The 57,671-nt window shown below is 71.3% G+C and carries 48 protein-coding genes and 1 pseudogene (2 of these 49 cut by a window edge); 19 read left to right on the forward strand and 30 right to left on the reverse strand.

Features of this window, described 5'->3' with window-relative positions:
* From SH922_RS31710 to galU, 7 genes are all read left to right on the forward strand, one after another.
* A protein-coding gene (locus SH922_RS31710; RefSeq protein WP_393061888.1) for a hypothetical protein crosses the window boundary here: on the forward strand, positions 1-164 show its 3' end. Its footprint begins 916 nt before the window's first position; only the last 164 of its 1,080 coding nucleotides appear in the window; its start codon lies beyond the left edge, outside the window; its stop codon occupies positions 162-164.
* 130 nt (positions 165-294) lie between these two features.
* Positions 295-1,404, forward strand: coding sequence for a hypothetical protein (locus SH922_RS31715; RefSeq protein ID WP_393061890.1), 1,110 nt, complete (start codon positions 295-297; stop codon positions 1,402-1,404).
* Positions 1,405-1,792: 388 nt separating this feature from the next.
* The gene (locus SH922_RS31720) at positions 1,793-3,544 is read left to right on the forward strand and encodes a stealth family protein (protein WP_393061891.1); all 1,752 of its coding nucleotides are present in this window, start codon (positions 1,793-1,795) and stop codon (positions 3,542-3,544) included.
* Between the two features lie 95 nt (positions 3,545-3,639).
* The gene (locus SH922_RS31725) at positions 3,640-5,268 is read left to right on the forward strand and encodes a stealth family protein (protein ID WP_393061893.1); all 1,629 of its coding nucleotides are present in this window, start codon (positions 3,640-3,642) and stop codon (positions 5,266-5,268) included.
* 3 nt (positions 5,269-5,271) lie between these two features.
* The gene (locus SH922_RS31730) at positions 5,272-7,278 is read left to right on the forward strand and encodes a glycosyltransferase (RefSeq protein WP_393061895.1); all 2,007 of its coding nucleotides are present in this window, start codon (positions 5,272-5,274) and stop codon (positions 7,276-7,278) included.
* Between the two features lie 40 nt (positions 7,279-7,318).
* Complete coding sequence (locus SH922_RS31735; RefSeq protein ID WP_393061897.1) at positions 7,319-9,316, forward strand: glycosyltransferase; 1,998 nt, start codon at positions 7,319-7,321, stop codon at positions 9,314-9,316.
* A gap of 101 nt (positions 9,317-9,417) precedes the next feature.
* Positions 9,418-10,332, forward strand: coding sequence for a UTP--glucose-1-phosphate uridylyltransferase GalU (galU, locus tag SH922_RS31740; protein ID WP_393061899.1), 915 nt, complete (start codon positions 9,418-9,420; stop codon positions 10,330-10,332).
* 90 nt (positions 10,333-10,422) lie between these two features.
* On the opposite strand, the gene SH922_RS31745 is transcribed toward galU, so the two are convergent.
* The 5 genes from SH922_RS31745 to SH922_RS31765 all read right to left on the reverse strand — a co-directional run bounded on the left by SH922_RS31745 (position 10,423) and on the right by SH922_RS31765 (position 16,976).
* Complete coding sequence (locus SH922_RS31745) at positions 10,423-12,552, reverse strand: 3-hydroxyacyl-CoA dehydrogenase NAD-binding domain-containing protein (RefSeq protein ID WP_393061901.1); 2,130 nt, start codon at positions 12,550-12,552, stop codon at positions 10,423-10,425.
* A complete protein-coding gene (locus SH922_RS31750; RefSeq protein WP_393061903.1) occupies positions 12,549-13,769 on the reverse strand; it encodes a thiolase family protein in 1,221 nt (406 codons plus the stop codon). Before SH922_RS31750 ends, SH922_RS31745 begins: the two co-directional genes overlap by 4 nt.
* Before the next feature lie 246 nt (positions 13,770-14,015).
* On the reverse strand, positions 14,016-15,290 hold the full coding sequence (locus SH922_RS31755) for an HRDC domain-containing protein (protein WP_393061905.1): 1,275 nt from the start codon (positions 15,288-15,290) through the stop codon (positions 14,016-14,018).
* Between the two features lie 115 nt (positions 15,291-15,405).
* On the reverse strand, positions 15,406-16,068 hold the full coding sequence (locus SH922_RS31760; RefSeq protein ID WP_330829187.1) for a response regulator transcription factor: 663 nt from the start codon (positions 16,066-16,068) through the stop codon (positions 15,406-15,408).
* A 248-nt stretch (positions 16,069-16,316) separates the two neighbouring features.
* A complete protein-coding gene (locus SH922_RS31765) occupies positions 16,317-16,976 on the reverse strand; it encodes a DUF3000 domain-containing protein (protein WP_393061908.1) in 660 nt (219 codons plus the stop codon).
* A gap of 92 nt (positions 16,977-17,068) precedes the next feature.
* Here SH922_RS31765 and hemE point away from each other — a divergent pair, with 92 nt between their 5' ends.
* Entirely contained in the window at positions 17,069-18,142 is a 1,074-nt protein-coding gene (hemE, locus tag SH922_RS31770) for a uroporphyrinogen decarboxylase (RefSeq protein ID WP_393061910.1), read from the forward strand.
* A 24-nt stretch (positions 18,143-18,166) separates the two neighbouring features.
* On the opposite strand, the gene SH922_RS31775 is transcribed toward hemE, so the two are convergent.
* Positions 18,167-19,549 (reverse strand): FAD-dependent oxidoreductase, encoded by a 1,383-nt coding sequence (locus SH922_RS31775; RefSeq protein WP_393063744.1) that lies wholly within the window; start codon positions 19,547-19,549, stop codon positions 18,167-18,169.
* 150 nt (positions 19,550-19,699) lie between these two features.
* Positions 19,700-20,596, reverse strand: a pseudogene (locus tag SH922_RS31780) (DUF4349 domain-containing protein); the annotation flags it as partial.
* A gap of 127 nt (positions 20,597-20,723) precedes the next feature.
* On the opposite strand from SH922_RS31780, the gene hemG reads away from it, so the two are divergent.
* Complete coding sequence (hemG, locus tag SH922_RS31785) at positions 20,724-22,223, forward strand: protoporphyrinogen oxidase (RefSeq protein WP_393061912.1); 1,500 nt, start codon at positions 20,724-20,726, stop codon at positions 22,221-22,223.
* 4 nt (positions 22,224-22,227) lie between these two features.
* Complete coding sequence (gene hemQ / locus SH922_RS31790) at positions 22,228-22,962, forward strand: hydrogen peroxide-dependent heme synthase (RefSeq protein WP_148021503.1); 735 nt, start codon at positions 22,228-22,230, stop codon at positions 22,960-22,962.
* A 134-nt stretch (positions 22,963-23,096) separates the two neighbouring features.
* Here the strand turns inward: hemQ and SH922_RS31795 are convergent, their stop codons facing one another.
* The 5 genes from SH922_RS31795 to SH922_RS31815 form a co-directional block, all read right to left on the reverse strand.
* Positions 23,097-23,903, reverse strand: a complete 807-nt coding sequence (locus SH922_RS31795; protein ID WP_393061914.1) for a TIGR04222 domain-containing membrane protein — start codon at positions 23,901-23,903, stop codon at positions 23,097-23,099.
* A 64-nt stretch (positions 23,904-23,967) separates the two neighbouring features.
* On the reverse strand, positions 23,968-24,984 hold the full coding sequence (locus tag SH922_RS31800) for a TIGR04222 domain-containing membrane protein (protein WP_393061916.1): 1,017 nt from the start codon (positions 24,982-24,984) through the stop codon (positions 23,968-23,970).
* A 5-nt stretch (positions 24,985-24,989) separates the two neighbouring features.
* Entirely contained in the window at positions 24,990-26,342 is a 1,353-nt protein-coding gene (locus SH922_RS31805; RefSeq protein WP_393061918.1) for a DUF692 domain-containing protein, read from the reverse strand.
* Positions 26,343-26,466: 124 nt separating this feature from the next.
* Entirely contained in the window at positions 26,467-27,204 is a 738-nt protein-coding gene (locus SH922_RS31810; protein WP_393061920.1) for a DUF4142 domain-containing protein, read from the reverse strand.
* A gap of 183 nt (positions 27,205-27,387) precedes the next feature.
* Entirely contained in the window at positions 27,388-28,134 is a 747-nt protein-coding gene (locus SH922_RS31815; protein WP_393061922.1) for a peptidyl-tRNA hydrolase, read from the reverse strand.
* A gap of 71 nt (positions 28,135-28,205) precedes the next feature.
* On the opposite strand from SH922_RS31815, the gene SH922_RS31820 reads away from it, so the two are divergent.
* The 4 genes from SH922_RS31820 to SH922_RS31835 are packed head-to-tail and all read left to right on the forward strand — an operon-like array spanning position 28,206 to position 30,635.
* Complete coding sequence (locus SH922_RS31820; protein ID WP_393061924.1) at positions 28,206-28,883, forward strand: AIM24 family protein; 678 nt, start codon at positions 28,206-28,208, stop codon at positions 28,881-28,883.
* Between the two features lie 59 nt (positions 28,884-28,942).
* Positions 28,943-29,752 carry an ATP-binding cassette domain-containing protein gene (locus tag SH922_RS31825; RefSeq protein ID WP_393063745.1) on the forward strand — a complete coding sequence of 270 codons (810 nt, stop codon included), beginning with the start codon at positions 28,943-28,945 and terminating at the stop codon, positions 29,750-29,752.
* Positions 29,749-30,420, forward strand: a complete 672-nt coding sequence (locus SH922_RS31830) for an ABC transporter (RefSeq protein ID WP_393061926.1) — start codon at positions 29,749-29,751, stop codon at positions 30,418-30,420. The genes SH922_RS31825 and SH922_RS31830 overlap by 4 nt, the downstream gene beginning before the upstream one ends.
* Before the next feature lie 14 nt (positions 30,421-30,434).
* Entirely contained in the window at positions 30,435-30,635 is a 201-nt protein-coding gene (locus tag SH922_RS31835) for a hypothetical protein (protein ID WP_393061928.1), read from the forward strand.
* A gap of 6 nt (positions 30,636-30,641) precedes the next feature.
* Here the strand turns inward: SH922_RS31835 and SH922_RS31840 are convergent, their stop codons facing one another.
* The 8 genes from SH922_RS31840 to SH922_RS31875 all read right to left on the reverse strand — a co-directional run bounded on the left by SH922_RS31840 (position 30,642) and on the right by SH922_RS31875 (position 41,474).
* The gene (locus tag SH922_RS31840; protein WP_393063746.1) at positions 30,642-31,502 is read right to left on the reverse strand and encodes a polysaccharide deacetylase family protein; all 861 of its coding nucleotides are present in this window, start codon (positions 31,500-31,502) and stop codon (positions 30,642-30,644) included.
* A gap of 98 nt (positions 31,503-31,600) precedes the next feature.
* Positions 31,601-32,449 carry an NAD-dependent epimerase/dehydratase family protein gene (locus SH922_RS31845; RefSeq protein WP_393061930.1) on the reverse strand — a complete coding sequence of 283 codons (849 nt, stop codon included), beginning with the start codon at positions 32,447-32,449 and terminating at the stop codon, positions 31,601-31,603.
* Between the two features lie 9 nt (positions 32,450-32,458).
* On the reverse strand, positions 32,459-34,681 hold the full coding sequence (locus SH922_RS31850) for an FAD-dependent oxidoreductase (RefSeq protein WP_393061932.1): 2,223 nt from the start codon (positions 34,679-34,681) through the stop codon (positions 32,459-32,461).
* 163 nt (positions 34,682-34,844) lie between these two features.
* A complete protein-coding gene (locus tag SH922_RS31855; protein WP_393061934.1) occupies positions 34,845-37,136 on the reverse strand; it encodes a hypothetical protein in 2,292 nt (763 codons plus the stop codon).
* A 51-nt stretch (positions 37,137-37,187) separates the two neighbouring features.
* Positions 37,188-38,066 (reverse strand): carbohydrate ABC transporter permease, encoded by an 879-nt coding sequence (locus tag SH922_RS31860; RefSeq protein WP_362548176.1) that lies wholly within the window; start codon positions 38,064-38,066, stop codon positions 37,188-37,190.
* Complete coding sequence (locus SH922_RS31865; RefSeq protein ID WP_393061936.1) at positions 38,063-39,016, reverse strand: carbohydrate ABC transporter permease; 954 nt, start codon at positions 39,014-39,016, stop codon at positions 38,063-38,065. Before SH922_RS31865 ends, SH922_RS31860 begins: the two co-directional genes overlap by 4 nt.
* A 6-nt stretch (positions 39,017-39,022) precedes the next feature.
* Positions 39,023-40,402, reverse strand: a complete 1,380-nt coding sequence (locus SH922_RS31870; RefSeq protein ID WP_393061938.1) for an ABC transporter substrate-binding protein — start codon at positions 40,400-40,402, stop codon at positions 39,023-39,025.
* An 88-nt stretch (positions 40,403-40,490) separates the two neighbouring features.
* A complete protein-coding gene (locus SH922_RS31875; protein WP_393061940.1) occupies positions 40,491-41,474 on the reverse strand; it encodes a LacI family DNA-binding transcriptional regulator in 984 nt (327 codons plus the stop codon).
* A gap of 188 nt (positions 41,475-41,662) precedes the next feature.
* Between SH922_RS31875 and SH922_RS31880 the strand changes: the two genes are divergently transcribed.
* Positions 41,663-42,805: a mandelate racemase/muconate lactonizing enzyme family protein gene (locus tag SH922_RS31880; protein WP_393061942.1), complete on the forward strand. Its 1,143-nt coding sequence runs from the start codon at positions 41,663-41,665 to the stop codon at positions 42,803-42,805.
* A gap of 67 nt (positions 42,806-42,872) precedes the next feature.
* On the opposite strand, the gene SH922_RS31885 is transcribed toward SH922_RS31880, so the two are convergent.
* From SH922_RS31885 to zapE, 8 genes are all read right to left on the reverse strand, one after another.
* The gene (locus SH922_RS31885) at positions 42,873-44,246 is read right to left on the reverse strand and encodes an alkaline phosphatase PhoX (RefSeq protein WP_393061944.1); all 1,374 of its coding nucleotides are present in this window, start codon (positions 44,244-44,246) and stop codon (positions 42,873-42,875) included.
* A gap of 81 nt (positions 44,247-44,327) precedes the next feature.
* Positions 44,328-45,875, reverse strand: coding sequence for a sensor histidine kinase (locus SH922_RS31890; protein ID WP_393061946.1), 1,548 nt, complete (start codon positions 45,873-45,875; stop codon positions 44,328-44,330).
* Positions 45,872-46,591, reverse strand: coding sequence for a response regulator transcription factor (locus SH922_RS31895; protein WP_393061948.1), 720 nt, complete (start codon positions 46,589-46,591; stop codon positions 45,872-45,874). The genes SH922_RS31890 and SH922_RS31895 overlap by 4 nt, the downstream gene beginning before the upstream one ends.
* Before the next feature lie 176 nt (positions 46,592-46,767).
* Positions 46,768-48,528 (reverse strand): CotH kinase family protein, encoded by a 1,761-nt coding sequence (locus SH922_RS31900; RefSeq protein WP_393061950.1) that lies wholly within the window; start codon positions 48,526-48,528, stop codon positions 46,768-46,770.
* A complete protein-coding gene (locus tag SH922_RS31905) occupies positions 48,525-49,202 on the reverse strand; it encodes a DUF4956 domain-containing protein (RefSeq protein ID WP_147969506.1) in 678 nt (225 codons plus the stop codon). Before SH922_RS31905 ends, SH922_RS31900 begins: the two co-directional genes overlap by 4 nt.
* On the reverse strand, positions 49,199-50,095 hold the full coding sequence (locus SH922_RS31910; protein ID WP_393063747.1) for a polyphosphate polymerase domain-containing protein: 897 nt from the start codon (positions 50,093-50,095) through the stop codon (positions 49,199-49,201). The genes SH922_RS31905 and SH922_RS31910 overlap by 4 nt, the downstream gene beginning before the upstream one ends.
* A gap of 218 nt (positions 50,096-50,313) precedes the next feature.
* Positions 50,314-50,739: an OsmC family protein gene (locus SH922_RS31915; RefSeq protein WP_073734893.1), complete on the reverse strand. Its 426-nt coding sequence runs from the start codon at positions 50,737-50,739 to the stop codon at positions 50,314-50,316.
* Positions 50,740-50,823: 84 nt separating this feature from the next.
* Entirely contained in the window at positions 50,824-51,915 is a 1,092-nt protein-coding gene (gene zapE / locus SH922_RS31920; protein WP_393061953.1) for a cell division protein ZapE, read from the reverse strand.
* Between the two features lie 35 nt (positions 51,916-51,950).
* Here zapE and SH922_RS31925 point away from each other — a divergent pair, with 35 nt between their 5' ends.
* The 4 genes from SH922_RS31925 (at position 51,951) to msrB (ending at position 55,166) form a co-directional block, all read left to right on the forward strand.
* Positions 51,951-52,715 (forward strand): pyrimidine reductase family protein, encoded by a 765-nt coding sequence (locus tag SH922_RS31925; protein WP_393061955.1) that lies wholly within the window; start codon positions 51,951-51,953, stop codon positions 52,713-52,715.
* Between the two features lie 148 nt (positions 52,716-52,863).
* The gene (locus SH922_RS31930; RefSeq protein WP_393061957.1) at positions 52,864-53,316 is read left to right on the forward strand and encodes an indole-3-glycerol phosphate synthase; all 453 of its coding nucleotides are present in this window, start codon (positions 52,864-52,866) and stop codon (positions 53,314-53,316) included.
* Between the two features lie 40 nt (positions 53,317-53,356).
* A complete protein-coding gene (gene murC / locus SH922_RS31935; protein ID WP_393061959.1) occupies positions 53,357-54,751 on the forward strand; it encodes a UDP-N-acetylmuramate--L-alanine ligase in 1,395 nt (464 codons plus the stop codon).
* A 10-nt stretch (positions 54,752-54,761) separates the two neighbouring features.
* A complete protein-coding gene (msrB, locus tag SH922_RS31940; RefSeq protein ID WP_393061961.1) occupies positions 54,762-55,166 on the forward strand; it encodes a peptide-methionine (R)-S-oxide reductase MsrB in 405 nt (134 codons plus the stop codon).
* A gap of 33 nt (positions 55,167-55,199) precedes the next feature.
* On the opposite strand, the gene SH922_RS31945 is transcribed toward msrB, so the two are convergent.
* Complete coding sequence (locus SH922_RS31945; protein ID WP_393061963.1) at positions 55,200-55,661, reverse strand: hypothetical protein; 462 nt, start codon at positions 55,659-55,661, stop codon at positions 55,200-55,202.
* A 130-nt stretch (positions 55,662-55,791) separates the two neighbouring features.
* Positions 55,792-57,671, reverse strand: partial view of a GTPase-associated protein 1-related protein gene (locus SH922_RS31950; RefSeq protein WP_393061965.1) — the 3' portion only. The gene runs 568 nt beyond the window's last position; 1,880 of the gene's 2,448 nt are visible here — the last part of the coding sequence; its start codon lies beyond the right edge, outside the window; it ends in the stop codon at positions 55,792-55,794.

Genomic DNA, 57,671 nt, shown 5'->3' on the forward strand with positions numbered 1-57,671 from the left:
TGTGGTGGTCCGACACCGGAGTGCCCTGCCTGACCACTCCGGTCCTGATCCACGATGCCCAGGGGCGCGTGGTGATGGCGGTGGTCGGTACGGACGGCGCCCCGCGCGTGGCGCGGCAGACGGACGGGCCGGGGCTGAGCTTCGAGCAGTGGCGCGAGCTCTGACCGGGCCGGTGAGCGACCGGGTGTGAGGCGTCGATGACCTGCCGGGGCGGCACGACGCTGAGCATATGATGTTGTCGGCCCTGTGTGGGCATGATGGAGAACCGGTGAAGCAGAGAGGGTGTCACGGGTCATGCGGAGAAGAGGATCGGACTCCGCGAGCAACTCCCGCCCTCTCGCCCCGTCGTCCGAGAACCACCAGGTCTGCGGTACGCCGCGTGGCCGCTGGATGCCGCTCGGCAAGGACGGCAGGCTCACGCTCTACGCCCGCACGGACAGCGGTCTGCTGCGCTGGACGCAGCGGAGCCCGGGCGGGGACCGGTGGGACGGCCCGGACTTCGTGTCGATCGCGGACCTGACGGACCTCACCGTCGTTCAGGGTGCCGACTCGTATGTGCACTTCCTCGGGCGGCGCGAGCGCGGTGGCTCCGACGGGCCCGGCGTGGACTTCGTGCACGCCGTGCAGTACCAGACCGGCCGTCCCGTCACCGCATGGCGTTCCCTCGGCAACTTCCACCGTGACCGGGAGGAGGGGCGGAAGGCCGGTGCACCGGCCGGGGCCGTCGACGCGCAGGGGACGCTCTTCGTCTTCGCGCGCAACGCGGGTCGGGGGCTGCAGGTGCGCCGCGAAGGGAAGGGCGGCAAGTGGGGAGCCTGGCAGGACCTCAAGGGCGCCGGGCTCGCCGCCGAGATCGTGCCGTCGGTGACCTCGGGCGGGCTCGTGGAGGTCTTCGCGCCCAGCGATCGCGGGGCGCAGCAGTGGCGTCAGGGTGAACCGGACGGCCCGCTGCTGATCGCTCCGCCCTTGCCGTTCCATGCGCTGGCGGGTTCCACGGCGGCGCTGGAGACGGCGCCCGGCCGGCTCACCTACTACTGGACCGATGCGAACAGGACGGGGGTCGTCTCCTACCGGGAGGGCACCTGGCCCGTGCCGGTCGGCGGACAGCCCGGGGACGGCGCCGTCGTGGCCTTGCGCACCACGCTCGACGGCCATGACTGCACGGTTCTCGCGCAACGCGGGGCGGGCGGCACGCTGTTGATCGGGCTCTGCGGTACCGAGGGGGAGCAGGGCGGCGTCTGGTGGTCCGACACCACCGAGGAGTGCGTCGGTGATCCCGCGCTCGCTGTCGACGGTCACGGTCGCGTCGTCGTGGCGGTTCGCGGGCGGGACGGAGCGGTGTCCGTCGTCCGCCAGGATGCGGGCGCGGGGCTCACGCTCTCGCCGCACTGGCACCGGCTGTGATCTGACGGCACGTTCTGGAGCGCTGGGCGACACCGGTGTGTCACCTCGATTCCATGTGGCGTTCTCGTGAAGTCGTAAAAGGTTGTACGAGCGCTCGGTGGGATTCATCACGAGCATTCGCCGTGTATGTCCGACTTTCTGGCTGGACGTTGATCGGCTCTTTATGTGAAGGTTCTGTGACTTGCCTACGGGTGAGCAGGTGTGACCGTTCAGTGGGGCGGTCTCCATGGGGATGACAGGTTTCGGTCTCATACCGTCCGTCGTCCGGGCACGAGGGGGTGCCTGGTGGCGGCAGGCGCTGGACCGCAGTGGCGTGGGTGGTGGATGCCTCGTGGTCGGTTCCGGTAATCCGGAGGCGGGATCGCTGGTTTCGGCGTACCGGTCCGTCATGCCGGTGGGCGCGCGAAGGGGCATCGTCCGCAAGGTGCCGGCCCCGCTGCGCTCCGCCGTGAAGTCCTCGTTCACCTCCGTCGACGCCGTCCGTTCGGCGACCGTCGTCTGGGCGATGGGCGGCCGCCGCAACGCGCCCCGGCACAGTGCGGCCTCCACGCGCCGGGTGGTGCGCGTCAAGGGCCGGCACATGCACGCCCTGCTCGTGGAGGGCGCCACGGCGTGGGCTGCCCGGGCCCGTAACCTGCACATCCTCATCGCCGCCCTGGAGGCCGGGGGCATCGAGTACTTCTGTGTCCGCGGTGCCACGCAGGACGTCCCGACGGTCGCGGTGCCCGCCGGGCTGCGCGAGTCGGCCCAGGAGATGCTCCAGATCGCCTTCGAACAGACTCCGGGCTACGTGGGCGCGGCCACCGCATCGGAGTCGGGCATGCGACCCGGCGACGACGGCAAGTCCTGGCGCCAACTGCGCAGGCACGACGCCCTCCGGGTCGCCTGGTACGTCACCGACCCCACACAGGAGCTCGTCTACGGCGCTGATCAAGGCTGTGACCTGGAGTTCTGGACGGAACGGGAGGGCAGGCTGGAGGCACCCCGTCCCAACCGGGTGGTTGAAGAGGTGCCGGTCGACGCACCACGCCACACCGTCCCGCAAGCCCTGTTCGCTCTGGTGCCCGGCGCCTACACCACGGGTAGCGCGCGTACCGTAGCCGAGTTCACCCAACCCCTGGCAGAGGACCACCTCTTCCCCATCGACGTCGTCTACACCTGGGTCGACGACTCCGACCCCAAGTGGAGCGCCGAACGCGACGCCGTCCGCTCGGGACGGATGGGCGGCACGCCTCAGGCCCTGCATGCCCAGGCAGCCAACGACGCGCGTTTCACCAGCCGCGACGAACTGCGCTACTCCCTGCGCTCCCTGCACCAGTACGCACCCTGGGTCCGCACCGTCTATCTGGTCACCGCCGGACAGATGCCCAGCTGGCTGGACACCGACGCCCCAGGCCTCCAGGTCGTCGACCACCGCGAGATCTTCTCGGACGCCGCTGCTCTGCCCACGTTCAACTCACACGCCATCGAAAGCCAGTTGCACCACATCGACGGCCTGTCGGAGCACTTCCTCTACCTCAACGACGATGTGTTCTTCGGCCGCCCGCTCGCCGCCGAACGCTTCTTCCACACCAATGGCCTGACCAAGTTCTTCCAGTCCAAGGCGCTCATACCGAGCGGCCCCGCGGACGCGGACGACCTGCCGGTGAACGCGGCGGGCAAGAACAGCCGGGCACTGATCGAGCGGTCCTTCGGCACCCGTATCGCGCAGAAGATGAAGCACACCCCGCATCCCTTGCGCCGCAGCATCCTCGCCGACATCGAGCTGGTCTACAGCGAGGAGCACCACCGCACCCAGCACTCCCGGTTCCGGTCCCCCGAGGACGTCCCGATCGCCTCGTCCCTGCACCACTACTACGGCTTCCACACCGGCCGTACAACCACCGGGAACCTGCGCTACCAGTACATCGACCTCGCCGCCGACCAGGCCCGGCGCCGTCTGGACAACCTTCTCGCTCACCGGAACTTCGACACGTTCTGCCTGAACGACACCGTCGAGCATCCCGACCCGGAGGCCCAGGAACACATGGTCAGAAGCTTTCTCGACGCGTACTTCCCCGTCCCCAGCCGCTTCGAGCGGGTGGATTCGGACGAGTACCGCAACGTGAGCCGGTCAGGGAAGGCCGAGATCAGACGGTGAGCGAACCGCTCCTCCTGCCGCAGCACCCATCCCCCGTAACGAAAGTGAACCGCGTGTTTGACACCTCCAGCCGACAAACGGCTGGCGAGACCTCCATGGGCACCGGCCCTCGCCCGGAGCCCACGCCGCCGCGACTGCGCGGGAGCCGTACGGAGCGGCAGGTCATCGTGGACATGCACAAGCGTGTCGCGCTGGTGCACGACCGTCTCACGCCGCTCGCCGCGCGTGAGCTGAACAACCTGGAAGTCCGTCGCGCCCTGGAAGCCGAGCGGATCGACTGGTTCGCGGTGCCGGGCCTCGACGACACCGCCTCCGCGGTCGGCGTCGACGCGCGTCGACGCCCCCAGGCCCTGGCGGCGCTACGCGCCCGCCTGTCCGGCAGCAAGGGCTACATCGCCCGCCCCAAGGCCGGGATGGCCCCCGGCGACGGCGCGTGGGAGGGCTCCTCGGACAAGACCTGGGAACGGGCGAAGGGCCTGTCCGTCGTGCGCGCCTTCTGGTTCCGCACCACGGAGGAAGGGCACCTGACACATGGTGCCGACACGGGCTGCGACATCGAGTTCTGGGAGCCCGGGGAGAGCGTGCCCGGCCAGGGAGCCGACCGCCTCGTCGCACCCCGCCGCAACCGCGCCAGCGAGCACGTCTCCCTCGACCGCCGGCAGGTTGTCGTCCCCGGGGAGCAGATGACCAGACTCGTGGGCCGGGCCCACGAGTCCGAGGTCCCGCCGCTGCGCCCGACCCAGACCCGCCCCGAACTGGACATCCTCTTCCCCGACGAGCACCCCTTCCCCATCGACGTCGTGTACACGTGGGTGGACGGCGACGACCCGGCCTGGCAACGGCGCCGCGCCGAGAGCCGCGGTGAGGTCTTCCACGCGGAGGCGGCCAGCCTGGCCCGTTACGTCTCCCGCGACGAGCTGAAGTACAGCCTTCGCTCGGTGCGCATGTTCATGCCGTGGGTGCGGAACATCTACATCGTCACCGACCAGCAGATTCCGCACTGGTGGGCCGCCGGCGACGGCAGGGCCCGGGTGGTGGACCACCGGGAGATCTTCGACGATCCCTCCCACCTGCCCACCTTCAACAGCCATGCGATCGAGTCCAGGCTGCACCACATCCCCGGACTGTCGCGCCACTTCGTCTACTTCAACGACGACATGTTCATCGGGCGGACCCTCACCCCCTCCGCGTTCTTCCACCCGAACGGCATCGCCAAGTTCTTCCCGTCCCCGGCACAGGTCCCCTACGGCCCCCCGGAGCCCGACGAGGTGCCCACCTCGGTCGCCGCGAAGAACAACCGCCGGCTCATCCAGGAGCGGTTCGGCCGCACGCTCGTACAGAAGATGAAGCACGTGCCGTACGCGCTCAACCGGGACATCCTCACCGCCATCGAACAGGACTTCCCCGAAGAGCACCGGCGCACCTCCGCCAGCGCCGTGCGGAGTATCTCCGACCTGTCCATAGCCTCCTCGCTGCACCACTACTACAGCTACTACTCCGGGCGCAGCCTGCCCGGCGACCTCCGGTACGGCTACTTCGCGCTGGACGACCCCGAGCTGGAGCACAAGCTGGAACTGCTGCTGCTGCGCCGGGACCGGGACACCTTCTGCCTCAACGACTCCGCGAGCGACCCCGCCGAGATCGAGCACCAGAGCGAGCTGCTCCACCGATTCCTCGAGGCGTTCTACCCGGTGCCGAGCCCGTACGAGAAGACGGCGGCCTGAGCCATGAACATCGAGATCCTGGTCCATACCCTGGCCACCGATTCCATCGGCGCGCGGGCGGCCGCCCGCCTCGCCCAGTCCCTCGTTGCCAGGCACCGGGTGACCGTCGTCACCGCGCGAGGCGCCGCCGCACCGCACCCGGCGCTGCGGCTCCCGGAGAACGTCGCCGTCCTGGCCCTGGCCCCCTCGGTCGCGGCCGGCGACCGGGACGACGACAACACCTCACAGCTCGTCATCGCCGGTGACCCCGAGTTCCGGCGCTACAACCGCGCCGACGACGGAAGACTCAGAAAGCACCTGACCGCGAGCGGCGCCGACGTGGTGGTCGCCCTCAGCTCCGCGCTCGGCGCGGTCCTGGCCCAGTGCCGCGTACCCCACGCGCGGCGCATCGCCCGCCAGCCGGCACCCGTCGAGCGGCTCCCGGAGTCGGTGCGAGCCCGCTGGACCGAGCTCTACCGCGAACTGGACGCGGTCGTCCCGCTCACCCAGGGCGACGCCGCCGCCCCCGAGTACCAGGCGCTGCGCGCCGCCGGCGTCGGGGTGCGCCACATCCCTGAGCCGGTGCTGCTTGCCGAGAGCCCGGACAAACCGACGACGGGTGTGGTGATCAGCGCCGGACGGCTGGTCTCGCACCGGCGCGTCGACTTGGCTCTGCACGCCTTCGCCCGGACCCGCGAGGCTCAACCGGGCTGGCAGCTCAGAGTGTTCGGCACCGGTCCGCTGCGCCGTGAGACCCGCGAACTGGTCACCGCGCTGGGACTCCATGACCATGTGCTGCTGTTCGACCGAGAGGCCGGCGAAGAGGACTTCTACGACGCCGACATCGCCCTGGTGACCGCGGAGCGCATGGACAGCGCCCGTCCGGCGCTGGAGGCGCTCGCCCAGGCCACGCCCGTGGTCGCCACGGAGGTGCCCTGCGGAGCTCCCGAGGTGCTCGTCGACGGTCACGGCGGACTGCTGGTGCCGGTCGGTGACGTCGATGCCACGGCCCGCGCCCTGGAGCGCTACATGGCGGACGAGCGACTGCGCTCCGCGCACCGGGCCCAGGCCCTGCGGACCGCACAGTCCGCAGGCGCGGAGCAGGTCGGCGACGCGTACGAGGAACTGTTCAGGGCGGTCAAGGCCGGCGCGCGCGGCCGCTGGGGCAAGGGGCGGCGCCCGGGCGGCGGCGCGCCCGCCGAGGACCGCCCCCTCCCCACCGCTGACTGCCGGGTACTGCCGGACGGCGCATGGGAGGTCACCGTGCGGGGCGTGTCCGGCGCCCGCACCGTGCGCGTCAAGGAGCAGGGCAAGGCCCGCGAGGAAGTGGTCGACTTCGCCGTCGAGAGCGGTGGGACCCGGGCCCATGTCGACGCCCGCGCGCTCGCCGTGCTGGGCGAGGGCCGCGCCGACTTCTACGTGGTGGACGGCAGGGGCAAGGAGAGACGCCTGCGCTACGGGCGGTGCACGCTCGGCGGTGCACGCGACGTCGGACACCTGAGCGACCTGGACCTCTTCCACTGGGTGCTGCCGTACGCGACCGAGGGCGGCTTTCTGCGTCTGCGTGTCTGGTCCCGGCCGAGCCATGCCGAGCTGGTGACCGTCGACTACAGCGACACGAGCCTGTGGCTGACGGGCTGGCTGCAGGGGGAGTGGCAGCTCGGCGGCGAGCCGATGCTGCTGCTGCGTCGCCGCCAGGAGCCCGTGCGCACGCTGGCAGCCGGTCGGGTGCGCTTCGAAGACGGCTGGTTCGGCGCGGAGTTGAACATGGAAGAGGTCATGAGGGCCCGGCTGCTCATGCGCGAGAACTGGGACGTGCTGCTCACCGACAGCAGCGGCGGCGAGCCGGTCAGGGTGGCGCGCATCGCCGACGACCAGGTGGTGAGGCGCGATGTGCAGCGCTTGCCGGAGCTGGTGCGGGAGGAGCCGCCGGATCTGTTCGGCCCCGACGTCGGCCGTGCCGTCGTCGGACTGCGCCCCTACTTCACCGCGGACAACGAACTCTCGCTCGTGGTGACCGAGCATCACTGACCGCGGCCCTTACGGACCTCGAGAATCCCAGAGGACACTTGTGCGGATCTCCTTCCTGCTCCACAGCATCGACAACTTCGGCGGAGTGGCGCGGGCGACCAGCAGCCTGGCCTCCGCGCTGGCGGTCCACCACGAGGTGGAGATCGTCTCGGTCTTCCGTTCGGCGGACCGGCCGTCCTTCCAGCCGTCCGGCGACGTGACCGTGCGCTACCTGGCCGACCGGCGTGAGGCGGCGGCGAAGGCCAAGGGCGGCAAACCGTCCCGGATCATGCCGCGAGAGGACGACTGGGCCGACGAGTACACCCAGGAGGTCGATGACCTGATCCTCGGTCACCTCGGGAGGTGCGGCGCCGATGTCGTGATCGCTGCCCGGCCGACGTTCGCCGCGTACTTCATCGCCCATGGACGGCACGGCTACGGACGCGTGGTCATCGACCACGAGGGCTCGATGGTGCCCTCCCAGGAGCTGCGCGAGCGCACGCTGGAGCTGTACCGCGAGATGGACGGTGTCGTCTGCCTCACCCGGGCCGATATGAACAACTACCAGCGACAGCTGGGCGACCGGGCGCCCCTGCTCGCCGGCATCGGCAACATCGTGCCGGCGCCGGCCCGGCACGCCCCGGTGCGCGGCCTGCCGCTGATCGCCGCCGCGGGACAACTCGTGCCCCGCAAGGGCTTCGACACGCTGATCAACGCGTTCGCCCAGGTGGCCCCGCACCACCCGCAGTGGCGGCTGCGCATTGTCGGCCGCGGGTCCGAGCACGCACGCCTGCAGGACCTCGTGCACGCGCACGGGCTGAGCGACGCCATCCGTCTCATGGGCGCGCTGCCCGACCTCACGGCCGAGTGGGACAAGGCCGCGTTCGCGGTGAGCGCGGCCCGCCGCGAGTCCTTCGGACTGACCATGGTGGAGGCCATGCACCACGGGCTTCCGGTTCTCGCGGCCGATGCGCCCTTCGGTCCCGGCGAGATCGTCGTCCCGGGCCACAACGGCATCCTGGTGCCGGTCGGTGACGAGGAGGCCATGGCCCAGGCGATGCGCTACCTCATCGAACAGCCGGCCGAGCGGGAGAAGCTGTCCCAGGGCGCCTACGCCACCGCCCCGCTCTACAGCGCCGAGCAGATCGCGTTCCGCTACGACGCGTTCCTGCGGGATGTGACGGCCTCGGTTCCGAAGGAACGTACTGCCGCAACCCCGGCCGCAGTCCCGTCCGGTGTCCCGGCGGAGGTACTGGTGCGCGGCGACGGCGCCATCGAGGTCCGCGTCCTGTTGCAGCCCGGCGCGGAGCCCCCCGCGCTGTGTGTCACCCCGCGCAGGGCCGAGACGCTGGTCAGGCTGGCTGCCCTCGGGACGTCGGTGGACGAGGCGACGGGCACTCTGCGGTCGGTGTACGCGGTCCCCGCCGAACCGCCGGTCCTCGCCGAGGGCCGTTATGACCTCGACCTGGAGCTGCCGGACGGGCAACGCCGGCCGCTCGCCGTGGAGGGCGTCCACACCGGTGGTCTGCTGGTCCGCCGGATCCCGGCGGCAGGTCCGGCGTACTGGCCCGTGCCCTACCGCACCGCGGACGGCCATCTGTCGGTCTTCGTCCGTCATCGCGTGGAGCATGCCGAGGTGCATGCCGTGCTCGTGGGGCAGGACGGCTGGATCGTGCGCGGCGGCCTGGTCGCTCCGCCGGGCACCGACCTCTCCGGGCTGCGGCTGGGGGCCGTGCCCCGCAAGGGGAGTGCCGCGTCCACCGTGTCGGGCCCGGTTTCCGTGGGTCAGGACGGCGTCTTCGAGGCGCATCTGCCGTTCGCCGGAGTGGTCGCCGGCTCGTCGGGCGGCCACGACGACTGGGACCTGTGGCTGGAGCGTGAACCCGGTCAACCGCGTATCCGGCTGGCGCGCTTCTTCGACGACATCCTGGAGCGCAAGCGGATCGACGTCTATCCCACACAGCGCTGGCACCACCCGACGCAGGGCCCGGCTCGCGGAAAGGTCTTCTTCACGCCCGGCAACGAGCTGTCCTTCACCGTCAGGCCCGACAAGGCCTGACACCCGTTCTCTCCGGCCCTGGATCTCCGGGCTCGGGCCCGGCTCCGGGCCTCCGTCCTGTCACATCGTCATATACGCAGCCCGCTGTGGAGTACACGTTCATGCCTACGCACCACCGCCGAACCCGCAAGGCCGTCATCCCGGCCGCGGGTCTTGGCACCCGTTTCCTCCCCGCGACCAAGGCGACTCCCAAGGAGATGCTCCCGGTCGTGGACCAGCCCGCCATCGAGTACGTGGTGGCGGAGGCCGTTCGCAGCGGACTCGACGACGTGCTCATGGTCACCGGCCGGAACAAGCGGGCCCTGGAGGACCACTTCGACCGTGCCTACGAACTGGAGCATCTGCTGGAGTTGAAGGGTGACACCGACAAGCTGCGCCAGGTCCGTGAGTCGAGCGACCTGGCCGACGTCCACTACGTGCGTCAGGGCAACCCGCTCGGCCTGGGCCACGCCGTCCTCTGCGCCGAACCGCATGTCGGTGACGCCCCGTTCGCGGTGTTGCTCGGCGACGACCTCATCGACGAACGCGATCCGCTGCTCGCCCGGATGCTGGAGGTCCAGGAGCAGCGTGGCGGTAGCGTCGTGGCGCTCATGGAGGTCGAGGACGACCGGACGCACCTGTACGGATGCGCAGCCGTGGCCCCCTCGGACGATGGGGCAGGCGACGTCCTGGCCGTCACGGATCTCGTGGAGAAGCCCGAGCCCGGCACCGCGCCCAGCAATCTCGCCGTGATCGGGCGGTACGTCCTCGCTCCGCAGATCTTCGAGATCCTGCGCAGGACCCCGCCGGGCCGCGGCGGTGAGATCCAGCTGACCGACGCCCTGCGCCGGCTGGCCCTCGATCCGGCGCTCGGTGGTCCCGTGCATGCGGTGGTCTTCGGCGGTCGCCGCTACGACACCGGGGACCGCGGCGACTATCTGCGTGCGGTCGTCCGGCTGGCCTGCGAGCGCGAGGACCTGGGCCCGGACTTCCGTGCCTGGCTGGGCGAGTTCGTACAGGAAGAGGGCATCCGCTAGCAGGCCGGCTGCTGACAGGGCGAGGCCAAAACAACGAGGGCCGTAGGGGAGCGATCCCCTACGGCCCTCGTCACGTTCACCGTGTCGGTGTTACGCCGGAACGCTCGCCACGCCCTGCGCGAGGAACTTCTTGCCGTTGACCCGCTCGGAGACGCCCTCGCGGTCCAGGTACGGCGTGATGCCGCCCAGGTGGAAGGGCCAGCCCGCGCCGGTGATCAGGCAGAGGTCGATGTCCTGGGCCTCGGCGACGACGCCCTCGTCCAGCATCAGACCGATCTCCTGCGCCACCGCGTCCAGGACGCGGTCACGGACCTGCTCCTCGGACAGGACGACATCGCCCTGCTTCAGGAGTGCGGCGACCTCCGGGTCCAGCTCCGGCTTGCCGGAGTCGTAGACGTAGAAGCCGCGCTTGCCGGCCTTGACCACGGCCGCCAGGTTCTCGGAGACGGTGAAGCGCTCCGGGAAGGCGCGGTTCAGGGTCTCGGAGACGTGCAGGCCGATCGCCGGGCCGACCAGTTCCAGGAGCACCAGCGGGGACATCGGCAGGCCGAGCGGCTCGATGGCCTTCTCCGCGACCTCGACCGGGGTGCCCTCGTCGATGACGTTCTGGATCTCGCCCATGAAGCGGGTCAGGATGCGGTTGACGACGAACGCGGGGGCGTCCTTCACCAGCACCGCGGTCTTCTTGAGCTTCCGCGCGACACCGAAGGCCGTGGCCAGCGAGGCGTCGTCGGTCTGCTCGCCGCGGACGATCTCCAGGAGCGGGAGGATCGCGACCGGGTTGAAGAAGTGGAAGCCGACGACCCGCTCGGGGTTCTTCAGCTTCGACGCCATCTCGGTCACCGAGAGCGACGAGGTGTTGGTGGCGAGGATCGCGTGCGCCGGGGCGACCGCCTCGACCTCCGCGAACACCTGCTGCTTGACGCCGATCTCCTCGAAGACCGCCTCGATGATGAAGTCGGCGTCGGAGAAGCCCGCCGCCTTGTCCAGCACGCCGGAGACCAGGGCCTTCAGGCGGTTGGCCTTGTCCTGGTTGATGCGGCCCTTGCCGAGCAGCTTCTCGATCTCGGCGTGGACATAGCCCACACCCTTGTCGACCCGCGCCTGGTCGATGTCGGTCAGGACGACCGGCACCTCCAGGCGGCGCAGGAACAGCAGGGCGAGCTGCGAGGCCATCAGGCCCGCGCCCACCACACCGACCTTGGTGACCGGACGGGCCAGGGCCTTGTCCGGGGCGCCGGCCGGGCGCTTGGCACGCTTCTGGACCAGGTTGAACGAGTAGATCCCGGAGCGCAGCTCGCCGCCCATGATCAGGTCCGCCAGGGCCTGGTCCTCGCGGTCGAAGCCGGCACCCAGGTCGCCGTCCTTGGCCGCGGCGATGATGTCCAGCGCGCGGTACGCGGCCGGGGCGGCGCCGTGCACCTTGGAGTCGGCGATGGCCTTGCCACGGGCGACGGCCTGGTCCCAGGCGTCACCGCGGTCGACCTCGGGGCGCTCCACCGTGACCGTGCCGTTCAGCACGTTCGCGGTCCAGATCAGCGACTGCTCCAGGAAGTCGGCGCCCTCGAAGAGGGCGTCGGCGATCCCGAGCTCGAAGACCTGCTTGCCCTTGAGCTGGCGGTTCTGGTTCAGCGAGTTCTCGATGATCACCGAGACGGCGCGGTCGGCGCCGATCAGGTTGGGAAGCAGCGCGCAGCCGCCCCAGCCGGGGACCAGACCGAGGAAGACCTCGGGCAGCGAGAACGCGGGCAGCGCCTTGGAGACGGTGCGGTACGAGCAGTGCAGACCGACCTCGACACCGCCGCCCATGGCCGCGCCGTTGTAGTACGCGAAAGTCGGGACCGCGAGACCGGAAAGGCGGCGGAAGACGTCGTGGCCGCCCTTGCCGATGGCGAGCGCGTCCTTGTGCTCCTTCAGCAGCTCGACGCCCTTGAGGTCGGCGCCTACCGCGAAGATGAACGGCTTGCCGGTGATGCCGATACCGGTGACGGTGCCCTCGGCGGCCTCCTTCTCGACCTGGTCGATCGCGGCGTTCAGGTTCGCCAGCGACTGCGGTCCGAAGGTGGTCGGCTTGGTGTGGTCCAGGCCGTTGTCCAGCGTGATGAGGGCGAAACGGCCCGCACCGGCCGGCAGGTCCAGGTGGCGTACGTGCGCCTGGGTGACGACCTCGCCGGGGAACAGCTCGGCCGCACCCTTCAGAAGCTCAGTGGTGGAGCTCACTTGCTGCCTCCGTCGAAATTCGGGTTCTCCCAGATGACCGTGGCGCCCATGCCGAAGCCGACGCACATGGTCGTCAGGCCGTAGCGGACCTCCGGCTGCTCCTCGAACTGGCGGGCCAGCTGGGTCATCAGCCGGACACCGGAGGAGGCCAGCGGGTGGCCGTAGGCGATCGCGCCGCCGTACTGGTTGACGCGGGCGTCGTCGTCGGCGATGCCGTAGTGCTCCAGGAAGGCGAGCACCTGCACGGCGAACGCCTCGTTGATCTCGAAGAGACCGATGTCGGAGATGGAGAGGCCGGCCTTGGAGAGGGCCTTCTCCGTCGCCGGGATCGGGCCGTAGCCCATGACCTCCGGCTCGACGCCCGCGAAGGCGTACGACACGAGGCGCATCTTGACCGGGAGGCCCAGCTCGCGGGCGACGTCCTCGGCAGCGAGCAGCGAGGCGGTGGCGCCGTCGTTGAGACCCGCGGCGTTACCGGCCGTCACGCGGCCGTGGGCGCGGAACGGGGTCTTCAGACCGGCGAGGGACTCCATCGTGGTGCCCGGACGCATCGGCTCGTCGGCGGTGACCAGGCCCCAGCCCGTCTCGCCTGCCTCGGGGTTGGTACGGCGCACGGAGACCGGCACCAGGTCCTGCTGGATCTTGCCGTTGGCGTACGCCTTGGCGGCCTTCTCCTGCGAACGCACCGCGTACTCGTCGGCACGCTGCTTGGTGATCGTGGGGTAACGGTCGTGCAGGTTCTCCGCGGTCATGCCCATGAACAGGGCGGACTCGTCGACCAGCTTCTCCGATACGAAGCGCGGGTTCGGGTCCACGCCCTCGCCCATCGGGTGGCGGCCCATGTGCTCGACACCGCCGGCGACGACGACGTCGTACGCGCCGAAGGCGATGGAGCCGGCCGTCGAGGTGACGGCGGTCAGGGCGCCCGCACACATGCGGTCGATGGAGTAACCGGGGACCGACTGCGGCAGCCCGGCCAGGATTCCGGCGGTGCGGCCGAGCGTGAGGCCCTGGTCGCCGATCTGGGTGGTCGCGGCGATGGCGACCTCGTCGATCTTGGCGGGGTCCAGGTCCGGGTTGCGGCGCAGCAGCTCCCGGATGGCCTTCACGACGAGATCGTCGGCGCGGGTCTCGTGGTAGATGCCCTTCGGGCCCGCTTTGCCGAACGGGGTGCGGACGCCGTCGACGAAGACGACGTCCCGGATGGTACGAGGCACGATGGCTCTCCTCCAGGGTGCGGGATGGCACTGCTGCGGGGCACGCCCAGGAGCGTGCCGCCACCCTCATGCTACTTGCGGGTAACCAGACTGCCCAGTCCTTGTGGCGGGAGCGGCGAAGGTCACATCCGCGAAACGGCCCGGACGGCCCCGAAAAGGGACCGTCCGGGCCGTGGAGGGAACGTGGTGAGCGGCCCCTGCGGGCCGCGCCAACCTGGCGTGAATACGCCCCTGTCCGATGCCTTCTCAGGCCTCCGACGCGAGCGCGCGCAGCAGGATCGGGGCGACTTGTCCGATCTGCCAGTGCCGCGCCCCGTATCCGAGGAGCGCGTTCTCGACCGTGTCCGGCGTCAGGTTCTTCGGCGGTTCCCAGCACACCCGGCGCACGGTGTCGGGTGTGATGAGGTTCTCCTGCGGCATGTGCAGCCGTTCCGCGAGCTCGGACACGGCCGCTCGGGCGGCCGACAGCCGGGCCGCGGCGGCCGGGTCCTTGTCCGCCCAGGCGCGGGGCGGCGGCGGTCCGGCCAGGGGCTGGCCGGGCTGCGGGAGCTCCGAGTCGGGCAGTTCCTTCGCCCGGTCCACGGCCGCCTGCCACTGCTCCAGCTGACGCCGGCCCATGCGGTGGCCGAAGCCGGGCAGCGCGGTCAGCGCGTGGGCGTTGGGCGGGAGCGCGAGGGCGGCCTCCACGATCGCGGCGTCCCCGAGCACCTTGCCGGGGGAGATGTCGCGGCGTTGGGCGATCTGGTCACGCATGGTCCACAGCTCCCGGACCACCGCCATCTGCCGTCGCCGCCGGACCTTGTGCATGCCTGACGTGCGGCGCCACGGGTCCTGGCGCGGGGGAGCGGGCGGCGCCGAGGCGATGGCGGCGAACTCCTCCTGCGCCCACTCCAGCTTGCCCTGCTGGTCGAGCTCGTCCTCCAGGGCGTTGCGCAGGTCGATCAGCAGCTCGACGTCCAGCGCCGCGTAGCGCAGCCACGGGTCGGGCAGCGGGCGCGTCGACCAGTCGACGGCCGAGTGGCCCTTCTCCAGGGAGTAGCCGAGCACGCTCTCGACCATCGCGCCGAGGCCGACCCGCGGGAATCCGGCCAGCCGTCCGGCCAGCTCGGTGTCGAAGAGCCCGGTCGGCGTCATCCCTATTTCACGCAGACAGGGCAGGTCCTGGGTCGCCGCGTGCAGAATCCACTCGGTGCCGCGCAGGGCCTCGCCGAGACCGGACAGGTCGGGGCAGCCCACCGGGTCGACGAGCGCGCTGCCCGCGCCTTCACGGCGCAGCTGCACGAGGTAGGCGCGCTGCCCGTACCGGTAGCCGGAGGCGCGCTCGGCGTCCACGGCCACCGGTCCGGAGCCCGCGGCGAAGGCCGCGATCACCCCGGCCAGGGCATCGTCGGAGGCCACCACCGGTGGAATGCCCTCGCGAGGTTCGAGCAAGGGGGTCGGCGCCGGGGCGACGTCGTCCGGGGGGGCGCCCCCGGTGGTTCGCAGTGAAGTGTCTGCTGCGGTCTCTTGGGCGTCGGTCACGTGTCAAGGGTATCTGTGTATGTACGGCGCCCGTCGACGGAATGATCCGTCGACGGGCGCCGATGCATGTAATCCAGCCGGTTCCGCATCTCTGCACACCGGCGGGGGTGCGGATTCAGTGGATGATGCCCGTTCGCAGGGCGACGGCGACCATGCCTGCGCGGTCTCCGGTGCCGAGCTTGCGGGCGATTCGGGCGAGGTGGCTCTTGACGGTGAGGGCGGACAGCCCCATGGAGACGCCGATGGCCTTGTTGGACTGCCCTTCGGCGACGAGCCGCAGGACCTCCACCTCGCGGCCGGACAGTTCGCGGTAGCCGCCCGGGTGGCTCGGGGTGCCGGGGGGCCGGCGGTGCATACGGGCGGCGGTGGCGCCGATGGGTGCGACGCCGGGACGGGTGGGGTGGCCGATGTTGGTACGGGTGCCGGTGACGACATAGCCCTTGACGCCGCCCGCGAGGGCGTTGCGCACCGCACCGATGTCATCGGCGGCGGAGAGGGCGAGGCCGTTCGGCCAGCCGGCGGCTCGGGTTTCGGACAACAGGGTCAGCCCGGAACCGTCGGGCAGGTGGACGTCGGCTACGCAGATGTCGCGCGGGTTGCCGACGCGGGGGCGGGCCTCCGCGATGGACGACGCCTCGATGACGTCACGTACTCCGAGTGCCCACAGATGGCGGGTGACGGTGGAACGGACGCGCGGGTCGGCCACGACGACCATGGCCGTCGGCTTGTTCGGGCGGTAGGCGACCGGGCTTGCGGGCTGCTCTAGGAGAACGGACACCAGGCCTCCTGGGGAGTGGCGGGACGGCCGGCTCGGGGATGAAGCCGGGGCGAACCGTGCTTGAAGGGTCACTGACTCCTTCGGCAGCAGACCCCTGCTCCTTTAGAGGAAGATCACGATTTGGTGAGTAACAATTCGGGCAAATAGGACGCGCGATCGATTGTACGAAAAGAGAGCCGGTAAATGTGCGAGGTTCCGTGACGCAGTGTCACGGAACCTCGGGCGGTCGAAGTGCGGGACGTGCGCCCCTACGAAACCTGCGGCCCTCGCCGCTGCGGCAGCGTCACCACGGCCGCGTCCACATGCTCCGACGGCGGCAGGCCGGCGATCTGGCACAGCAGGTCGCCCCACGCCATCAGGTGCGCCGCCGTGTCCGGCACGCCACCACGGCCCTCGCGCGGCGTCCAGGACGCCCGGATCTCGATCTGCGTCGCCGGACGCCGCGTCGCCAGGGCGCCGAAGTAGTGCGAGCCCGCCCGGGTGACCGTGCCGCCCGCCTCCCCGTACGACAGGCCGCGCGCGTCCAGCGCGCCGGTCAGCCACGACCAGCACACCTCCGGCAGCAGCGGATCGGAGGCCATCTCCGGCTCCAGCTCGGCGCGCACCAGCGTCACCAGCCGGAAGTTGCCCTGCCAGGCCTCGTGCCCGGCAGGGTCGTGGAGCAGGACGAGCCGCCCGTCGGCAAGATCGTCCTCGCCGTCGACGACGGCCGCCTCCAGTGCGTACGCGTACGGAGCCAGGCGCTTCGGTGGCCGCGTCGGCTCCACCTCCAGCTCGGGCCTCAGCCGCGCCGAGCGCAGCGCGTCCACCGCCGAACGGAACGCGGGCGGGACGGAACCACCCTCCGCACTGTCCGTGCTGTCAGCACCATCGGATTGATCGGAGAAGTGTCCCTGCGCCGGAGCCATGCGGGGAAGAGTAGGCGGAACCGAAGCCTCGCGCGCGGAAGGACACCCGTGCGGGGCAGGGCTCATTCCGCGCGCGTGCGAAGATTCTGTGTGTGAGTGCCATTGACCGCCCCTCGGGCCACCAGACGAAGACCTCCGCCACCCACGACTCGGTGTTCCTGAAGGCGTGCCGGCGCGAGCCCGTGCCGCACACGCCGGTCTGGTTCATGCGCCAGGCGGGGCGCTCGTTGCCCGAGTACCTGAAGGTGCGCGAGGGCATCCCGATGCTCGAATCCTGCACGATGCCGGAGCTCGTCGCCGAGATCACGATGCAGCCCGTCCGCCGCCACAAGGTCGACGCCGCGGTCTACTACAGCGACATCGTCGTACCCCTCAAGGCCATCGGCATCGACCTCGACATCAAGCCCGGTGTCGGGCCCGTGATCGCCGAGCCGATCCGCACCCGCGCCGACCTCGCCCGGCTGCGCGACCTCACGCCGGAGGACGTCCCGTACGTCACCGAGGCCATCGGCCTGCTCACCGCCGAGCTGGGGTCCACCCCGCTGATCGGTTTCGCGGGCGCGCCCTTCACCCTCGCGAGCTACCTCGTGGAGGGCGGCCCGTCCCGCAACCACGAGCACACCAAGGCCCTGATGTACGGCGACCCGGAGCTCTGGGCCGACCTGCTCGACCGCCTCGCCGAGATCACCGGCGCCTTCCTCAAGGTCCAGATCGACGCCGGCGCCTCCGCGGTGCAGCTGTTCGACTCCTGGGTGGGCGCCCTTGCCCCCGCCGACTACCGCCGCTCCGTGCTGCCCGCCTCGGCGAAGGTCTTCGACGCCGTCGCCTCCTACGGCGTCCCCCGCATCCACTTCGGTGTCGGCACCGGTGAACTGCTCGGCCTCATGGGCGAGGCCGGCGCGGACGTCGTGGGCGTCGACTGGCGGGTCCCGATGGACGAGGCCGCGCGACGCGTCGGCCCCGGCAAGGCGCTCCAGGGCAACCTCGACCCCGCCGTGCTGTTCGCCCCGACCGCCGCCGTGGAGGCCAAGACCCAGGAGGTGCTGGACGCGGCCGCCGGTCTGGAGGGCCACATCTTCAACCTGGGCCACGGCGTGATGCCGTCGATGGACCCGGACGCGCTGACGCGCCTCGTCGAGTACGTCCACACCAGCACCGCCCGCTGAGCCCGCGAGGGCGGGCACAGCCTCTCAGGCGGTGCCCGCCTTCCGCAGTGCCGTCACCGTCTTGCGGGCCGCCACCAGGACCGGGTCCCAGACCGGTGAGAACGGCGGCGCGTACCCCAGGTCCAGGGACGTCATCTGCTCGACCGTCATCCCGGCGGTGAGCGCCACCGCCGCCACGTCCACCCGCTTCGCCGCCCCGTCACGGCCCACGATCTGCACGCCCAGCAGCCGCCCCGTGCGGTACTCCGCGAGCATCTTCACCGTCATCGGCTGCGCCCCCGGGTAGTAGCCGGCCCGGCCCGTCGACTCGATCGTCGCCGTGACGAAGCGCAGGCCCACCGCGCGGGCGTCCTTCTCGCGCAGACCGGTACGGGCGATCTCCAGGTCGCAGACCTTGCTCACCGCCGTACCGACCACGCCCGGGAACGTCCCGTAACCGCCGCCGACGTTGGCCCCGATGATCTGGCCGTGCTTGTTGGCGTGCGTGCCCAGCGCGATGTGGCGGGTGCGGCCCGCCACCAGGTCGAGCACCTCGACGCAGTCGCCGCCCGCCCAGATGTTGTCGTGGCCCACGACCCGCATCGACAGATCGGTGAGCAGCCCGCCGTGCGGACCGAGCGGCAGCCCGACGGCGCGGGCCAGCGTCGTCTCCGGCTCGACGCCGATGCCGAGCACCACCACGTCCGCCGGATAGGACGCGTCGGACGTCTCGACGGCGGCGACCCGGCCGTCCGGCCCGGTACGGATCCCGGTCACCGCGGCGCGGTTCACCGTCGTGATCCCGAGCCCGTCCATCGCGTCGTGGACCAGGCGCCCCATGTCCGGGTCGAGCGTCGCCATCGGCTGCTCGCCGCGGTTGAGCACGGTCACCTCGAAGCCGCGCTTCAGCATCGCCTCGGCCACCTCGACCCCGATGTAGCCCGCGCCGACGACGACCGCGCGCCGCCCCGTCGCGCGGTCCAGGCTGTCCAGCAGGGCCTGCCCGTCGTCCAGGGTCTGCACTCCGTGCACCCCGGCCGCGTCCATGCCGGGCAGCGCGGGCCGCACCGGCCGGGCTCCCGTCGCGATCACCAGCTTGTCGAAACCGGTCCAGGAGGTCTCGCCCGAGTCCCGGTCCAGGGAGCGCACCCGCTGCCCCGCGACATCGATCTCCGTCACCTCGGTACGCATCCGCAGATCGATGGCGCGGGCCCGGTGCTCCTCGGGGGTCCGTGCGATCAGGTCGTCCCGCTCCGCCACGTCACCACCCACCCAGTAAGGGATGCCGCAGGCGGAGTACGAGGTGAAGTGGCCCCGCTCGAAGGCGGTGATGCTCAGCTCGTCCGGGCTCTTGAGCCGGCGCGCCTGGGACGCGGCGGACATGCCCGCCGCGTCACCGCCGATGACCACCAGTCGTTCCGCCGCCATGCCAGGTCCCTTCGACGCACAGTCCGAGGGACCCACGCTACGGCGCCGGGGACCCAGGGGGTGCCGCGGCGCCCCCGGCCCCTCCTGCTCGGCGGCCGGCTGCTGCTGCCCCGTCTTCCCGCCCCGGCGGCGCAGCAGCCTCCACAGGACCAGCAGGACGGCCGCGACGGCCAGGAACGGGGCAGTGGCGCCCACCGCCATCGCGAGCCACCGCAGCATCGTCAGGAAGGCGTGCCAGCCGCCGCTCAGCGCGTCCAGGAACCCCGGATCCCCCTCCTCCTCGGGAGCCGCCTCCGGTTCCGTCAGATCGAGCGTGATCGTGGCCAGCGTCGTACGGTCCTTGAGCGAGGCCTGCTGGGCGAGCAGCGACTCCAGGGTGGCCTGACGGCTGCTCAGTTCGCCTTCCAGGGTCACCACATCGACCAGCTTCTCGGCCTGGTCCATCAGCTTGCGTACCCGCGTCACGCTCGCCCGCTGCGTGGCGATCCGGCTCTCCACGTCGACGACCTGGTCGGTGACGTCCTTCGCGGTCGATGTACGGGAGAGCAGCTTCCCCGCCCCGGCGAGCTCGCGCAGCACACCGTCGTACTCGCCCTGGGGCACACGCAGGACGAGGTGCGAGGAGTCGTGCGTGTCGTCCACCTGCTCGGTGGACTCGTTGGCGACCAGTCCGCCCGCGTCCTGCGCGACCGTACGGGCGGCGGCGGCCGCCTTGGACGCGCTCTTCACCTCCACGGACAGTGAAGCGGTGCGGATGACGTGCGTGGCGGTCACCGGATTCGGCTTGCTCGGCGCCCCCGGCTTCGCCGCGCCCTGCTTCATGTCCGCGGCCGCCTCCCCGGCGGCGGCGTCCGCCTTGTTCTGTCCGCCGTTCCGTTCGCCGGCCGACAGGGCGCGCTCGTCGGAGGCCGAGCCGGAGTCGCTGCTGTCCCCGGCCGCGCCGCAGCCGCTCAGCGCGAGGACGGCGGTGAGCAGCCCGGCGGCGAGCGCGGTACGCGTACGGCCGCCGGCTCGTCTGTCGGTACGGGTGATGGGTGCTGCATGCATAACTGTCCCCCCAGGACGGGTGATTGATGGCGCCGGTTCGACGTACGAGGTGATGGTCCGGGTTTCGGGAAGCCGGTTTCGAAGCGGTCACGGTCAGGACTCGGATGAGGTTTGAGAGAGTGGGGGCATGCAGCGTTCAACACACCGCGCGGACAGGGCCCCCGGCCACGTCGTCGTCATCGGCGGCGGCATCGCCGGACTGGCGGCCGCCCACCGGCTCCTCGGCACCGGGCTGAGGGTCACCCTCCTGGAGGCGACCGACCGGCTCGGCGGCAAGCTCATGACCGGTGAGGTCGCGGGCGTGCAGGTCGACCTCGGCGCCGAGTCGATGCTCGCCCGGCGGCCGGAGGCGGTCGGCCTGGCCCGAGCCGTCGGCCTCGGCGACCGGCTCCAGCCGCCCGCCACGGCCACCGCCTCGCTGTGGACGCGCGACGAGCTGCGCCCCATGCCCAAGGGCCATGTGATGGGCGTACCGGGCGACCCGTCGGTCCTCGGTGACGTGCTCTCGCCCGAGGGCCTCGCCCGTGTCGCGCAGGAACGCGACCTGACCCCGACCGCCGTCGGCGACGACGTGGCCGTCGGCGCGTACGTGGCGGACCGGCTCGGCCGCGAGGTGGTCGACCGGCTGGTCGAGCCGCTCCTGGGCGGGGTGTACGCGGGCGACGCCTACCGGATCTCGATGCGTGCCGCCGTACCCCAGCTCTTCGAGGTCGCCCGGCAGGCGGGCTCCCTGCTCGACGGGGTCACCCGCATCCAGGAGCAGGCCGCCGCCCGGCAGCAGACCGGACCGGTCTTCCAGGGGATCGACGGAGGCCTCGGCACCCTGCCGGGCGCCGTGGCCGACGCCGTACGCGCCGGGGGAGGCGAGATCCTCACCGAGACCCCCGTGCTGGGCCTGACCCGAAGCGCCGACGGCTGGGACGTACGCACCGACGCCCGGGTGATCACCGCCGACGGCATCGTCCTCGCCGCCCCCGCCTGGTCCGCCTCCACCCTGCTCGCCGCCGAGTCCCCGGCCGCCTCCGCCGAGCTCGCGGGCGTCGAGTACGCGTCGATGGCCCTGGTCACCATGGCCTTCCGGCGATCCGACGTGACGGCCTCCAAGGCCTTCGACGGCCGCTCCGGCTTCCTGGTGCCCCCGGTCGACGGCCACACCATCAAGGCCGCCACCTTCTCCACCCACAAGTGGCAGTGGGTCTCCGACGCGGCACCGGACCTGTTCGTCCTGCGGACCTCGGTGGGCCGCTACGGCGAGGAGGACCATCTGCACCGCGAGGACGGCGAACTCGTCGACGTGTCGCTGCGCGACCTCGCCGCGGCGACCGGACTGGCCGCGAAGCCGGTCGCCACCGAGGTCACCCGTTGGATCGGCGGACTGCCCCAGTACCCCGTGGGCCATCTCGGCCGCGTCGCCCGGATCCGCGAGGAGGTCGCCAAACTGCCCGCGCTGCGCGTCTGCGGCGCGGTCTACGACGGGGTCGGCATCCCCGCCTGCATCGCGAGCGCCCACCGCGCCGCGGACGAGATCGCCCGGGACGTCGCGGGAGCGAACGGCGCGGAGAACGGCGGGGAGATCATCGCCACCCCCACCCTGGTTCAGGGCACACGGAGCGAGGCGGGACAATAGCCGTATGAGTGCTCCTGAGACTGTGACATCAAGCAAGGCCCCCAACGCCGGCAAGAAGGCGAAGGACCTCAACGACGTCGTGCGCTACACGCTGTGGTCCGTCTTCAAGCTTCGCGACGTGCTGCCCGCAGACACGGACCGCGCGGCGTACTCCGGTGAGGTCCAGGAGCTGTTCGACCAGCTCGCGGCCAAGGACATCACCGTGCGCGGCACCTACGACGTCTCGGGCCTGCGCGCCGACGCCGACGTCATGATCTGGTGGCACGCCGAGACGTCGGACGCGCTGCAGGAGGCGTACAACCTCTTCCGGCGCACCCGGCTCGGCAAGAGCCTCGACCCGGTCTGGTCGAACATGGCGCTGCACCGCCCCGCCGAGTTCAACAAGTCGCACGTCCCGGCGTTCCTCGCCGACGAGACGCCGCGCGACTACATCAGCGTGTACCCCTTCGTGCGCTCCTACGACTGGTACCTGCTGCCCGACGAGGACCGTCGCCGCATGCTCGCCGACCACGGCAAGATGGCCCGCGGCTTCCCGGACGTGCGCGCCAACACCGTCGCCTCCTTCTCCCTCGGCGACTACGAGTGGGTGCTGGCGTTCGAGGCGGACGAGCTGCACCGCATCGTCGACCTCATGCGTCACCTGCGGGCCTCCGAGGCGCGGATGCACGTCCGCGAAGAGGTCCCCTTCTACACCGGCCGGCGCAAGTCGGTCGCAGACCTGGTGGCCGGGCTCGCGTAGCGAGCGGGTTCCGACCACCCCAACCCGGAAGATCAGACGGCGGAATCCGCGGCACCATGTGCCGGCTGCCGTTCCAGCGACACCGGGTTCGGCTCCCGGTGCGGCGCGCTTCCAGCGCGCCGCACCGGTGTCATTCACGGGAAGATCCGTGCGGCGCCGCCACGACCGCCGAGCGCGGCCCGCAGCGCCGGATCGGCCACCGCGCCCACGCCCCGCACGGCGACCGCCACCAGCACATCGCCCTCGGGGCCACCCGCCGACGCCGTGCGCGCGTTCAGCAGCCGCTGTCCGGCGGGGGAGGCCCAGGAGCTGTACGGATGCACTTCCATCCGGGCGATGGCCAGACAGCCCAGGGTCAGCACGAGCGGCAGCCCGAACCAGACGAGCACCGGCACCCCCGAGTCGCCCGGACCCTGCTCCCGGCCGGGCGTGAGCAGCGCGGCGATGCCCATCGCGGCGACCAGCAACGCCGCCCCGCGCACCGCCCGTACCGCCGGCACGATGTCCGTCCCCGCCCCGCCGGGCAGCGCCAGGCCCGCGGAGACGAGCCGGTCGGCGAGGGCACGTACGGCATCGGCGGCGGCCGCCGCCGAGCGGACCGGCGGTATGGGTGACTGGCCCTGCGGGCCGATCGCGCGGATCACCGTGCGCTCCACCTCGTCCCGGCCGTCCGGGTCGACCACCGTTGCCCACCCGGTGTGCGCGAGCAGCAGCCGGCGGCGCAGATGCATGGTGACGAGCGCGAGATCGGCGACCCGGTGCGGGCCGCCGGCCAGGAACGCGGTCTCGTACAGCGTGAGTTCAGGGCCGTCCGCCGCGCGCGGCGCCTCCCGGGACGAGGCGCCGCGCGGCGGGGCCAGGCGAGCGGCCGCGAGGCAGAGACGGACACAGGAGATGGCCGCCGCACCCCATGCGACCAGCAGGAACAGAACCCAGAGCATGGCGGATTTCTATGCGAGACGGGCCCGGAGCGCCAGGGGATTTCATGATGCGGACGGCGACCGCTCAGGAACTGCTGCCGCAGCTGGACCCGGAACTGCAGCTGGACCCGGAACTGCAGCTCGATCCCGAACTGCAGCTGGACCCCGAACCGCAACTGGATCCGGAGCCGCAACTCGATCCCGAGCCGCACCCGCCGCCTCCGCTCCCGCCACCGTTTCCGGCGGAGCTGCCGCAGCCCCCGTCGCCGGGGCTCGAGCCGGCACACCACACCGTCGGCACGAGCAGCAGCCCCGAGGAGTCCGCCGTGTGGTGCGAGGGCGCGGGCGACCCCGCGGGCCGCAGCCGGGCCGCCGTGACCAGGTGCGTGCGCAGCACGGGGTCGGGGAGCGCCCGGGGCTCGGCCGTCGCCACCAGATGGGCCGCGTCCGTCACGTACGTGTGGGAGGTACGGAACTCAGCGGCGGCCGTGCGGCCCGCTCTGGTGATCCGGGAGCGGGCGGCGGCCGCGCGGACCAATCCGATGACGGTGCCTGCGGCCAGGGCCGGGAACACCATGAGGAAGAACGGGAAGGTCGAGTCGGAGGGGCCGTCCTCCCCGACGAACTGGGTGATGGTCAGCACGAAGGAGACCGGGAAGCCGAGCAGGCAGACGAGCCCCTGCGTCGTGCCCCAGAGGCGCCACTTCCGGTTCGCCCCGGGCACGTTCAGCAGACCGCGCTCGGCCAGGCCGTCGCCGAGCTCCTGCACGGCGGGATGGCGCATCACCGCGTCCCGCAGCGTGTGCAGGGCGCCGCTCGGAGCCGCGGCCTGCTCCTGGAGCACGGCCCGCTCCACCGGGTCGTGGGCGACCGGCCTTTGGACCGCGACGATCCCGGGCCCGCCGACGACCAGCCGGCCGTCCTCCAGCATCGCGGCGAGCGCGGTGTCCACCACGCGGCCGGGCCCGCCGTTCAGGAACGCCACCTCGGACAGGTCGTGGACGGGGCCGCCGGGCCCGCGCCGGGCCCGGCCCGACCCCACGATCAGGAGCGTCGAGGAGACCGCCACGGCGAGTGTCAGGACCAGGGCCAGTGCGTTCATCCCGGTCACCTCCCTACGAGTACGGAACGGGCCGCCCGGGCCAGCCGGGTGGTGCGGCGGGGCGGCCTGGGAGCCGCGCGGTCCTGCCACCAGTGGGTCAGCCGGCGGCGGGCCGCGTCGTCCGCGGGGCGGTCGGCGATGAGCAGCTGCTCGGCGAAGTCCAGGGCGTCACGCCGGTATCCGCCGGACATCGGACGGCTCCTGGCGTATGCGAGGAAAGCGTCCCGGTAGTCGCGGCCCAGGATCTCCGGGAGCTCGGGGGCCACCTTGGCGACGACGTCGGCGCGCTTGGCGGCCAGGGCCCGGCTCTGGATGCCGAGCCGGCGGCGGTCGAAGCCCTCGGGGGCGGGGGTGCCCGCGACGAGGGCGGAGAGCAGCGAGGCCTGAGCGACCGCGACCCGGTCACGTACGGCGTCGGTCTCGCCGGCCCTGTCCGTCTCATCGGCCCTGTCCGCCTCATCGGGCCCGTCCGCCGGTGAGGTGGCGGCCGGGGACGCGGGGCGCGGGGCCTCTTTCCGTGCGGGCCGCATGCCGCCCCCGCCCGCGTCGAGTGTGGCTCGGATCGCGTCCAGTTCGTCCCCCAGCCCGGCGGCCGGCGGGAAGTCGTCGTCGCGCTCCAGCAGGACCCCGGGAGGGGCGATGCGGGAGCGCAGCTCGGCGAGGATGCCGAGCACCGGAGCGGTCACCGGGTGGGCGTGCGTGTCGTGCCAGACGCCGTCCTTCTCCACGCCGCCCGCCACGTGGACGTACGCGATGGCCTCCACCGGCAGCTCGTCGAGGGCCGTGGCCGGGTCCTCGCCCCGGTTGACGTGGTTCGTATGCAGATTGGCCACGTCGATGAGCAGCCGCACCCCCGTGCGGTCGACCAGCTCCGCCAGGAACTGCCCCTCGGTCAGCTCCTCGTCCGGCCAGGAGATCAGCGCCGCGATGTTCTCCAGGGCCAGCGGCACCGGCAGCGAGTCCTGCGCGATCCGTACGTTCTCGCACAGCACGTCCAGCGCCGCCCACGTGCGCGGGACGGGCAGCAGGTGTCCCGCCTCCAGCACCGGTGACCCCGTGCGTGCGCCGCCCGCCCGGACGAACGCGATGTGCTCGGTCACCAGGGGCGTGCCCAGCAGGGTGGCGCGAGCCGCGAGGCCCGCGAGCCGGCCGGGGTCGGGGCGGTCGGCCCCGCCCAGGCCCAGCGAGACCCCGTGCGGCACCACGGTGACGCCGCGCTCCCTCAGCCGCACCAGGGACGCGGGCAGATGGTCGGCGCAGAGGTTCTCCGCCACCGCTTCCACCCAGTCGATCCCCGGCAACGCCTCCACCGCATCGGCGATCTCCGGCCGCCAGCCGATCCCGATTCCCAGCTTCATCGTGTCCCCCTCCTCCGCTCTGTGCAGGGGTCATGGCCCCGCCGCACAGCGGTGAACCCGAAGAGGGGGACGTTCAGAGCTCGATTTGAGGTTCCGGGGCTCCGCCGGCCGGGTGCCCCGTCCCTCAGGGCATCGGCGCCGTGGAGGGCCGCGAGGTGAAGGACTGGTCCCCGGTCGGCGCGGCCGGAACCGGCTGCGGCAGGACGGAGCCGTTCGGTGCCACCGGCGGTCCGGTCGGGCTGGCCGTGGCCGCCCCGGCCGCCTCGCGGGCCAGGGCGTCGAAGTCCACGAAGCTCGTGCTCTCCAGCATGGTGATGTGGTCGAGCACGGTCTGGTTGGCGTCGGTGGCCAGCTGCCGGATCAGCGTGTTGCGGGTGGTGTGCCGGACCTGGGCGATCAGCGCGAAGACCTTGCCGTGCGCGTTGCGCAGCAGATTGGCGAACTTCCGCTCGTAGTCCTCGCCGCTCGCCGCGGTCAGCTCCCGGAGCCAGCCCTGCTGCTGCTCGGTCGGCTGGTTCGGCAGCTCCACCCCCAGCTTGGCGGCCACGTCCCGGGCCCGGCGGTCCAGATCGGTGTGCCCGACGACCAGATGGTCCCCGGTGGCCTTGATCGCCTCGGTCGGTGCGCGTTGGATGGCCTGTTGCCCGGCGGGCAGCTCCCAGAGCCCGGCCAGCCGCACCTTCACCAGGAAGTCCCGGTCGGTCGCGGAGAGCGGGCCCCACTGGGTCGCGACGGACGACGCGTCGAGATTGGCCTGACCGGTGCCGGAGCGGTCGGCGTACGACCAGACCGGGTAGGCGAGGGCGCCGAGTGTGGCGACGAGCGCCGCGATGATGAGGGCCGTTCCGTTGATGCGTCGCACAGAGGTCTCTCCCGGGCCGAGGCGTGACGGCGTCCAATCAACCGCCGGTCGCAACGGCCGGGAACTGACCGGCCGTTCAACCTACTGGGCAGTATTGCCAGTGCGGCGGCGTCTGGGGATACGTATCGGCGGACCGGACCGTTCAACGGATCGGGCGGAGACCCGTGTACGGGCGCGGACGGATCAGCGGCGCAGTGCCGGATGGTCGGCGACCACCGTGCACGACCCGGGGGCGATCTCGGTGAACCCGGCGTCCCGCACGACCGGCAGCCCGCTCACCGTGAGTTCCTGCCAGCGGCCCGCTTCCGGGGTGGCGACCGAGAGCGGGAAGCCCGCCTCGCGCCATGCCTTGCGCTCCGTCTCCGACAGCTCCCACCAGGCGAGTTGGGCCCCGTGTCCGGCCTGCGCCATCTCCTTGCCAGCCGACATGCCGAGCTCCGGGTTGAGCCAGAGGACGGGGGCGGCGGGATCGGGCGCGGCAGGCGGCTCGGGGTCGTCCAGGTCCGTACCGGACACCTGGAGCTTGGCGAGCTCCTTCGGCCAGCCGTCGAGCGGCACCGGCGGGTAGACCCGCACCTCGGCCTCGTCGCCCGTGACCGTGATTCCGGGCAGCGTGCAGGCCTTGCGCCACTCCGCGCCGCGCGCCCGCCGCACCACCTTCCGGATCCGGGCGTCCTGCCAGTCGCGCATCACCTGGGCCCACTCGCCCTCGCCCGTCGACCGCTCGTCGGAGAGCATCACCAGCACCGCCCGGGCGGCCGTGCGCAGCGCGTCGGTACGGGCCGGGGGAGCCGTCTTCTCGATGTGCACCACCAACGGCAGTACGTACTGAGGTGCTTCGTCCCGGTTCGTCCGCTCGGAACGGAAGGGGCTGTCCGCCGGCAGGCCGACGGGAACGGACGGGGTCTCGGAAGTGTCGTTGCTGCTCACCCGTCCAGTCTGCCAGTCGCCCCGGAACCCGTTCTTGGCGGAATGAAACCCTCCGGGTGAGGATGCACCGCATGAAGAGCGATCTCTTTTCCAGCGAGCACATGGCACAGCAGGCCACCGCCCCCGGAATGACCCTGCAGAACGCCAAATCCATCAAGTACGCGGTCAACGGCGAGATGCACGCCCGCCAGGGATCGATGATCGCCTTCCGCGGTGATCTCCAGTTCGAGCGCAAGGGCCAGGGCCTCGGCGGCATGCTCAAGCGTGCCGTCACCGGAGAGGGTCTGCCGCTGATGGCGGTGCGCGGCCAGGGCGAGGCGTGGTTCGCGCACGAGGCGGCCAACTGTTTCATCGTGGAGATGGAGCAGGGCGACGTCCTCACCATCAACGGCCGCAACGTGCTGTGCTTCGACGCCACGCTCGCGTACGAGATCAAGACCGTGAAGGGCGCCGGGATGACCGGCGGCGGACTCTTCAACAGCGTCTTCACCGGCTACGGGAAGCTCGGCCTGATGTGTGAGGGGCACCCCATAGTGATCCCCGTCACGCCCCAGCAGCCGGTGTGTGTCGACACGGACGCGGTCGTCGGCTGGAGCGCCCACCTGAACACGTCGCTGCACCGTTCGCAGAGCGTCGGCTCGATGCTGCGCGGCGGCTCGGGGGAGGCGGTCCAGCTGCGCCTGGACGGCGAGGGGTTCGTGATCGTCCGCCCCAGCGAGCTCAAGACCGAGAAGGCGTCTTCCAACTGAGTACGGACTTCCTGAGGCTGAACGCGGTGGGACGGCGGTACGGCCTCGCCGGACCATGGGTGTTGCGCGGGGTCGACCTCGGTCTGCCCGCGCGCTCCCTCGTCCGCGTCGAAGGGGCCAACGGCACCGGCAAGTCCACCCTGCTGAGGCTGCTCGCCGGGATCGACGCCCCCACCGAGGGCCGGATCACCGGCGGCCGGCCGCGCACGGCGTACGTCCCCGAGCGGTTCCCGGCGGCGCTGCCCTTCACCGCCGCCGGCTACCTCGTCCACCTGGGCCGGATCCACGGACTGCGCCCGGCAGAGGCGGCCGCGCGTGCGCAGGAGTGGCTGAGCCGCTTCGGGGCCGCCGGACACGCGCGCACACCGCTCGCGGAGCTCTCCAAGGGCACCAGCCAGAAGGTCGCGGTCGCCCAGGCGCTCCTGGCCGAACCGGAGTTGCTGGTGCTCGACGAGGCCTGGACCGGCCTGGACGCCGCGGCCCGTGACGAACTGGACCGGGCCGTCGCGGCACGCGTGGCCGCGGGCTTCACCGTGGTCTTCGTCGACCACGACGCGCACCGGCTCGCGGGCGCGGTCGACATGGTCCTGCGCGTCGAGGGGACCGGACTGGTCGCAGTGCCCCTTGCCCCTCCCGGGGCGACGGCCGGCCCCCGGGTGCGGATCGAGGTGACGGGCCCGCCCGGCACGACACTCCCCGCCGGGCTGCCCGGCTCTCCCGTCCAGACCGCCGCCGGGGACGGAGCGCTGCGGCTCACCGTCGCGGCCGTGCACTCCGACGCCCTGCTGGGCGCCCTGCTCACCGCCCGTCCACCCTGGCACATCAGGCAGCTCTCGACCCTGCCCGGCAACCGGGACGAGGTGGCATGACCGCACTGATCCGCTACCAGGCCGCCCTGCTGCTGCGCTCCCAGCGCTGGCTCGCACCCGTGCTGCTGTACATGGCCTTCCTCGGCGTCGGAGTCCGCTCGGGACAGCCGGTGCTGGACTCTCTCGGCTACACGGCGGCGGGGCTGCTGCCCGTCACCGCGTGGCTCGTGCAGGTCTGCGTCACCCAGGAACCGCCCGCCGCCCGGACGGTCGTCGCCGCGGCGGTGGGCGGGCAGCCGCGAGCCCACCTGGCGGCCCTGCTCACCGCGCTGGGGTCCGCGGCACTGCTCGGCGCGGCCGCCACCGCGGTCGTGCTGCTGATCAGCGAGCCGGCCGCCACGGACCACACGGTCAGGATTCCGCTGCCGTCCGCCGGGGTCGCCGGGCTGCTCGCCACCGCCTGCTGCGTCCTGCTGGGGGCGGCGGCCGGCGCGCTGTGCACCCGGCCGCTGCTGCACCGGCGCGGCTGGTCCATCGCGGCGACCGTGCTCGCGTCGCTGCTGGCCCTGGTGACCAGCGGATCGCCCGCGAAGTACGCGGTGACGGGGCTGGTCACCGGTTCGCTCACCGGCACGGTCCATGCTCCGGTGCTTCCGCTCCTCGGGGCGGCAGCCTTGGCAACCGCGGTCGCGGTGCTCGCCTGCAGACTCACTTCGATACGCGGCTGAGTAGGCTCGTACGCATGGATGAGCGCAGAGACGAGCCCGCGAACGAGGCCTACTGCGAGACGCCGGCGGCGTCCCCGGAAAGAGCTGCCGGTCCTCCGTACGCCGAGTGCGTGCTGTGCCGGAAGCCGACCGAGTACGCCGAGTCCGTCAAGGGCATCACCCTCTGCCCGGTCTGCGAATGGCAGGAGGCCCAGCGCACGGCCTGCTCGGGCTGAGGTGCGTCAGCCCGACATCAGCTCCGACACCTTAACGAAGCGGTATCCGCGCTTCCGCAGCTCCGGCACCACCTGGCCCACCGCCTCGTCGGTGACCGGTGCGGCGCTGCGGGTGCAGTGCATGACGACCAGCGAACCCGGCCTCACCCCGTCCAGCACCTGCTCCGTCACCGAGTCCGCATCCGTGGCGAAGGCGTCACCGCTGACGACGTCCCACTGCACCGCCGTCACCCTCTCCGGCGCGAGCGCGCGCAGCGAGGCGTCGTCGTAGCAGCCGCCGGGGAAGCGGAAGTACGGCACCACATTGCGCGCGCCGGTCTCCCTGATCGCGCCGAAGGCCCGTTCCACCTCGCCGCGCATCGCGTCCTGCTCCAGGGCCGGCAGCCCGTAGCAGGGGGAGGTGAAGGCGTAGTGGCTGTAGGAGTGGTTGGCGATCTCGAAGAGCGGGTCGGTGCCGATGGAGCGGGCCTGGGCGGGGTACTCCTCGGCCCACCGGCCGGTCATGAAGACGGTCGCCGGTACCTTCAGCCGGCGCAGCAGGGCGATCAGCTCCGGGTTGTCGAAGTGCTCACCCTCGGCCGCGCGCTGCCCCTCGTCCGCCGTCATGTCGGCGTCGAAGGTGAGCGCCACGACCTTCTCGGCGCTCTTGAGGCCGCGCTTGAACACGGGCGTGAGCCCGGCAGGACCGGGCGCCATGGTGGGCGGTCCTGCCGGGGGAGCTGCCGGGGGTGGGGTGCGGGCCGGTGCACGGGTGGCGGACGGCGTACGGTCCGCGGCCGTGGATGTCTCGCCCCGGGCGTTCCCCGAGCTCCCGCAGCCGACGACGCCGCCCCCGAGCACCGCGCCCAGAACAGTCATAACCGTCAGTTTCCGTACATAGTTGGTCACTCTCGGAAGCTAACCGATCAATCGGCAGGGCCCCGCCCATGGCACCTCCGGTACCGGGAAGCCGCCCCCGGATTCACTCAGTCGTCGAGCAGAAACTCCGCCGTGAAACCGAACAGACGCGCGGCCGCCGTGGTGTCGACCGGGGCGGTACGTCCGGGGAGCGGACGCAGCAGCCGGGTCGTCGGGTGGTAGCGGCGCATCAGCTCCTCCGTCGGGAACGGTACGAGGGTCTCGGGCGCGCAGACATGGACGGCGTGCGCACCCGGACCCGGCACACCGAGGGCCTGCAGAGCGGCCCGTGCAGCGTCCCGCACCTCCAGATAGGTCCACAGGTCCCGGGCGCCCGCAGCCGGTTCCGCGGTGAGCCGCGCCGCGTGCGCGCGCAGCCGCTCGTCGAACCCGCCGACGAACGGATAGCGCAGAGAGACCACGCTCATCGCATGCCGCCGCGCCATCGTCGCGGCCGTGAGCTCGTCGACCTGCTTGGACAGCCCGTACGCGTCCGCCACCTGGGACTCCATCGCCTCGTCCACCGGGACGTACGCGGGGTGCGGCGACGGCTGCGCCGTCCAGGGCAGACCGGTGATCCCCCAGGAGCTGGCGACCACGGCGTGCCGCACACCGGCCGACCCCGCCTCCTCCAGGACGGTGAAAGTGGTGAGCGTGTTGGTGGCGAAGACCTCCTGCGCGCTGTTGCGTTCCGGCGTGGGGATCGCCGCCAGATGGATCACCCCGTCGGCGCCGTCCAGCGCAGCCCGCACCGTCGCCGGGTCGGCGGCGTCCCCGGCGACGACCAGCCGGGCGATGAGATCGCCCGGGTCCTCCAGGACGAGGGCGTTCGCCTCGACGGAGCGCTCGGCGAGCAGCGCGAGGACCGCCCGGCCGATCCGCCCGGCCGCCCCGGTTACCAGGACTCGTGTGACCACCCGCTGCTCCTATGCGTATGCGCGTACGGCGACGATGTGCGCCGACGCGGCTCCGTTGGTCGACTCGACGACGATCCTCACCGCTGCGGTGGTGACAGGCTCGTCCGGGGTGTGCACCTGGCGGCGGCGCCGGTTGTCCGAGGTGCGTGACAGGACCTGCCAGGTGCCGTCCGGCCCGCGCGCCTCGACACGGTAGCCGCGCAGCAGGGTGGGAAGCGTGTCGAACGGTGTCCTGTGGTGGTGCAGATTGATCAGGTCCTCGTTGACGTCGTCGTCGGCGAGTACGTCGATCCGCGACAGGGTGACCGGCCGGGGCCAGGTCAGTTGCAGCCATTCCTCCACGCCCTCCCGCAGGGGCTCGGAGACCCACATGTGCGGTCCCGCGTACGGGCGGGCGTACCCGTCCACGGCCTTGGCGGGGGCGTACGCCGAGGTCTCTCCCGTACGGAGGCAGAAGGTGCGGCGCTGCAGTCCCGCGTCGGTCCATTCACGCAGCGGCTGCGGCGACTCGTCCTGCGGGCGCAGCGGCACCCGGGTGAGGCACAGGACCCCCGGGGCCGGTCCGCCGGCGCTGTACAGGGCGAGGTCCTCGTTGGCACGGACGACGACGAAGGCGTTGCGGGCGGTCTGCGGCGACCAGCGGAGCCCGGTGGAGATCCACTGCTTCGGCCCGGCGGGGACCGGGACGGTGACGGAGTCGACGAGGCGCCGCGGGACGTAGTTCTGGCCGAGCTCGGGGTCGTACAGCTCGACGACGAGTTCCGTGTCCCGGCCGGCGTCGACGAGCAGGTCCAGCCCCGCCAGGTCCGGGTCGACGGGCAGCAGGAGACCCGCGTCGGCGGTCAGCGGCCACCGCTCCCCGGGCGTCAGCGCGTCCGGGCCCGCCAGGGTCGACGATGCGGTGGCCACGGCGTTCAGGGCCAGGTCGTCCGGGTCCGCGGAGGCCAGGCCGATCACCGAGGCGTCCTCGCGCAACAGCGTCCGCTGCAGTTCGGCGGCCTCCAGCGCGCGCGGCGCGACACCTCCCGCGGCGCACAGCGCGGCGGCCGTGCCCGCGGCCTGCCCGATCGTGGCGCAGGTCGCCATCACCCGGGTCGAGCCGAAGGCGACATGGCTGGCGGAGATGTTGCGCCCGGCGAACAGCAGGTTCGTCGTGTTCACCGAATAGAGGCTGCGGTACGGAATGTGGTAGATCCCGTCCGCGTACCGCTGCTTGGCCCCGTCCTCGGTGGCGTAGACGCCCTTCGGCGGATGCAGGTCGATGGACCAGCCGCCGAAGGCCACCCGGTCGGCGAACCCGGTCTGCCCGAGGATGTCCCCCTGGTGCAGGACGTAGTCACCGAGGAAGCGCCGGTACTCGCGCTTGCCGGGCACCGAGCCCACCCACTCCAGCGTCATGGTCTCGGCGTCGAACTCACCGGAGTTCTTGATGTGGTCCCAGATGCCGTAGATGACCGCCCACAGTTCGTCGCGGATGCGTTCGTTGTCGTGCACGGTGTCGAGCTCGCCGCCGAACTCGATCCACCAGTAGGCACACCCGTTGTCGCCGGACTTGATGATGCGGCGCTGCGGGATGGACGTCTCGGCGATGTTCCTGGCGAAGTCGGGCGGCACGAACTTGACGGGGCGTCCGGCGTCCTTGGTGTAGAAGAGCAGCGTCGAGCCGAGCGTGAGCGAGTCGGCGGTCTCGGGTGCCCACGGCTCGTCGTACTCCGCCCGGGACTCCCGCCCGATACGGTGCCGGGCGCCGGCGAGATATCCGATGAGCCCGTCTCCCGAACAGTCCAGGAACAGGTCGCTCTCGAACCGGATCCGCCGCTCGGAACCCATCATCCAGCCGGTGACGGCGGTGATGCGCCGGGCGTCCTCGGGACCGTCCGCGTCGACCTCGCGCACATCGGTGTTGAGGTAGAGCGTGATGCCCGGTTCGGCGCGGACCGCGTCCAGCACCACGGTGTCCCAGTAGTACGGGTTGCCGTCCGGGTTGCGGAACTGGTTCTCGACGAACAGCTCGCCCATGATGCCGCCCTCGCGGGCGTAGTGGTTCCTTCCGTGGCCGGTCGCGCCGCACACCCAGACGCGGACCTCGCTGCTCGCGTTGCCGCCGAGGACGGGCCGGTTGTTGACCAGGGCGACGGTGCGGCCCAGCCGGGCGGCGGCGATGGCCGCGCTGACCCCGGCCAGGCCACCGCCGACGACGGTGATGTCGTGCCGTGCGGTTTCGTTCCTCATGAGTTGGAGCCTCCGGCAATTGGGGGTGGGACAAGGAGCGGGGTTGGGTGCGTGCAACTGCAAGGCGGAGGATTGAGGCATGGCGGAGCCATGGTGATTGACGACAAAGCGGCAGGTGGGCGTGCCCGACCCCGCGGCGCCGTCCCCCAATTGCCGGAGGCTCTCACTTCCAGTCGGGGTTGGCGGCGAGGCCGTAGTAGATGCGCGGGGCGCCGTCGAGGGTGAGCGTGACCTTGCCGCCGGCCGCGGTGAGCGTGCGTTCCTGCCCGATGCAGTTCAGCTCCCGCACCGTGCCGCCGACCGTGCCGGAGTGGGCGACGACGGCGGTCCTGGTCGTCCAGGTGTCGGTCCACGGCTCGGGCGAGGCGTACCAGGAGTCCTCGCCGTGATCGGCGTTGAGGATGTAGCCGTCCTTCCGGCTCCACAGGACCGAGACCGGGCCGTCCGGGGTGGTGAAGAGCAGGCCCTTGACGTCGGGGTCGGCGAAGGCGAGAGGCCGCACGTACGTGGCGCGGTCCAGTACGCGTGCGGCCGTGGCGAAGGCGAGCAGCGAGGGCTTGGGGCTCGTGTCGCGGTTCATCAGTCCGTAGTGGTATTCGGGGTTGGCCGGGTCCGCCTCCTGCGGGTGCAGGACGGTGGAGTCGTGCAGTTGGTACCAGTTGACACCCCGGACGCCTTCGGCCTTTGCCAGGGCGAGCGTCAGCAGCACGTTCTCCGCCGCGTGCCGGTAGGTGTCGGCCCACCAGGCGTTGGGCTTCGTCGGGGCGTACGCCTCGGTGAGCCACAGCTCCTTGTTCCCGCCGTACTCGGCGATGAGCGCGTTGGCCTTGCGGACCGCGCCCAGGAAGTTCCAGTACGTGCCGGCCGAGCCCTGGGTCCAGTCGGCCGGGGCCGGTGCGTAGTCGGGGGTGAAGTTGCCGCGGCCGGGGTGGACGGCGAAGGCGTCGATGAGGTCCCAGCCGCCCGCCGCCCGGAAGTTCTCGGTCCAGACGTAGTCCATGCCACCGAGGCCCGCGTTCATCACCTTCATGTCCGAACCGGCCGCGGCCAGCCGGTCGGTGACCTGCTTCAGACCGTCGCGTACGTACAGGTCTGCGCCCCTGCCGGACATCCACGGCTGGTTGACCTCGTTGCTGACCTCGAAGTAACGGGCCTGCGCCGCCAGGGCCTTGGCGACATTGGTGTCCGCCCAGGCGGCGATCTGCTCCGCCGTGCCGCCGACGGGTATGCCGCTGAGCTCGACGTTGTGCGCGATGCCGTTGGCGTCCAGGGTCGCGATGTCGATGCCCGGGGCGCCGGCGTACGCGATCCGCACCCACTTGATGCCGAGCGTCTTCAACAGGCCGAGCACCGCCTCCTTGCCCGGTTTCAGCAGCCAGGGATAGTTGGCGATCCCGAACATCGACTCCGTACCGGCCTCGTAGGTGAAGTCGGGGAGCACGGCGAGGTTGGTACGGGCGAGCGCGCCGTCGCTGCCCGAGGAGACCGCCACCTCCGTGAAGACGATGCCCTGGGAAGGTGCGGTGACCGGGAAGGACACATCCCAGGAGCCGCCCGCCGCCACCGTCCTGCTGACCGTGGAGCCGCCGAGCTCCGTGCCCGCGAAGTCGCGCGCCCACCACTTCAGGGTCACCGGCTTCGGCGCGGCGCCGCCGTTGACCACCTGCGCTCTGAGCAGCATGGACTGCCCGGCCGCCCGGTACAGGTTGAACGGCTGGTCGGTCCACACCTCGACGCCCAGCGGACGGGCCGCCGCGAGAGCTCCGGCGGCCCGGGGCCGCAGATCGCCGAGCACGAACGCGGCCTCGGTGACGGCGGTGTCCGCGCCGGTCGACGTACCGGGGGAGTGGATCCAGGTCGCGTTGGTGTAGGCCGGGTTGGTGGACGTGAGGCAGAAGAATCCCTTGGCGCCGGTCCAGGTGTCGGCGTAGACACCGCCCGCGTTCTTCTCGTACGGGATGCCGCCGCGTGCGTCCCGCTCCCAGACGGTCAGCGCCTCGTACGACTCCGGGGCGCTCGCCCCCTGGAGCGTGCGGGCGAACATGAAGCCGGTCGGCGTCAGCGTGCCGGAGCCACCGGCCTCCCACTTCATGTGCACGGTGCGTGCGGTGACGTCGAACGTACCGCGCACGGTGACGCCCGGTGCGCCACTGCCCATGGCGTACGTGACCTGGAGTGCGGGCCGGCCGTCGGGCAGCGTGATCTGCGCGGGTGTGCCGCCGAAGGTGCGCTGCTGGCCCAGCACGCTGTCCTTGACCATGAAGTGGCCGATGAGGACGCGGGCGGTGCCCGAGCCGTCCTGGACGAGCACGTTGCCGTCGCTCTGCCCGACGATCGTGATGCCCTCGGCGGAGAGGGTGACCGGGGCCGCGGCGTGCGCGGTCCCCGTGGGGAGCAGGGCCGCGCCGGTGGCGGCGGCCGTGCCCTGGAGGAATGTGCGGCGGTGTACGGACATGGTGGTGCCTTTCTCTTGTCCCGAAGAGGAAGGTGCGGGGGAGGGCGGAGGTCAGCCCTTGACGCCGGTGAAACCGAGTCCGGCGACGATGTACTTCTGGCAGACGGCGAAGACGAGCACGGGCGGCGCGACGGCCAGCACCATCGCGGCGATGAGCTGGTCCTGCGGGGCCTGGGTGGCGAGCTGGGCGAGCGCGACGCTGATCGGCTGTTTCTCCGGGTCGGTGATCGCGACCAGCGGCCAGATGAAGTCCTTCCAGCTGTGCATGACCGCCAGCAGGCTGATCACGGCGATCACCGGCCGGCTCATCGGCAGGACGATCTTGGTCAGCAGCTGGCGGGTGCTGACGCCGTCGACCCGCGCGGCGTCGAAGAGCTCCCTGGGCAGCGCGTCGAAGAACTGCTTGGCGAGCAGCACCGTGAAGGCGTTCGTGCCCGCGGGGAGCCAGATCGCCCAGTAGGTGTCACCGAGGTTGAGATGGAGGAACGGCACATCGATCACGGTCATGAAGAGGCTGACCATGTTCACCGTGTACGGCACGAACATCGTCGCGAGGATCGCCCCGTAGACGACCTTGCCGAACCGGGGCTTGAGCACCGAGAGCGCGAAGCCCGCAGTGGCCGAGACGAAGAGCTGGACCAGCCACGAACCGCCGACCACCAGGAAGGTGTTCATCAGATAGTGGCCGACACCCAGGTCGGTGTACGCGGTGGAGAAGTTGCCCGGCACCGGCCGGTCCGGCCAGAGGGCGAGCGGCTGTGTCGTCAGCTCGGTCGGCGGCGACACCGCGCCCTTGACCATCCAGTAGAGCGGCCCGATGCCGATGAGCAGCAGCAGGATCAGCGTGAGGACCTGGACGGAGCGCACGGCCGCCCGCACGGCGGGCCGCTGCCGGTCGTTGGTGGAGACGAAGGTGGTGAGGGAGGTCATGTCTTGCTCCAGCTGCGGGTGGCCCGCAGATAGACCGCGGAGAGCAGGGCGAGGGCGAGCACCATCAGGAAGGAGAGCGCGGCCGCCTGGCCGTACGCACCGTCCTGGAAGGCGTACCGGAAGATCAGCAGCAGCACGGTCAGGGTGGAGTTCTCCGGGCCGCCGCCGGTGAAGACGTACGGCTCGGTGAAGACCTGCACCGTGTTGATCAGCTGCACGAGCAGCAGCAGCCCGATGACCGGCCTCAGCTGCGGAAGCATGATGTGCCAGAGCCGGCGCCAGATTCCGGCTCCGTCGACCTCGGCGGCCTCGTACAGTTCGCCCGGGATGCCGACCATGGCCGCGAGATAGATCAGGACGGCGCCGCCCATGCCCGCCCAGGTCGACTCCAGGACGAGCGACAGCATCGCGCTGTCGGAGGATTCGAGCCAGGGGTACGGGCCGAGCCCCACCTTGCCGAGGGCGCTGTTGAAGAGTCCGCTGCCCGGGTCGTAGAACCACTTCCACAGCAGGATGGCGACCACCGGCGGGATGACCACGGGCAGATAGACGAGGAAGCGGTACACCCCGGCACCGCGCCGGACCGTGGACATGATGGCGGCCAGGACAAGGGGTGCCGGGAAGCCGATCAGGATGCCCAGGCCGACGAAGAGCAGTGTGTTCTGGACGGCGGTGCCCAGCAGCGGATCGCCGAAGACCGCCCGGAAGTTGTCGAGACCCACCCAGACGGCGGGATCGACGAGATTGGTCCGCTGGAAGCTGATCAGCAGGCTGCGGACGATCGGCCACCAGGCGAAGAGGCCGAAGATCAGCAGCGTCGGGACCAGGAACAGCCACGCGGTGAACTGCTTGCGCAGGGCCCCGGTGCGCGGACCGGACCGGCCGGCGGACGCCGAGGGCGGCTCCTTGAGCACGGCGGCGGGGCGCCGGGGAGGGGTGAGCAGGCTCATGGCGGGCTACTTCTGGCCGGCGGAGAGCTTGGCGTTGACGTCCTTCTCGGCGGCGGCCAGCAGGGCGTCGACATCGGCGTCCCGCTTGGTCAGCACCGACTGGACGACCGAGTCGAGCGCCGTGTAGAGCTGCTGTGCCTGGTACGGCGGCTCGGGCTTGAGGTCGAGCTTCGACAGGCCCTCGGTGTACGGCCTGAAGTTCCCCGGCTTCACGTTGACGTACGGCTCGATGGCCGCGTCGATCTTCTTCTGCCGCTCGGCGTCGAACACCGGGAGGGTCGGAACGCCCACCGCGGACTTGGGGTCCGCGGACAGCGTCTTGGCCTGCTGCGCGGCGATCTCGGTGCTGTACTGCGGCTGCGCGTACGCGAAGGTCAGCCACTTGACCGCGGCCGCCGCGTGCTGCTTGTCGGCCGACTTCGGGACCATGTAGATGTCACCGCCGGTCAGCGTGGCGTTGCCACCGGACTGCGGCATGGCACCGACGCCGAAGGCATCGGTGTCCTCCATGCCGAACTGCATCTTGGCGAGCCGGTAGGTGCCCGGGCTGCCCATGAACATCCCGACCTGCCCCGCCGCGAACTGCTTGACGACGTCGTTCTGGTTGTTGAGGAGGTTGCGGCCCAGTGAGTCGTCCTTCCAGCGCATGTCCTTCAGCAGACCGAGCGCCTTCTTCGTCTCCGGGCCGGTGAGGGTGGCGGTGTAGGTGCCGCCCTGCTGCGTCTCCAGCTCGCCCCCGAACGCGTACGACAGCATCGTCAGCTGCCAGCCGCCCTGGTTGTCCTTCGACTCGTGGACGAAGCCGGCCTTTCCGGTCTTCTCGCTGATCCTCTTCGCGGCCGCCCGGACCTCCTCCCACGTCGCCGGCGGCTTGTCGGGATCGAGACCGGCCTTCTCGAACAGGTCCCGGTTGTAGACCAGGCCCTGGGCGTACGGATTCTGCGGTACGCCGAAGACCTCACCGGAGCTGTCGCTGACGGGCTTGAGGACCTGAGGGTTGAACTCCTTGAAGTGGTCCCACTCCTGGAGCTGCCCGGTGATCGGCTGCACCTGCTCCTGCTGGATGAGCCGCTGGGGCTCGGTCAGCGGCACCCTGATGACGTCCTCGACGTTGCCGCCCGACAGCTTGGCGGAGAAGGTCAGCGGGTCGAAGACGGTGGTGGACCCCTTGACCCGGATCCCCGGGTTGGCCTTCTCGAAGTCGGCGACCTGCTGCTTGAACAGGGCCAGGGCCGGCTTGTCGGTGGCCGGTGGCATGCCCTGGACCCGCAGGACGAGATCGCCGCCCGAGCCCGCCTTGCCCGGGGTGACGGAGGAACAGCCGGTGAGGGTCACGGCCACGGCTATGCAGCCGAGCACGGCCGCACGTCGGGAGGTTCTGGACATTTCTACTCCAAGGAGGGCAGGAGAGGGTAGGGAGAGGGCTCGGGGGAGCTCGGGGGCTCAGGGAGCCCGGTACGCGGAGGGGGGCGGCTCAGTGGGTGGGTGCGGGGCCCGTGGAGGCGCGCGGGACCAGGCGGGAGCCGATCTCCACGCAGGGCGCGTCGCCGTCGCTCGCGCGGCCGGCGATCGTCTCGATGAGCAGATCGCCGGCCCGGGTGGCGATCTCCTCGGGGTCGATCCTGATGGTGGTCAGGCCCGGCGTGGAGACGGACGCCAGCAGGGTGTCGTCGATGCCGACGACGGAGACGTCCCCGGGGACGCTGATGCCCAGGTTCGACAACTGGTGCAGCACGCCGAGGGCGACCAGGTCGTTGTGGGCGATCACCGCCGTGGCGCCGTGCGCGCCGACGAGGGTGGCCGCGTGCACCCCGGTCTCGAACCGCGGCTCGTACGGGCCGAGTTCCACGAGCGAGAGGTCCAGGGCCTCGAAGGACTCCTGGATGGACTTGCCGCGGCTGAGCTCGGCGCGCGAGGCGTTGATGAACACGCAGCGGCGGTGGCCGTAGGCGCGCAGATGCTCGACGGTCTGCGCGATGCCGGCCGACAGGTCGATCCGTACCTCGGGGATGCCCGGCACATGGCGGTTCACGACCACCACCGGCATCCGGTCCGACAGTTCCCGCAGCCGGTCCTCGGTGAGCGTGGAGGCCCACAGCACCAGGCCGTCGACCCGCTTGGACACCGCCGCGATCGCCTCCAGCTCATCGGCCTCGCGCTCGTCGCTGTCGGCGACCAGGACCGTGTACCCCAGCCGCCGGGCCCGCGCCTGCATCGCCTTGACGATCGGCGGGAAGAACGGGTTGGCGATGTCCGGGACGATCAGCCCGAGCGTCCCCGTACCGCCGCCCCGCAGGCTGCGCGCCGCAGGGTTGGGGGAGTAGCCCAGCTTGGCCGCGGCGTCCAGGATGCGCTGCCGGGTCCTCGGCTGGACCTGGTCGGGTGCGGTGAACGCACGGGACACCGTCGACACCGAGACGCCCGCGGCGCTCGCCACCTCCCGGATTGTGACTGCCACGGACGGCCTCCTCGCTGATTCATGCTGGATGCGGTGGATCCTTGCGAACGTTCCTGGACGTGTCAAGAGTGTTTCCACAAGGAAAATCTGCTGCCTGCAAAGGGCTTGTGCAGGGCTGTTCCCGGTGCGGATGATGCGTTCTCATCAATGGTGCTGAAATTGCGGGAACGTTTTCATAGAGGAGTGGCATGAAGATCACCGGCCTGGAAGTGCTGACTCTGCCCGACCACGGCGACAGCATGATGCTCGTCGTGGTCGACACCGACGAGGGCATCCACGGCCTGGGCGAAGTCGGCATCAGGTCCCGGCAGAAGGCGGTCGCCGGAGGGCTCGAGCATCTGGCAGAGCTGATCACCGGCGAGGATCCGCGGCGCATCGAGCACCTGTGGCAGGTGATGTTCCGCCGCGGCTTCTTCCCCGCCGACCGGATACTGGGCGCCGCCATAGCCGCCGTGGACGTGGCCCTGTGGGACATCCGGGGCAAGGCCCTCGGCGTACCGGTGCACGAACTCCTCGGCGGCCGGGTCCGTGACCACGTACCCGCCTATGTGCACGTGGGCGACGGCTACCACGACCGCGAGTGGTTCCTCGACCGCTGCCGCGGCCTCGTCGGGGCCGGCTGGCGCCATCTGCGCTTCGCCGCACCGCACGACGCCGACGACGTGCTCGACGCCCGCCGCTGCCTGCGCGAGACCGTCGAGCTCTTCCACCAGGTACGGGACACGGTGGGCCACGAGGTGGAGCTCATCCTGGACGTGCACACCCGGCTCGATCCGCCCGAGGCGCTGACCCTGTGCCGGGAGATCGAGGCGGCCCGCCCGTACTTCGTCGAGGACCCGCTGCGCTGCGAGAACCCCGACAGCTACCGCATGCTCCGGGCGCGCACCGGCGTCCCGCTGGCCGCAGGGGAGCAGTTCGGCTCCAAATGGGAGTTCAGGTCCCTGATCGAGGGCGAACTCATCGACTACGCCCGGGTCGACGTGGGCGTCGCCGCCGGTCTGACCGAGGCGAAGAAGATCGCGGCCATGGCGGAGGCCCACCACATCAAGCTCGCCACCCACAACCCGCTCGGCCCGGTCACCGCGGCCTCCTCGCTCCAGCTCAACCTGGCCTGCCCGAACGTGGCGATCCAGGAGCACCAGACCGACCCCGAACCGGCCATCGCCGCGCTCTTCACCCACCGCCCGGTGGTCGTGCCGGGCCGGGTCGAGCTCAGCGAACTGCCCGGCATCGGGGTGGATATCGACCGCGAAGAGGCCCGCAAGTACCAGGCCACCGCTGCCGAGCGCCCCCATCTGCGCACGGCGGACGGGGCGTTCACCAACTGGTAGGAATCGCCGGGACGGAGGAGGGGAACGGCTGCGGTGCGGACCGCCCCCCTCCTCCTCACTCAGCCGGTCAGCGCCACGGCCCCGTCACCGCGAACGTCGTCCCCGGTGTGTAGCAGTTGACGAACATCGTGTCCCGGTCCGGTGCGAACGTGACCCCGGCGAACTCGCCCCACTCCGGCTCCTCGGCCGTCCCGATGTTCTGCCGGCCGCGCGCCATCGCGTACACCTCACCGCGCCGCGTCAGACCGAACACGTGCTGGGCCCCGCCGCCGTCCTCGCACACCATCAGCCCGCCGTCGGAGGCCAGACAGATGTTGTCCGGGGACTCGCCCGGCAGCTGGATGTCCGTGTCCGGACCGAAGACGATGACCAGCGTCAGCCGGCGCCGACTCGGCTCGTACCGCCAGACCTGCCCGAAGTGGTCGGCGGCCGATCCCTCCGAGCTGTGCGCGAAGCTGGAGACGAAGTAGACCGAGGAGCCACCCCAGTAACAGCCCTCCAGCTTCTGGCCGTGGGTGATGCCCTTCGGCCCGAAGTCCTGGAAGCGGATGGGTGTTTCGGCGGCCAGTGGATCAGGGACGGGGACCCACTCGATCCCCTCGAAGCTCGTCCCGGTCTCCTGGACCGCGGAGAGGTCGGGGACCCCCGGCACACGCATGGCCTCCAGCCGGCCGCCGGCCCGCAGGGAGCCCGTGCCGCCGAGCGGCTTCTCGGGCAGGAAGCGGTAGAAGAGCCCGAACGGCTTGTCGAACGCGTCCTCCGTCTCGTACACGACACCGCTCTGCGGATCGATGGCGATCGCCTCGTGCTGGAAGCGGCCCATCGCGGTCAGCGGCACGGCGCCGGTGCGGTGCGGATCGGCGCCGTCCACCTCGAAGATGAAGCCGTGGTCCTTGGTGTAGCCGTTGGTGCCGGCCTTGTCCTCGGTCTCCTCGCAGGTCAGCCAGGTGTCCCAAGGGGTGCGCCCACCGGCGCAGTTCACCGCGGTACCGGCGATGGCGACGCGTTCCCCGAGGACGTTGTTGCGGCCGTCGAGCTCCAGGGCTGTGCAGCCGCCCTTGCCCATGGGGTCGTACGTGAGCCCCTTGACGGTCGGCACGGAGATCGCCGCGTCGACCCGGTTCTCATGGTTGCGCACCAGCCGGACGTGTCCGCGCCGGCCCGCGAAGGCGGCCATGCCGTCGCAGTGGCTGGGGACCGGGCCCTCGCCGGAGCGGAGCGGGTCGCCCTCCCGGGACAGTACCCGGTAGCGGAAGCCCTTCGGGAGATCGAGGAGCCCGTCCGGGTCGGGCACCAGCGGGCCGTAGCCCGCGTGGCCGCGGGCGGCGGACGTCCCCGCGAAGAGTTCGGTGAAGGCGCCGGTGAAGGCGATCGAGGCGGCGGCGCCGCTCGTGGCCAGGATCTGTCGTCGTGTCGCGAGACGTCGAGGTGCGGTTGACATGTGGCAACTCCCTGTTGGCGGACAGGTGACATGGCATTGTCAAAAGCAGGCCTGCCCGTTCGAGGCCTTCGGCGAACGTTGTCACGGCCGAGTGGCCGGTCCTGCCCCGACGCTCCGGGGCAGAAGCAGACGGAACGTGGATCCGGAGCCGGGCCGGGTGTCGAGTTCGAGCCGCCCGTGATGTGCCTCGGCGATGGTGGAGGCGATGGACAGGCCGAGACCCGAACCGGGCTCGGGACCGCCCGGGTTCGTCGCGGGTCCGCGGTAGAAGCGTTCGAACACCTGCCTGGCGGTGTCGGCCGTCAGCCCCGGACCGTCGTCGGCCACCTCCACCACGCACGCCGGTGTGCCCGGTGGCAGCGGCGCCGTGGCGCTGCTGCGGCCCGGCCGGTCGGTCCCCCCGGTGTCCGGGCCGGTGCGTACCGTGCCCACTCGCACCTCGACGCGTGCGCCGGGCGGCGTGTGGACGCAGGCGTTGGCCAGCAGGTTGGCGATCACCTGGGCGAGCTGATGGGTGTCGCCGAGCGTCTCGACCACGTCGAGTGCCTCCCGGGAGCGGTCCGGGCCTCCACCGCCCAGCGGCGCCAGCCGCACGTCCCGCCCCGGGTGTGCGACGACGGCCGCGCCGACCCCGTCGGCCGCCAGCGAGAGCAGGTCCACGGTCTCCCGGTGAGCCACGGGCGCGTAGCCCAGTTTGGCCAGCAGAAAGAGATCGTCGACGAGGCGGCTCATCCGCTCCGCGTTCCGGGCGATCAGTTCATGGGCCTCGCGCCGTTGCGTCGCCGGGGTGCGGGGATGCTCCACGAGCAGTTCGGCGAACCCCTGGATGGAGGTGAGCGGTGTGCGCAGTTCATGGCCGGCGTCGGCCATGAAGCGGCGCAGCCGTTGCTCGGAGGCGTCCTTGCGGTGCAGCGCCGCCCGCACCTGGTCGAGCATCGTGTTGAAGGCGATGCCGAGCCTCCCGGTCTCCGTACGCGGATCGGTGTCGGTGACGCTCAGGTCCGCTTCACCGCCGGTGATGCGCAGTGCCGTGCGTTCCATCCGGTCCAGGGGGCGCAGCCCCAGGCGTACGGCCGCGCTTCCCAGCAGTCCGACAGCGATGGCGGCGACGGCACCGATGCCGATGCCGACCCACAGCAGTTTGGACGTGGCGCCCTCGACGGTGTCCAGGGGGAGCGCGACGACGACGCGCAGGCCGTCGGGGGCCGTTTCGGCGATCACCCGCCAGTCCGAGGACCCTCGGTCGGCGGGAACGGTCGTGGGCCGCCCGTCATCGAGGGTGAGGGAGGACGCGGTCGCGGGAAGCCGGGGGCGGCCGTCTCCGCTGCCCAGTGAGTCCGGCCGGAGCCGTCCGTCGGCCCCGTAGAAGTAGACCCGGTAGTCGGAGGGCAGGGCGTCCTCGCGGGGGAGTGGTCCGGGCCCTTCGGACGCCCTGCCGTGGGGAGGGGCGGAGCGGGACGGGGGAGGCGGGCCGAAGTGCGTGAGGCGGTGGTCGATCTGGCCGGTGAGCCAGGCGCGCATGACCGCCAGCCCGGCGGCCTGGGAGGCCAGCACGGCGACCGTGGCCAGCACCGTGGAGATCAGCACCAGGCGGGTGCGCGTCGAACGGGGCCGCAGCCGGAGGATCACGGCGCGTCCTCGCGGGGCAGCCGCAGGCAGTAGCCCACACCGCGCACGGTGTGGATCAGCGGTGGGCCGGTGTGGTCGGTCTTGCGGCGCAGGTTCTTGATGTACGTGTCGACGATGCGGGTGTCCCCGGCGAAGCCGTACTGCCACACCTCCTGGAGGATCTCCTGCTTCTCCAGCACCTTCTCCGGATGGGACACCAGGCACACCAGGAGCCGGAACTCGGTCGGGGACAGCTGCACGGCCCGCCCGGCACGGTGCACGGTGTGCCGGTCGGGGTCGACCTGCAGGTCCGCGTACCGCAGCGGGGGCCGCTCGGCCGGCGGCCGGGGCGATCCGGCGGTGCGGCGCAGGATGGCGCGGATCCGCAGCAGGATCTCCTGGATGTGGAAGGGCTTGGTCACGTAGTCGTCACCGCCGGAGCTGAGCCCGATGATGCGGTCCTCGATGTCGGTGCGGGCGGTGAGGAACAGCACCGGGGTGTAGTCGCCCCGGGAACGGAGCTCGCGTGTCACGGCGAAGCCGTCGGTGTCCGGAAGCGTCACGTCCAGCACAATCAGGTCCGGCCGGCAGCGGCCCGTCTCGCCGATGGCCTCCCGCCCGTCCGCCGCGGAGACGACGCTGAACCCGGCCGCGTTCAGGGCCGAGGTGAGCAGTGTGCGGATGCTCGGATCGTCCTCGACGACCAGGACGGTGTGCCGGGCTGACTGCGCGCCCATCGGACGGATCACCTCGTGCGGTACGGACGGAACGCACGCCGGGCGAGGCGGCGCTGGGCGGTGCGCGGTGATGGTAGCGGGCGAACATGTGCGGACTCACAGGAACAGGATCCGCGTGTACGGCGGCGGCGCGCCCGGGCGCGGAAGGGAGGCTTCCGGCCAGGGCGCTCCGGCGGTCAGCCGGTGACCTCCTTGTTCTTCGCCAGGGCCGTGGTCCGCGAGGTGACGGTGGTGCTCAACGTGCCCACCACGGTGTCGACGTCCTCGGCGGGGACACCGGCCCGCTCGGCTTGCGCCGCGAGGTCCTTCAGCGCCTTCGTGGCCTTGCCGGAGGCGAAGAACTTCTCGTACAGGTCCTGGTACGCCTTCTTGTAGACCGCGTCGAAGGCGTCGAGCCCGAGGAAGCGTTCCTTGAGCACGTGCCCGGACATCCCGCCGCCACCCTGGCCTCCGCGGCCGGGGGCGTCGTCGCCGGCCGCGCCGGGCCCGCCCGTCATGTCAGGCATGTTGGGCATGTCAGGCATGTTGGGGATCTCCGGCATTCCCTGAGGGGCCTCCCCGGTCTGCCCGCCCTGCTGACCGGCCTGGCCACCCGGGCGGCCGCCGCCCATGCTCATCTCGTCGTCCGGCCCGGCGGTCGCGTCCCCGCTGAAGGTGAGGTTGTAGTCCCATCCCAGCACCGAGAACTTCTTCGTGTTCAGGTCGTACCCGAGCAGATAGTTCTTCCCCGGGCCCGCCATGTCGTCGAAGTTCATCAGCAGGTTCTGCGTCGCGACGTAATGGGCGAACGAGTCGACGTCGACGTACTTGTCGAGGTCGGCGGCGAACTCCTTGTCCGAGGAGTTCTCCACCCACTTGGTCAGCTTCATCACGGGTTCGAGGTCCTGGCTGCCGACCTTGTTCAGCTGGCGGAAGGACGTCTCGTACTTCGAGGGGTCGTCGCCCTGGTAGGCGAAGGTGCCGCCCGCCCTGGCCTTGTACACCACCGATTCGCCCTCGACGGCCTCGGCGTACTCGGTGTCGGGGTTCTCGACCATCAGGCGCACGGCGGTCGGCCGGTTGTTCACCTTCAGGGTCGAGAAGCCGTACCGCTCGGCCGGCTCCCCCGTTCCGTCGATGAGCGAGAGCGCCAGCGCCTCGTTGACGGGCACCTGGGCGTTGCTGCCCGGACGGAGCGAGATCTCCCGCTCGCCCTGGTAGGCGCGCCCCTCCACGTACTCGTCGATCTTGATGAGCCAGGGGAGTTCCTCGGGCTTGTCGGCGGAGAGGTTGTACTGCGTCATCCCGCCGCCGGCCCGCCCGCCGCCACCGGCAGCCTGACCACCACCGGCAGCCTGACCACCACCGGCTGCTTGGCCACCACCGGCCGCCTGACCACCGGCCGCCTGACCACCACCGGCCGTCTGCCCGTCGCCGGGCGGTTGCGCACCGCCGGGCGGTTGCGCACCGCCGGGCGGCTGTGCGCCCTGGCCCGCTTCCCCGACGCCGGGGAAGCGGTTCTGCCCGCCCGCGCCGCCGGGCATCCCTCCGCTGCCCCGCAGGGACATGAGCGTGGAGTTCCCCTTGAGCCGGATGCCGACGTCCTGCAGGTAGACCCCGTCGATGGTGAGGTCCGCCGGGATCGGGTCCTTGGTCCCGTCGTCCTTGAACTCCTTCATCATCTTGTCGAAGTCCGTCTGGTTGTACTCCAGTTGGACGGAGTGATTCACCGAGGTGTCGTACAGCCCGACCGTTCCTGCGACGTTCTCGGTGATGGTGTCGGCCTCGGCCCGGGAGGCGGAGGTCACGTACGGGGAGATGCGCGCGTCGCCGAACGCGTAGAGCATCACCGCGAGCCCCGCGCACAGGGCGCCGGCCGGCTTCCAGTGGTGCCGCAGCCGGACGGGCACGCGGTCGCGGAGCCGACGCCTTCGGGGCGTGCCGTCGCCGGGCCTCACAGGTCGGTCGTGTCGTAACCGGTCAGCACCGTCACCCGCTGGCCGGAGGTGCGTTCCTGCAATGCGGTGACCAGGTCGCCGGGCTCGGTGCCCTTCTTCATGCGCACGGTGTAGAACACCTCGTTCAGGGCTCCGCCTCGGATCGTCTCGGTGCTCACCAGTTCGAACTCGGTGGTGTACTTGATCAGGACGTCACGTATGCCGGGGGTGTAGTCCTCGCCCGCCGGGACCTGGACCTTGACGACCTGCCGCTGGACGTTCAGGGCGAACCAGTCGAACTTGTGCATGATGACGACCACTACGCAGATGACGACCGCGCCGACCGCGGCCAGTGTGTAGAAGCGCGCACCGCAGGCCATGCCGATCGCCATGGCCAGGAAGATGAAGCCGACGTCCCGGGTCTCCTTGACCGCGTTACGGAACCGGACCACGGACAACGCGCCGACCAGCGAGAACGCCCGTGCGAGGTTGGACCCGACGACGAGCATGATCAGTGCGACGATCATGCCGACGATGACGAGGGTCTGGACGTAGGACTGGCTGTAGGACACGTTCCGGTGGGTGTACCGGTAGACGTACCCGATCACCGTGCTCAGGACGAACGACAGCACCATCGCCGCGACGACGTCGGTGACGCTGAACGTCCCGCTGAGTTCCTGCAGATCGAAATTCACTGTGCTCCTGCTTTCACCGGCGGCTCGTGCGCCGCCGGCTGCGTGTCGAGGGGGTTGGCGGGCGGCGGGAAGTCCGCCTCGTCGAGGTGGAAGGCGGACCGGGGTGCCAGCCCGAACGCCTCGATCGACTGGACGTACTTGGAGACCCGCACGAGGCTGAGGTTGTGGCGTGCGGCCAGGTCGGTGATCCAGTGGGGGGTGCGCTCGTTGACCTTGATCTCCATCACCGACATGTGCGGCGGGATGGTGAAGCGGTTCTCCGGATTCGCCTGGCCGAGGTGGAAGTCCCGGTCGCGGCCCCGGATGCGCCGGTCGAAGGTCACACGCAGGCCGGTGTCCGAGCCGCGTCCGACCAGTGCCTCGCGCTGGTAGCCGGTGATCGCGGTCGGCCGCAGGTTCAGCCGCCCCACCAGGTCGAGGACCTCGTGGATGAAGGCCCGCTCCTTCGGCGTGTGCTCCACCATCTCCCGCCCGTCGCAGAGTTGACGGGCCGTGCCGTACGGGAGGGTGATGCGGCGCTTCTGCGTGACCCGGTTGACGCGTTGCTTGATCTCGACGCACACGGGCGACGCGTCCGTGACGCCGTCCGGTTCGCCGTAGTGCCGGATGCGCAGCTTGCGGCGGAACTTGAGCCCTTCGATCTTCTCCCAGTAGAACCGCAGCTGCGGTGAGTCGTAGTACAGGCTCCACACGCCGTATCCGCCGACCGGACCGTTCAGGTCACGGTCCATCCGCTCCGCGAGTTCGTCGCGGAGCTCTGCGGCCAGGTCCACGGGGACCAGGTACTTGAGCTCGTATCTGTTGAACGCGTGCAGTCTGCTCGCGACATGCAGCGGTGGGGGGTCCTCGTCGTCCTCGGGACGCCCCTGGGCGGGCTCCCGGAACGGAGCCATGTCGGGTTGCGACACCGCGCGCCTCCTTCGTCGTCCGTGCCGGACCGGCCGGCGCGGATCACGCAACCAACGACGGATGAGGAAGCGATGAGAAACCCGGGTGTATTGCAGGAGGATTCAAGACGGCCGGAAGATGAACACGGCCGTGCTTGCGCCGGGGCGGACAGCACTGACCCCGGGCGGCTGGTGCCGGCCCGGGGTCAGTGGGTGACGAGGAATCAGGCGAGCGAGGCGCTCAGCGTGATCGTCGTGCCCGTCAGCGCCTGGCTGACCGGGCAGTTCGCCTTCGCGTCCTCGGCGGCCTTGACGAAGCCCGCCTCGTCGAGACCCGGCACCTCGCCCTCGACGGTGAGGTGGATCCCGGTGATGCCGGTGCCGGGCTGGAAGGTGACCTCGGCCTGGGTGTTCAGCCGGGTCGGCGGGGTGCCGGCCGTGGCGAGACCGTTGGAGAGCGCCATCGAGAAGCAGCTGGAGTGGGCCGCGGCGATCAGCTCCTCCGGGCTGGTCTTGCCGTTCGCCTTCTCCGCGCGGGACGGCCAGGAGACCGGGTACTCCCCGATTCCGGACGAATCGAGGGTGACGACACCCTTGCCCTCGATCAGGTTGCCTTCCCAGACCGTGTGCGCCTGACGCGTGGTAGCCATGCTGGTTCCCTTCAAACGGAATGCGCGGTTGTACGGGGGTGGTGAGGCACTCCGTCGTGCCCCACCTTTGTCACGCCCCCGAACCTACTGCGCCACCAGCCCCTTTGCGTCGCGCGCCAGCGCTGTCAGCCGGGAGATTGCCCGGAAGTACTTCTTCCGGTACCCGCCGTTCAGCATCTCCTCGCTGAACAGCCGGTCGAACGGCATCCCGGATGCGAGTACCGGAACCTCCCGGTCGTACAGCCGGTCCGCGAGAACCACGAGCCGCAGCGCGGTCGACTGGTCGGGCACCGGCTGCACCTCGGTGAGGCACACCGCCCGGATGCCGTCCGTCAGCGCGCCGTACCGGCTCGGATGGACGCGGGCCAGATGGTCGAGCAGCGCCGGGAAGTCGTCCAGGCTGGCGCCCTGGGTCGCGTAGGCAGCCCTGGTGACCTGCTCCTCGGAGTACGGCGGCGGGGCATCGGGCAGGCCGCGGTGGCGGTAGTCCTCACCGTCGATGCGCAGCGGGCGGAAGTGCGAGGACAGCCCCTGGATCTCCCGCAGGAAGTCGGCCGCGGCGAACCGGCCCTCGCCGAGCTTGCCCGGCAGCGTGTTGGAGGTCGCTGCGAGCGCCACCCCCGCCTCGACCAGTCGGCTCAGCAGCGAGGAGACCAGCACGGTGTCGCCCGGGTCGTCGAGTTCGAACTCGTCGATGCACAGCAGCCGGTGCCCGCTCAGCGTCTGCACGGTCTGCTGGAAGCCGAGCGCGCCCACGAGGTTGGTCAGCTCCACGAAGGTGCCGAAGGCCTTCAGGGAGGGCGCTGCGGGCGTGGCGTGCCAGAGGGAGGCGAGCAGATGGGTCTTGCCGACGCCGTAGCCGCCGTCGAGATAGACCCCGCGCGGGCCGCTGGGCGCCACGGCCTTCTTGCCGAACCACTTGCGCTTGCCGGCGCCCGTCGCGTGCGCTCCGCCGAGCCCGGTCGCGAAGTCGGCGAGGACCTTGACGGCCTCGATCTGGCTCGGCTGGTCGGGGTCGGGGTTGTACGTATCGAAACGCACCGAGTCGAAGCGCGGCGGCGGCACCATCTCGGCGACCAGGCGGTCGGCAGGGACGTGCGGCTCAAGGGCGCACAGGGACAGCGGGGCCGTTTCGGCTATGGGGCGGGACCCCGGCACGGCGGTGGAGGAGGACACAACTCCCGAGCTTAGGCCGTGCCAGACTGCAGAACATGCGACGCCTGTTCCCTGTGACCGACCTGACAGCGGTCGACGACCTGGGCGAGTGGAGTCTGGACGCCCTCGCCGACGCCTACGCCTACCCAGGGACCGACGGTCCCTGGCTGCGCGCCAACATGGTGTCGACCCTCGACGGCGCCGCCCAGCACGACGGCCGCTCGCAGCCGATCTCCTGCGAGAGCGACATGCGGATCTTCGGCACTCTGCGGGGTCTGGCCGATGTGGTGATCGCGGGCGCGGAGACCGTACGGCTGGAGGGTTACCGCCCCGCCCGGGCCCGGGAGGCCTTCGCCGCGCGGCGGGCGGCGGCCGGCCAGGGGCCCGCGCCGGCCGTCGCCGTGGTGAGCGGCAGCCTGGACCTGGACTTCTCGCTGCCGCTCTTCGTCTCGCCGCTGGTCCCGACGCTCGTGCTCACCGGTGCGGGAGCACCGCCCGACCGGATCGAGACGGCCCGGAAGGCGGGTGCCGAGGTGGTGATCGCGGGTGAGGGCTCCCGGGTGGATCCCGCCCGCGCCGTGAGGGAGCTGGCCGACCGCGGGCACCGGCGGCTGCTGACGGAGGGCGGGCCGCGGCTGCTCGGCCAGTTCGTGGCCGCGGGCGTGCTGGACGAGATGTGCCTGACCCTGGCGCCCATGCTCACGGCCGGCGACGCGCAGCGGATCGCGGGCGGTCCGTCCGTGGCCGTGCCGGAACGATTCGCCCTGGCGTCGCTGCTGGAGGAGGCCGGGTTCCTCTTCTCTCGGTACCGTCGGATCTGACAATCAGCGGAATATTCCGTTCCGGTTAGCGTTCGGTGGGCAGAATGGATCTCGCAGACCCCGTGCGAGCACGGGGAAGGATGGTTTCAGCAGTGATCGACGACGGTCACTGAAGCAGAAGGGCCCTGTGGTGTTCACCAGCGTTTTGATGATCGAGAAGCCCCTCACTTCCGAGGACGTCGAGTTCGTCACCACCCTGCACGGGGAGGAGCAGATCTCCTTCGTCGTACTCATGCAGCCGCGTGGCGACCAGGCGGATGTGCTGTTGCGGGCCATCGACGACCTGGCGATGGGCGAACTGAAGGAAGCGGCCCGGGAGAGCGAGGAGCCGGAGGGGAAGAACGCCAGACAGTCCGCCGAACTCGCACTGGAGGTGTCCCTGGAGGCCCTGCGTCAGGCGGGCTCGGAGGCCGTCGGGCAGGTGATCGAGAACCACCCCCTGGACAAGCTCACGTCCGTCGTCGACGAGGCGGAGGCCGACGAGGTCATCGTCCTGACCGCCCCGCACTACGTGGAGGAGTTCTTCCACCGCGACTGGGCGTCCCGCGCCCGTCACAAGGTCGGCGTACCGGTGCTCAAGCTCTTCGCGCACAGCGAATAGGCTGGGAGCCCCTACCCGCACCACCCTGGGAGACACACGCATGGCACCCGGTATTCCTGCCGCCATGGAACGACCGCACTTCATCGGCATCGGCGGCGCCGGAATGTCGGGCATCGCGAAGATCCTCACCCAGCGGGGTGCGAAGGTCGCGGGCAGCGACTCCAAGGAGTCCGCCACGGCCGAGGCGCTGCGCGCGTTGGGGGCGACCGTCCACATCGGGCACGCCGCCGGTCACCTGACCGACGACGCCACGTGCGTGGTCGTCTCCAGCGCGATCCGCGACGACAACCCGGAGCTGGTGCGCGCCGGGGAACTGTCGATCCCCGTCGTGCACCGCTCCGACGCCCTCGCCTCGCTGATGCAGGGGCTGCGGTCCATCGCCGTCGCGGGCACCCATGGCAAGACGACCACCACGTCGATGCTGGCCGTCGCCCTCACCGAGCTGGGTCTCGACCCCTCGTACGCGATCGGTGGCGACCTGGCGGGACCCGGAACCAACGCCACACACGGCGAGGGCGCGATCTTCGTCGCCGAGGCCGACGAGAGCGACCGGAGCTTCCAGAAGTACGACCCCGAGGTCGCGATCGTCCTCAACGTCGAGCTGGACCACCACGCGAACTACGCCTCGATGGACGAGATCTACGACTCCTTCGAGACCTTCGCCGGGAAGATCGTCCCCGACGGCACCCTGGTGATCTCCGCCGATCAGTCCGGCGCCGTCGAGCTGACCCGCCGGGTGCGCGACCTGTCCGCGCTGAAGGTCGTCACCTACGGTGAGTCCGAGACCGCGGACGTGCGCGTCCACAAGATCACCCCGCGCGGTCTGACCAGCGAGGTCACGGTCGTCCTGAACGGGAAGTACCTCACCTTCACCGTCTCCGTCCCGGGCCGCCACTACGCGCTGAACGCGGTGGCCGCCCTCGCCGCGGGCGTCGCCCTCGGCATCCCCGCCCACAACCTCGCCTCGGCCCTCGGCAAGTACACCGGGGTCAAGCGTCGCCTCCAGCTCAAGGGCGAGGCGGCCGGCGTCCAGGTCATCGACAGCTATGCCCACCACCCCACCGAGATGACCGCCGACCTCGAGGCGATGCGCGGCGCCGCCACCGACGCCCGCATCCTGGTCGTCTTCCAGCCTCACCTCTTCTCCCGCACCCAGGAGCTCGGCACCGAGATGGGCCAGGCCCTCGCGCTGGCCGACGCCTCCGTGGTCCTCGACATCTACCCGGCCCGCGAGGACCCGATCCCCGGTATCACCAGCACCCTGATCATCGACGCCGCACAGGCCGCCGGCGCCGACGTCACCGCCGTGCACGACAAGGCGACGGTCCCCGGGGTCATCGCGGGAATGGCGAAGCCCGGCGACCTCGTTCTCACCATGGGGGCGGGCGATGTCACGGACCTCGGCCCGCAGATCCTGGACCACCTGTCGAGCTGAGGGAGCCACCGTGTCGTACGACATCGAGAAGCCGGACGAGCAGTGGCGGGAGGAGCTCAGCCCCGCCGAGTACGCCGTCCTGCGCAAGGCGGGCACCGAGCCGGCCTTCGTCGGCGAGTACACCGACACCAAGACCACGGGCGTCTACTCCTGCCGCGCCTGTGACGCGGAGCTGTTCCGCTCCGACACCAAGTTCGAGTCGCACTGCGGCTGGCCGTCCTTCTACGACCCGAAGGACACGGACGCGGTCGAGCTGATCCAGGACCGCAGCCACGGCATGGTCCGCACCGAGGTCCGCTGCGCCCGCTGCGGCTCGCACCTGGGCCATGTCTTCGAGGGCGAGGGCTACCCGACCCCGACGGACCAGCGGTACTGCATCAACTCGATCTCACTGCGGCTGACGCCCGACGCCTGAGAACCGGCCCCCGAAGAGGACTGACGCGACGCGTCAGTCCTCTTCGGGCGTCTCGGGCTTCAGCAGCGGGTGCACCACACCGGGGAAGACCCGGGCCCGCACGACCGTCTCGGCCGAGCCGCCCTGGATCACGGTCTCCGCGACACCCCAGGGCCGGCCCGGCAGCTGGACGATCAGGGTGTACGAGGCGGAGCAGCCGGTGCACTCGTACCGGTCCACCCAGGTCTCCACCTCGGTGGCGCTCCCGGGATACCGAGCCACGTGCCGGTGCCGGGCGTGGCACCGCTCGCACGTCTCGCCGGGTTCGCACGTGCCGCCGCACGGGCAAGGCACGTCGAGGGAGTCGGCCGGGCGCCAGCGCTGCGTGAGGACGGCGTCACGCGTGGCGCCCATGTCCTTCATCGCCTTGAGATTGCGGGCGGCCACGTTGTACGACTCACCGGTCGCCGCCATCCGGTCGCGGATCACGTCCTTGCGCCCACGGTTCGTCGTCATCTGTTCCTCCTGGGGTTCACGCAGCCCGCCAGGAGCCCACGAGATCGGTATGCCCCACGGTACCCGGCGCACCGCACCACCGATGACACACGCGGGCGGGCCCGCGACCGGCAGCAACCCGCCTTCCCGCTCAGATCCGGCGCACCCGGCCCGCGATCCGCCTGCCCAGCCGCCCCAAGGTGCCCTGGCCCCGGCGGTTCCAGTCACGGAAGGCCTCCGCCCGGCCACTGCTCCCCGAGCGCCCCACGGCTTCCTCCACCGCGGCGACCCCGTCGGCGGAGAGCTTGCGCACGGCGGGCCGCAGCACCTCCTCCAGCAGGGCGGCGGCGGTCCGGCTCCATTCCGCTCCCGCGTGCGGATGAGCGGTCCAGACGGCGAAGCAGTCCGCGGCGTAGCCCGGTTCCGCCTTCAGCCGGGAGCGGACAGCGGTACCGCGTGCGGCCCGGTCGTACGCGGCGACGAGATCCGGGTCGCCGCTGTGCACGAGTGCGTACAGCTCGGCCTCCGGCCGGTCCGGCGCGAGCAGCCGCTCGGCGAGCGCCCCGAAGGCATGGCTGAGCACCTCCGCCTCGACCGGCTCGGCGTCCCTGCGCAGCGCGCGGGCCCGCTCCGCCCACTCCGGCGCCGCCGAGTCCGACCGGATCTCGCGGGCGAACTCCAGGAGCAGCAGCGCCCCGCGCTCCCGGCCGCCGATGTCCTGCGGGAAGCCGCGCAGCAGATCGTGGGCGAGCTCCGGCGCCTCCTCGTCGGTGGCGGGCGCTCCGAGCGCCGCGGCCACCAGGTGCGACCAGGTCCCGGCCGTCCGGTGGGCGTCCGACGTGGCGGCCTCCAGCAGCAGCCGGCCCTCGCCCGCAGTCACCGTGCCCTCCTCCCACACCAGCCCCACGGCCGTCCGCAGCACCAGCGGCTCCGCGAACGGCGACATCCCGGCGGCCCGCAGCACACGGTGCACCGCGCCCACCCGGTCCGCTCCGCAGCCCGCCTTGGCCTCCGGCGCCTCCGCGCACATCCGCAGATGCGGCAGCAGCTGGGTGCCGGTGAACGGCAGCGGTACCCGCCCCAGCAGCCGCTCGACACCCGACGGGTCCTGCGGCGCGATCCGGTCGAGCGCGCCGAGCAGGGCCGTCCGTACGTCGAACTGCTCGTCCATCAGCTCCAGCAGTGCGGGCGCCCAGCCCGGCTCGCCGTCCCCGGGCACCAGCAGGGCGGGTGCGAGCCGGCGGACGACCGAGGGCAGCAGGTCCGCACAGTCCACGCCGAGCAGCCGGGCCACCCGCAGCAGCTGTACCGTCCGGGCCACGTCGAGACCGGCGCCCGCACCGCTCAGCTCGGTCAGGATCTCCGGACCGAGCACCGAGGCGACGGCCGAGCCTTCGGGGCCGTTGAACGCGGTGCGGCCCGGCAGCTCCACGGAACCGTTGCCGCCCCGGACCGCCTCCGTGACCAGCATCGCGGCCAGCGGGGCCGTGGTCGTCGCGGGGGAGCGGCCGTCGAGCGCGGCGAAGAGCCGCCCCGCTGCGTCGAACTCGGGGCCTGTGCGGTCGTCGACCCCGGGCGCGGTCAGCGCGTCGACCAGCTGCCGGGTACGCTTGGCGTCCAGCGCGTAGGGCCGCTCGGCGGCCCAGCCGGCGGCGGCGGCGCGTCCGTTCGTTCCCAGCGCTATGCCCGCGCACAGGGCCGTCACGGCCACCGGTCCTGCCGCGAACGGCTCCCCGGGCAGCTCTGCGGCCTCCCGGAACAGCTCCGGCGCGCGGCTCCGCCAGATCCGGGCGGCCGTCTCGGCCCAGGCGTCGGCCACCGAACCCTCCGGGCGCGGACCGGTGCACGTGTGCACGCTGAATCCGGGACCCGTCAGTTCGTGCGCGTCCTGCGGCAGTACTCCGACGATCTGTTGCGGGGCACGCTGCGGGTGACGGGTGTACGTGGTGAACGTCAGCCGCTCGGCGAGCCCGTCGGGCAGCGCGACGCAGGCCAGCGCGATCCACCGGGCCACGTCCGCGCTCTGCCGCT

Origin of the sequence: Streptomyces sp. LN549 (assembly GCF_043203805.1) — a bacterium.
Taxonomy (GTDB): domain Bacteria; phylum Actinomycetota; class Actinomycetes; order Streptomycetales; family Streptomycetaceae; genus Streptomyces.

What these genes read in the sequence shown, in the direction of transcription:
- SH922_RS31715 (WP_393061890.1), top strand. Translation starts at nt 295, where the DNA reads ATGCGGAGAAGAGGATCGGACTCCGCGAGCAACTCCCGCCCTCTCGCC.
- SH922_RS31720 (WP_393061891.1), top strand. Translation starts at nt 1,793, where the DNA reads ATGCCGGTGGGCGCGCGAAGGGGCATCGTCCGCAAGGTGCCGGCCCCG.
- SH922_RS31725 (WP_393061893.1), top strand. Translation starts at nt 3,640, where the DNA reads ATGGGCACCGGCCCTCGCCCGGAGCCCACGCCGCCGCGACTGCGCGGG.
- SH922_RS31730 (WP_393061895.1), top strand. Translation starts at nt 5,272, where the DNA reads ATGAACATCGAGATCCTGGTCCATACCCTGGCCACCGATTCCATCGGC.
- galU (WP_393061899.1), top strand. Translation starts at nt 9,418, where the DNA reads ATGCCTACGCACCACCGCCGAACCCGCAAGGCCGTCATCCCGGCCGCG.
- SH922_RS31765 (WP_393061908.1), bottom strand. Translation starts at nt 16,976, where the DNA reads ATGGCTCCGGCGCAGGGACACTTCTCCGATCAATCCGATGGTGCTGAC.
- SH922_RS31775 (WP_393063744.1), bottom strand. Translation starts at nt 19,549, where the DNA reads ATGGCGGCGGAACGACTGGTGGTCATCGGCGGTGACGCGGCGGGCATG.
- hemG (WP_393061912.1), top strand. Translation starts at nt 20,724, where the DNA reads ATGCAGCGTTCAACACACCGCGCGGACAGGGCCCCCGGCCACGTCGTC.
- hemQ (WP_148021503.1), top strand. Translation starts at nt 22,228, where the DNA reads ATGAGTGCTCCTGAGACTGTGACATCAAGCAAGGCCCCCAACGCCGGC.
- SH922_RS31795 (WP_393061914.1), bottom strand. Translation starts at nt 23,903, where the DNA reads ATGCTCTGGGTTCTGTTCCTGCTGGTCGCATGGGGTGCGGCGGCCATC.
- SH922_RS31800 (WP_393061916.1), bottom strand. Translation starts at nt 24,984, where the DNA reads ATGAACGCACTGGCCCTGGTCCTGACACTCGCCGTGGCGGTCTCCTCG.
- SH922_RS31805 (WP_393061918.1), bottom strand. Translation starts at nt 26,342, where the DNA reads ATGAAGCTGGGAATCGGGATCGGCTGGCGGCCGGAGATCGCCGATGCG.
- SH922_RS31820 (WP_393061924.1), top strand. Translation starts at nt 28,206, where the DNA reads ATGAAGAGCGATCTCTTTTCCAGCGAGCACATGGCACAGCAGGCCACC.
- SH922_RS31830 (WP_393061926.1), top strand. Translation starts at nt 29,749, where the DNA reads ATGACCGCACTGATCCGCTACCAGGCCGCCCTGCTGCTGCGCTCCCAG.
- SH922_RS31835 (WP_393061928.1), top strand. Translation starts at nt 30,435, where the DNA reads ATGGATGAGCGCAGAGACGAGCCCGCGAACGAGGCCTACTGCGAGACG.
- SH922_RS31850 (WP_393061932.1), bottom strand. Translation starts at nt 34,681, where the DNA reads ATGAGGAACGAAACCGCACGGCACGACATCACCGTCGTCGGCGGTGGC.
- SH922_RS31855 (WP_393061934.1), bottom strand. Translation starts at nt 37,136, where the DNA reads ATGTCCGTACACCGCCGCACATTCCTCCAGGGCACGGCCGCCGCCACC.
- SH922_RS31860 (WP_362548176.1), bottom strand. Translation starts at nt 38,066, where the DNA reads ATGACCTCCCTCACCACCTTCGTCTCCACCAACGACCGGCAGCGGCCC.
- SH922_RS31865 (WP_393061936.1), bottom strand. Translation starts at nt 39,016, where the DNA reads ATGAGCCTGCTCACCCCTCCCCGGCGCCCCGCCGCCGTGCTCAAGGAG.
- SH922_RS31870 (WP_393061938.1), bottom strand. Translation starts at nt 40,402, where the DNA reads ATGTCCAGAACCTCCCGACGTGCGGCCGTGCTCGGCTGCATAGCCGTG.
- SH922_RS31880 (WP_393061942.1), top strand. Translation starts at nt 41,663, where the DNA reads ATGAAGATCACCGGCCTGGAAGTGCTGACTCTGCCCGACCACGGCGAC.
- SH922_RS31885 (WP_393061944.1), bottom strand. Translation starts at nt 44,246, where the DNA reads ATGTCAACCGCACCTCGACGTCTCGCGACACGACGACAGATCCTGGCC.
- SH922_RS31895 (WP_393061948.1), bottom strand. Translation starts at nt 46,591, where the DNA reads ATGGGCGCGCAGTCAGCCCGGCACACCGTCCTGGTCGTCGAGGACGAT.
- SH922_RS31910 (WP_393063747.1), bottom strand. Translation starts at nt 50,095, where the DNA reads ATGGCTCCGTTCCGGGAGCCCGCCCAGGGGCGTCCCGAGGACGACGAG.
- SH922_RS31915 (WP_073734893.1), bottom strand. Translation starts at nt 50,739, where the DNA reads ATGGCTACCACGCGTCAGGCGCACACGGTCTGGGAAGGCAACCTGATC.
- SH922_RS31925 (WP_393061955.1), top strand. Translation starts at nt 51,951, where the DNA reads ATGCGACGCCTGTTCCCTGTGACCGACCTGACAGCGGTCGACGACCTG.
- SH922_RS31930 (WP_393061957.1), top strand. Translation starts at nt 52,864, where the DNA reads ATGATCGAGAAGCCCCTCACTTCCGAGGACGTCGAGTTCGTCACCACC.
- murC (WP_393061959.1), top strand. Translation starts at nt 53,357, where the DNA reads ATGGCACCCGGTATTCCTGCCGCCATGGAACGACCGCACTTCATCGGC.
- SH922_RS31945 (WP_393061963.1), bottom strand. Translation starts at nt 55,661, where the DNA reads ATGACGACGAACCGTGGGCGCAAGGACGTGATCCGCGACCGGATGGCG.